This is a genomic window from Microbacterium sp. HA-8, assembly GCF_046111165.1.
In the GTDB taxonomy this organism is placed as follows: domain Bacteria; phylum Actinomycetota; class Actinomycetes; order Actinomycetales; family Microbacteriaceae; genus Microbacterium.
In genome coordinates, this window is record NZ_CP162025.1 from 1,542,626 (window position 1) to 1,600,145 (window position 57,520).

The following is a 57,520-nucleotide window of genomic DNA, read 5'->3' on the forward strand; positions in this document are numbered from 1 at the left end:
GAGTGCGCCGGCAGCAGCGCGCCGCTCTCGAGCGCCTGGCGCAGCTCTTCGGGGCGCTGCGGGTCGAAGCGTCCGGCGAGGTCCTCGAGCGCCTCGGTGTCGACGCGGATGCCGCGCGCGAACTCGGTCACCTGCGAGATGACGTGCAGACGCAGCCACTTGGCGTGGCGGAACAGGCGCGCGTGGGCGAGCTCGCGCACGGCGACGGCGAGTGCGAGCTGGTCTTCGCCGATGTCGAGGTCGCGGCCGAAATCGGCGAAGTTCTGCGGCAGGATCGCGGCTTTGCCCGCGGGCATGACCGGGATGCCGACGTCACCGCCGCTGATCACCTCGGTCGAGAGGCGGCCCACGACCTGGCCGAGCTGGGTGGCGAACAGGGAGCCGCCGACGGTGCGCATCAGCCGGCCCGCGCCCTGCATCATCGCGCGCATCTCTTCGGGCGCCTGCTCCTCGAGCGTGGCGGTCAGGGCGTCGGCGATGCTCTCGGCGACGGGTTCGGCCAGCTCCTGCCAGACCGGAAGGCTCGCCTCGACCCACTGGGCGCGGGTGAGCACACGCGCGCTGTGAGCGAGGTCGGAGATCGTGGTGGCCTCGCCGAGCCAGAGCGTCGCGAGCGCGAGAGCCTCGTCGAGGTCCACGCGCTGGCCGTCGGTGACGCTGAGCGCGCCCGACTCGGCGATCTGCAGCGCCTGCCGCTTGGCGAGATCCCACGAGATGCCGTCACCGCCGCCCGCGAACGCGCCGCGCAGCTGCTGCGAGATCATGGCCAGCATGGAGGGATCGACCGGCATCCCGGTCAGTCGCTCGATCTCGGCGGGGTCTATCCCGCCCTGCCCGCCGAGCATGCGTCGCAGCAGTTCGGAGAGATCGTCTTCGTTGCGGGAGTCATCGGAGTCGTCGCCCAGCACTTCAGCCGCCTTTCAGCGTGGTTCGGGTCGGTGGTTCTACGCTAGTCGCAGCCGGCCGAGCATCTCCTGGACCCGGCCATCCGCCCTTACGCCGTTCGCGAACGGCGCCCCCGGAACCCGCACTCGACACACCCCGGTGCGCGCGCAGAAAGGCACCGCCGTGGCGCTGTTCGACGAATCGCTCGACATCGAGCCCCGCCGACGACCGCCGCTGCGCCGCTCGTCGCGCATCGGATTTGCCGCGCTCGCGGTGGCGCTCGTCATCCTCGCGGCTCTGTCGTTCCTGCCGACGGGGTACGTCATCCAGCAGCCGGGCCCGGTCTACAACACCCTCGGCACGGCCGCGACGGGCGAGGGCGAGGAGGTTCCGCTGATCAGCATCGAGGGCGCCGAGACCTTCGAGACCACGGGGTCGCTCGATCTGACGACGGTCCAGGTGGTCGGAAACCGCGAGCGCACGCCCTCGTGGATCGAGCTCGTCGGCGCGTGGTTCGACTCGTCCCGCGCGGTCGTGCCGATCGCCAGCGTTTTTCCCGCGGGGCAGACCAGCGAGCAGCGCAACGAGGAGAGCGCTCAGATGATGGTCGACTCCCAGCAGGAGGCCACCGCCGCCGCGCTCACCGCCCAGGGGATCGATGTGGGGGCCCGGGTGCGCGTGTTCTCCTTGCCCGAGGACTCGCCGGCCGAGGGCGTGCTCGAGGCCGACGACATCATCGTCGCCGCCGAGGGCGAGCCCGTCGACGACGTCGAGCAGCTGCGCGAGATCGTGCAGCGGGGCGAGGGCGACCCCGTGGCGCTGACCGTCGAGCGCGCGGGGCAGACCGAGCAGGTCGAGATCCTCCCCGAGTTCAGCGAGGATGCCGACGCCTGGCAGGTGGGCGTCTCGATCATCCACGACTACGACTTCCCCGTCGACGTCACCATCCAGCTCGACAACGTCGGAGGGCCCAGCGCCGGGATGATGTTCGCGCTCGGCATCATCGACACGATGACGCCGGGGGAGCTGACCGGCGGGCTCGACATCGCCGGGACGGGCACGATCGACGCCGACGGCGTCGTCGGGCCCATCGGCGGGATCCGGCAGAAGCTGTACGGGGCGCGCGGCGCCGGCGCCGAGTACTTCCTCGCCCCGGAGGCCAACTGCGACGAGGTCCAAGGCCACATCCCCGCGGGGCTCCAGGTGTTCTCGGTGGCGACCCTCGACGATTCCCTCGCCGCGCTCGAGACGCTGCGGGAGGGGGGCGACCTCGACGCGCTCCCCGCCTGCACCACCGGCTGAGGGCATCGGCCACCCTCCCGCCCATGCCCGGCGCGGCATCCGGGGCACTCTCGCGGCGGGCGCTCGGCGAAGGCCCAGATCCGCGCGCCTAGGATGGACGGGTGACCACGACTTCTGCGCCGAAGCCGGCGGCCCCCCGTACCACTCGTCGAGTCGTCGCGATCTCGCTCGCCGTGATCGCCGCGCTGCTCATCGGATTCTTCATCTTCGCGTCGCTGTACGCCGACTTCCGCTGGTATCAGCAGCTCGGCTTCGACAGCGTGCTGCTGACGCAGTGGATCGCGCGTGTCGTGATGTTCCTCGTCGGGTTCTTCGCGATGGCGGTGCCGGTGTGGCTGACCATCCAGCTCGCCTACCGGCTGCGCCCCGTCTACGCACGCCTGAGCAGTCAGCTCGACCGCTACCAGGAGGTCGTCGAGCCGCTGCGCCGGCTCGCGATGTGGGGCATCCCGATCTTCTTCGGATTCTTCGCCGGGTTCACCTCGTCGACCCAGTGGGAGACGGCGTGGCTCTGGGTCAACGGCGTCACGACCGACGTCACCGACCCCCAGTTCGGAATCGACACCGGCTTCTACCTCTTCGCGATGCCGTTCTACAGCGCGACGCTCGGCTTCGTCTCGGCCGTCCTGCTGATCTGCCTGCTCCTGACGGCGGTCGTGTCGTACCTGTACGGATCGGTGCGCGCCGGCCAGCGCGAGGGCGGTCGCTGGGAGCTGCGCATCTCGAAGTCCGCGCGCATCCAGCTCGCGATCATCGCGGGCCTGTACCTCGTCGTGCAGGCGGCGAGCCTCTGGCTCGACCGGTACAAGACCCTCAGTGAGACCGGCGACCTGATCACCGGCCCCGGCTACACCGGCGTCAACGCGATCATCCCCGGTCAGGCGATCCTCGCCGGCATCGCGCTCCTGGTCGCGATCCTCTTCTTCGTCACCGCGATCATCGGCCGGTGGCGCTTCCCCCTCATCGGCACCGCGCTGCTGCTGGTCTCGGCGATCGTCGTCGGAGTCGGCTATCCGTGGATCGTGGACCGTTTCCAGGTCGCGCCCAACCAGTTCACGCTCGAGGAGGAGTTCATCGAGCGCAACCTGGTGGGCACGAAGGAGGCGTACGGCATCGACGGGCTCGAGAAGACCGAGACGACGGCCGCGACCAACGCGGAGTCGGGCGCCCTGCGCGAGGACGCCGCCACGACGGCATCCATCCGCATCATGGACCCCGCCATCATCGGCCCCACCGTCCGGCAGCTCGAGCAGTTCCGTGCGTACTACCAGTTCACCGAGGTGCTCGACGTCGACCGCTACGAGATCAACGGCGAGTCGCAGGACACGGTCGTCTCGGTGCGTGAGCTCGACCTCGACGCCCTGGGCGATGCGGGAACGTGGCAGAACAACACCATCGTCTACACCCACGGCTACGGGCTCGTCGTCGCGGCCGGCAACCAGCGCACCCCCGACGGCAACCCCGTCTTCCTCGAGCGCGGCATCCCCACCACGGGATTCCTCAGCGAGAACCCCGACTTCCAGCCCCGCGTCTACTTCGGCGAGAACTCGCCGCTGTACTCGATCGTCGGCGCACCCGAGGGCTCCACGCCCGTCGAGCTCGACTACCCGCGCGGCGAAGAGGGGGCCAACGAGACCAAGACGACCTTCACGGGCGACGGCGGTCCCGCGATCGGCAACCTCTTCGACAAGCTGATCTACGCGATGAAGTTCCAGTCCACCGACATCCTGCTCTCGGACTTCGTCAACGAGGACTCGCAGATCCTCTACGACCGCGATCCCGCGCTGCGCGTGCAGAAGGCGGCGCCGTACCTCGAGCTCGACGCCGACCCGTATCCGACGGTCGTCGACGGGCGCATCGTGTGGGTCGTCGACGGGTACACGCTGGCCTCCACATACCCCTACTCGCGCACGGTGAGCCTGTCGCAGGCCATCACCGACAGCACCAACCCTTCGCCGCGATTCGCGATCGACGACATCAACTACATCCGCAACTCGGTCAAGGCGACGGTCGACGCGTACGACGGATCGGTCACCCTCTACGCGTGGGATCCCGAGGACCCGGTGCTGCAGGCATGGCAGAACATCTACCCGAACACCGTCGAGCCGATCAGCGAGATGGGTGGTGAGCTGATGAGCCACGTGCGCTACCCGACCGACCTGTTCAAGGTGCAGCGCGCCATGCTCGGGCAGTACCACGTCGATGACGCGCGCTCGTTCTATCAGCGCGACAACGCCTGGTCCACGCCCAACGACCCGCAGGACCCCAACCGCCTGCAGCCGCCCTACTACCTGACGATGCAGATGCCGGGACAGGAGGACCCCACGTTCTCGATGTTCACGACCTTCATCCCGCCGGGCACGGGCACGGCCTCGCGCAACATCCTCACCGGCTACCTCGCGGTCGACTCCGACGCGGGCTCGGTCGCGGGCGACGTCGCCGAGGACTTCGGCAAGCTCCGCATGCTCGAGATCAGCGCCGACACGACGGTGCCCGGTCCCGGCCAGGTGCAGAACACCTTCGACGCCGATCCGGTCATCTCGGGTCAGATCAACCTGCTGCGGCAGGGGCAGTCCGAGGTGCTCAACGGCAACCTCCTGACGCTTCCCGTCGGCGGCGGCTTCCTGTACGTCCAGCCGGTCTTCGTGCAGTCCTCCGGCGGCACCCAGCTGCCCACCCTGCAGAAGGTCCTGGTCGCCTTCGGTGACGACATCGCGTTCGAGGACACCCTCAACGAGGCCCTCGACACGCTGTTCGGTGGCGACTCCGGTGCCGACGCGGGCGATGGAGACGTCGATCCCACGGCCGAGCCGACCCCGGGCGACACGTCCTCGCCCGCTCCCTCGGAGCCCTCGGACGGCTCGGGCGGTGGCGTCAGCATCGAGGTCGACGCGCTCCTCGTCGAGGCCCAGCAGGCGATGCTCGAGCGTGACGCCGCGATGCAGGCCGGCGACTGGGCGGCGTATGGCGAAGCCGATGCGCGTCTGACCTCGGCGATCGAGCGCCTGCTCGCGCTGTCGGAGTAGGCGAGGGCGGGCCGCGGCATCCGGAGCCGATGACGCTCAGTGGGGCAGGAGGAATCCTGCCCCACTGTCGCGCGCCCGGTGGCGTTCTTCAGGCGGTGAGCGCCCACCACCAGATCAGCAGCAGGGTCACGCCGAAGCCCGCGATCTGGTTGAGCCACAGAAACCTGCGCCAGCCGGCGGTGGCGCGATGGGCCTGGGCATCGGGCACGCTCCGATACGGCCACACGGCGACCAGGTAGGGCAGCACGAGCAGTCCCGCGAGCGGGCCGGGCCACGTCGCGCCGAGCGTGGCGACACCCGCGAGCGCGTAACAGAGCAGGGCGAATCGGACGGTCCATGCGGCACCCCGCACGGTCGCGATCGAGGCGATGCCCGCTTCGCGGTCGGCCACGACGTCCTGCACCGCCCCGAAGGCGTGCGACGCGATTCCCCACAGCGCGAACGCCACGATGATCGCGACGAGCGGGAGCGTCCACGTCGCTCCGGCGAGGACCAGGCCGTACACGGCGGGGGAGAAGAAGTGGATGCTGCTGGTCAGCGAATCCGCGAAGGGCCGCTCCTTCAGCCGCAGCGGCGGTGCGGAGTAGAACACGACGAAGAACATGCTGAGGGTCAGCACGAGCCACGACAGCGGATCGCCGACAGCCACGAGGTACACCAGGAAGGGTGCGCAGGACAGCCCCGCCGCCCACAGGGTGACGGGGTGCATGCGCCGATCGAGCACGGCCCCGTGCGCTCCGCCCTTTCGCGGGTTGCGCAGGTCGGATTCGTAGTCGAAGACGTCATTGACCCCGTACATGGCGAGGTTGTAGGGCACGAGGAAGAACAGCAGGCCGATGACCAGCGTCGCGTCGATCTCGCGCGCCGTCAGCAGGTACGCCGCGGCGAAGGGATAGGCCGTGTTGATCCAGCTGACCGGACGCGAGGACACGACGAGCTCGCGGGCGATGGTGCCGGCGGACAGGCGGGCGGAATCGTTCACGGGGTCTCCGGTCGGTGCAGAAGCGTCCAGACGGCGGGCACGAGGAAGGCGGCCGCGACGGGGTAGGCGAAGTCCTCGATCGGCGCGAGGCCCACACGCACCCCGCTGAGGTGTTCGGCGGGGTAGGTGAAGAGCCCGGCGGCGATCATCGCGTTGTCGAACACCGCCGTCAAGGCGACCAGCACCACGGCCGCCAGCGCGGACGCCGACATCCTGCGGGCGAAGTCGGGGCGGCGCGCGGTTGCGAGAGCCGTCACGGCGGCGATCAGCAGGAACGGCAGCACGATCAGGGGATACGTCACGCGTCGCTCCGCGGCGCGCCGGAGGACGCAGGAGGACGACGGGAGCGCCGTGCGAGCCCAAGACCCGCCGCCGCCGTGGTGATGAGGGCCAGGTAGCAGAGGAAGGCGAGGAAGAATACCTCCTCGAGCGGCAGGTGCGGTGCGAGGTCGATGCCGATGTAGAGGGGGGAGTCGCCCTTCACGAACACGCCCGTGCTGATGCCGACCGCGTCCCACGCGAGGAAGAACGCCGTGCCGATGCCCACCGCGGCGAGAGCGCGGGCCCGGGCCCCCGGCATCCACAACACGAGCCGGAAGCGACGGTCGAGCAGGGCGATCCCGGCGGTCGAGAGCAGGATCGCCAGCAGATACAGGCCCGGCACGCTCAGCTCTCCGCGAGCGCCGGCTGCGGCTCGTCGAGCGGACCCGCCGAATCGTCGCCGCGCAGGCGCTTGACGACGAGCTCGGCCGAGATGAGGCACATCGGCAGTCCGATGCCCGGCAGCACGTCGGCGCCCGCGTAGTACAGGCCGTCCACGCGCCGCGAGGCGTTGCGGGGGCGGAAGACCGCGCTCTGGGTCAGGATGTGCGACAGGCCCAGGCTGTTCCCGCGCCAGGTGCCGAGGTCGGCGGCGAAGTCGCCGGGCGAGATGGTGCGGCGCACGACGATGCGCTCGGCGAGGTCGGGGATGCCGCACCACTGCGCGATCTGCGCGATCACGCGGTCGGCTGCCGTCTCGATCGCGGCGTCGCCGTCGCCGTCCACGCCGCCCCGGCCCGGCGTCGGATCGGCGGGCACGGGGACGAGGACGAAGAGGTTCTCGTGACCGTCGGGGGCGACGTCCGGATCGGTCGCGCTCGGGCGGCAGATGTACAGCGAGGCCGGGTCGGGCGTGCGCGGGTGCTCGCCGAAGATCGCGTCGAAGTTGTCGCGCCAGTCCTGCGTGAACAGCAGCGTGTGATGGGCGAGCTGGGGCAGCTCGCCGCGGACGCCGAGCAGCAGCAGCAGCGCGCCGGGACTGGGGGTGCGCTTGGCCCACCACGCCTCGGGATAGGTCTGCAGGTCGGGGGGCAGCAGCGTCGTCTCCGTGCGGTGCAGATCGCCGGCGGCCACCACCGTGTCGGCGGGCACGTCGCGGATCGTGCCCGCGGCATCGCGCACCCGGACGCCGGTCGCGACCGCATCGGCGGTGGTGATGGCGACGACCTCGACGCCCGTCTCGATCGTCACGCCTCGCTCGCGGGCGAGCCGGGCGATCGCCTCGATGATCGTGGTGAATCCGCCCCGCGGATAGGCGACGGCGTCGCCGAGGTCGAGGTGGCTCATCAGGTGGTACAGGCTCGGCACTGCGAAGGGCGAGCCGCCGAGGAAGACCGCGGGGTAGCCGAGCACCTGGCGCAGCCGCGGGTCGGCGAACCGGCTCTCGATGTGCTTGTGAAGCGGGCGCGTGAGCAGCGGCGCGAGGCGCGGCAGGCGGCGCAGCAGCGCGGGATCGCGCAGGCCCCGCGTGCTCGCGTACCCGTCGTAGAGAAAGCGCGTCACGGCGAGGTCGTACGCGTCACGCGCCGAGTCGAGGTAGTCGCGCAGTCGGTCTCCCGCGCCGAGCTCGACGCGCTCGAACAGGGCCGCGGCCTCCTCGACGCCCGAGCGCACCTCGAGCGCCTCGGCATCCCCCTCGGTGAAGACGCGGTAGGCGGGATCGAGGCGCACGAGATCGAGCTCCTGCTCGGCGCTCGTGCCGAGCAGGCGGAAGAAGTGATCGAACACCTCGGGCATGAGATACCAGCTCGGGCCGGTGTCGAAGCGGAAGCCGTCCTGGTCCCACGACCCGGCACGGCCGCCGAGCTGCTCCCGCGCCTCGAACACGGTCACCTCATCGCCCTCGTCGGCCAGCAGCGCGGCCGTGGCGAGTCCTGCGATGCCGCCGCCGATGACGGCGACGCGGCGGGGGGTGGTTCTCATGCGGGGTCCTCCCGGTCGGGGCCGTGCGGGGGTGTCGGCGGGGCCCCCGGTGCGGGGTGCGGATGCTGTCGCGGAGCGCGCGGCGGCATGCCCGCGGCCGCGCGGGCGAACAGCGCCGCCTTGACGGGGTCGGGCACACGCACGCGGCCCGCCTCCGGGTCGGCGACCCGCAGGCGGGCGCTGAGCTCGGCGAACAGGTCGTGCGCGCAGACGACGGCGCGGCGGCTGTCGCGGGGCAGCATCGGCACGACGGCGGCGGCGGCGGCGAGGTCGGCGTCGATGTCATCGAGCACGGCGATACGCCGCGCGGGGCCCTCGTCCAGGCGCAAATAGTCGCGGCCGAGGTCGTGCGTGTCCTGCCCGTGGTCGCGCAGAAAGTTGACGTTCTGGAAGGCGGCACCGAGCCGGCGCGCGCCGGCGACGAGAGCGGTGGGGGCCGGCCCCGGGGCGGCCGATCCGGCGTTGACGAAGGCCTGCAGGCACATCAGGCCGACGACCTCCGCGGAGCCGTACACGTAGGCGACGTGGGAGCGCTCGTCGTGGGCGCTCACCGTGATGTCTGCGCGCATCGACGCGAAGAAGGGGCGCACGAGGTCGTCCCCGATCGCGCACACGCGCGCCGTCCGCGCGAACGCGTGCACGATGAGGTTGGCGCTGAAGCCGGTGCGCATCGCCTCGAGGGTCTGCTCCTCGAGCGCGTCGAGCTCGCGGGACTCCTCGTCGGCGGTGAGCCCGGCATCCCGTGCCGGTCCGTCGACGATCTCGTCGGCGACGCGGACGAGGGCGTAGATCGAGCGCACGTGGGTGCGCACCCGCGGACCGAGCAGACGCGATGCGAAGCCGAACGACGTCGAGTAGTGCCCGATGACCGTGCGCGCGGCATCCTCCGCGGTGCGGTCGTACAGGGCCAGGCCGGTCCGCTCGGCGGACGCGCGTCGTCGGCCGATCACGGGATGCGGGCTTCGACGGCGCGGACGAGGTCCTCCAGCAGCGCGGCGGTGCGATCGGGCACGGCCGCGGTCGTGGCGATGCTGCGAGCATCGGCGAGGGCGTCGGCGACCAGGCGCTCCAGCTCGCCGCGGGCCCCGCTCTCGTCGAGCACCGTCTGGGCGCGCCGCACCGCGATCGGTCCCGTGCGCGCCTCGGTGAGCGCGCGGTGCACCTCGGGCCAGGCGGCGGTGGCCCGGGCGAGGGCGATGAGAGCGGTCTGCTTGGCCTCGCGCAGGTCTGCGCCCGCGGGCTTTCCGGCCTGCTCGTCGGTGCCGAACGCGCCGATCAGATCGTCGACGAGCTGGAAAGCAAGTCCCAGGCGGCTGCCGAACCGGGCGAGGTCCGCCTCGACCGAGGGCTCCGCGCCCGCGAGCACGGCGCCGGCGCGCAGTGGCGCCGCGAAAGAGTATACGGCGGTCTTGTCGTGCGTGACGGCGAGCACGGCGGCGGCCTCGGGAGCCTCGTCGAGCACGGAGTGCGCGATGTCGGCGAGTTCGCCCGCAGCCGAGACGAGCACCGCCTCGTCCAGCAGATCCAGCAGCCGCTCACGGGCCGGTGCGCTCGTGGGCGCGCGGGCGATGAGCCGCTGCGACTCGTGCAGCAGCAGATCGCCGGCGAGGATGCCGGCGGCATCGCCGAGCAGGGCACAGGCCTCGGCATCCGCCCCCATGCCGGCGGCGTATGTCCGGAACTCGCCCGAGACGTTGGGCACACCGCGGCGGACGGTGTCGTGATCGAGGATGTCGTCGTGCATCAGGAACGCCGCGTGCAGCAGTTCGAACGCCGCGGCGACGGGGTACAGCGCGGGCGTGTCGTCGGGGGAGCCGGCGAGGGATTCGAAGGTGGCGACCACGAGCGCGGGCCGGAACCGCTTGCCGCCCGCGGTCGAGCGGCGCATCGCGGTGCCGAGGTCGGCGAACGCTCCGCCGAAGGGCGCCATGCGGCTCTCGATGCGGGCGATCGCCTGATCGATGGCGTCGTCGACGCGCACCCGGTGCGCACCGAGCAGCGATGTGGTGAGGGGGGTCATGACGCGCGACGCTGCGCGTGGTGGGTGGGAATGGCGATCGACGCGGGCTCGGCGGCGCGGAAGAGATCGAGCTGCTGGGCCTGCAGCACGAGCCAGGGGCTGAACGCCCAGGGCGTGGACCGCAGCGATGCGGCGAGGTCGGCGGGGGCGACCCACTCCCACTCGAGCACCTCGCGGGGGTTCGGCGAGAGGTCGTCGGAGGTGCGCGCGACGTAGACCGGGCAGATCTCGTGCTCGACGATGCCCGAGGCATCCGTGGCGCGATAGCGGAAGAGCGGGAGGGCGAGCTCGATGTCGCTCACCGAGATGCCCAGCTCGAAGTCCGCGCGACGGCGCACGGCCTGGAGCAGCGGTTCGGCGGGGCGGGGGTGCCCGCAGAACGAGTTCGTCCACACGCCCGGCCAGGCCTGCTTGTCGAGCGCCCGGCGCGTCACGAGGATGCGCCCCTCGGCATCGAGGACATGGCACGAGAAGGCCAGGTGCAACGCGGTGTCGGTGCCGTGCACGCTGGACTTGGGTGCGGTGCCGATCTCGTTGCCCTCGTCGTCGAGCAGGACCACGTGGTCGGTATCGTGCATGGGGGCTCCGTCCGTATTTCGCTAGTTTGGCTAGCAATTTGGTGTTCCCGATGTTACACATGGGGGGTGGGGGTGTCCATCGAGTGAGAGACGTCGACGATTCGGTCATCGAGGTGCTGCTCGCCGTGCGCTCGCTCGGAGACGCCCTCGACCGCATGCACGGCGCCATGGGTGATGACATGGAGATGAACCTCACCGACCTGCGCGCGCTGCGCATGATGGTAGAGCGCGAGCGCCGGGGGCAGGCGGTGAGCCCGCACGACCTCGCGAGGCACCTGCGCATCTCGACGGCGTCCACCTCGAAGCTCATCGACCGACTCGAGACGGCGGGGCATGTCGAGCGGCGTCCGCACCCGAGTGACCGCCGGGCGCGGGTGCTCGTGCTGACCGAGCACTCCCGGCGCACGTTCTTCGCGCATTTCGGCGAGCACCTCGCGACGATGCGCGCCGTCACGATGCGATACCCGCCCGATCAGCGAGTGGTCATCGGCGCCTTCCTCGATGAGATGGCGAGGGCGCTCGATCCCGTCTGACCGGGTTCGAACGCGTTCCGCAACACGCCGCGCGCCTGTCGAAACTATGTTCGTCGCGGCGTAGGCTCCTCCACAGGTCGGTTCCGACCGCGTCGTCCCCCGTCACGGGTGGCCCTCCGATGGATGTCGGAGGCCCTCCGTAGCGTGGTTCGCACATCGGATCCACCCCCGCCTTGTCGAAGCACCCGGGCCGCCGGCCCGCACGCGCGACAGCCTGCAGGCGAGCGAACCGCGACACAGAAGGAGCACGGCATGCCATCACCCGCCGACCGCGAGAAGGCCCTCGAATCCGCCCTCGCACAGATCGACCGTCAGTTCGGAAAGGGTTCGGTCATGCGGCTGGGCAGCGACGAGCGCGCACCGGTCGAGGTCATCCAGACCGGCTCGATCGCGCTCGACGTCGCCCTCGGCGTGGGCGGTCTCCCGCGCGGGCGCATCATCGAGATCTACGGCCCCGAGTCCTCGGGAAAGACGACGCTCACCCTGCACGCGATCGCCAACGCGCAGCGCGCGGGCGGCATCGCGGCCTTCATCGACGCCGAGCACGCCCTCGACCCCGAGTATGCGATGAAGCTCGGGGTCGACATCGATCAGCTCCTCGTGTCGCAGCCGGACACGGGTGAGCAGGCGCTCGAGATCGCCGACATGCTGATCCGCTCGGGATCGATCGACCTCATCGTCATCGACTCGGTCGCGGCTCTCGTCCCGCGCGCCGAGATCGAGGGTGAGATGGGTGACTCCCACGTGGGTCTGCAGGCGCGCCTGATGTCTCAGGCGCTGCGCAAGCTCACCGGTGGGCTCAACCAGACCGGCACGACGATGATCTTCATCAACCAGCTGCGCGAGAAGATCGGCGTGTTCTTCGGTTCTCCCGAGACCACCGCGGGTGGCAAGGCGCTGAAGTTCTACGCCTCGGTGCGCCTCGACATCCGCCGTATCGAGACGCTGAAGGACGGCTCGGACGCCGTCGGCAACCGCACCCGGGTCAAGGTCGTCAAGAACAAGATGGCACCGCCGTTCAAGCAGGCCGAGTTCGACATCCTGTACGGCACGGGCATCTCGCGCGAGGGCAGCCTGATCGATTTCGGCGTCGAGCACGCCATCGTGAAGAAGTCGGGCGCCTGGTACACGTACGAGGGCGAGCAGCTGGGTCAGGGCAAGGAGAACGCCCGCAACTTCCTGCTCAAGAACGCCGACATCGCGGCCGACATCGAACAGAAGATCAAGCAGAAGCTCGGCATCGGCGTGCCCAAGGCGCTGCCTCAGGTGCCGGCCGACGCGCCCGCCGCCGAGCAGCTGGCCAAGAAGCGCCCGGCCTGATCGTGGCCGTGCGCTTCGTCGACGGGGGCGAGCCCGAACACCTCGCCCCCGTCGTGCCGCTCTTCCCGGGGGTGGCGGTGCCCGCCGTTCCCGAACAGGCGATGGATGCCGCGGCCGCTGACAGCGCCGACCCGCGCTGTCTTCCCTCGGTCGCGACCGCGTCGGGCGAGTCCGTCGGGCTCACCCGCGACGGCGCCGAGGGTGTGCTGCTGAAGAGACTGCGCACGCGGCAGCTGTCGGTCAGGGAGGCGCGCGACATGTTCGCCGAGCGTGAGGTCGACCCCGAGACGGCCGAGGCGATCCTCACCGACTTCGAGGATCGCGGCTACCTCGACGACGCCCGATTGGCGGAGCAGCTCGTGCACGGCGCCCTCACGCGCAAGGCGCAGGGGCGCCGCGCGATCGCACAGTCGCTGTCCACGCGTGGCATCCCGCGTGAAGTGGTCGACGCCGCCCTCGACGAGCTTCCCGACGATGAGGCTGAGCGGGCCCTCGAGTTCGCCCGACAGAAGGCGCGCTCCATGGGCTCACTCGATCGCGACGCCGCGCTCCGCCGACTGCACGGGCAGCTCGCGCGCCGGGGTTTCGGGGGACCCGTCGCGATGGGGGCGGCGCGGCAGGCGCTGGATGAGGCGAGTGCGGGCACCGCGGGCCCCCGGTTCCGCTGAGACCCGCGGGCGCGGCGGCGCTCGTACAATCGAAGGCATCATGTCCTCTCCCTCTTCCGCTCCCACGCTCATCGCGCCCTCACCCGCCGCGCAGACCGACGATGGGCGTGCCCGCACCTATGAGGTGCGTACCTTCGGGTGCCAGATGAACGTGCACGACTCCGAGCGCCTGTCCGGCTCGCTCGAGAGCGCGGGGTACGTGCCCGTCGAGAGCGGCGCCGATGCCGACGTCGTGATCATCAACACGTGCGCGGTGCGCGACAACGCCGCCGGCAAGCTCTACGGCACGCTCGGTCACCTGAAGTCGCGCAAAGACAAGCACGCGGGCATGCAGATCGCCGTCGGCGGATGCCTCGCGCAGATGGACAAGCAGACGGTGCTCGATAGGGCACCGTGGGTAGATGTGGTCTTCGGCACGCACAACATGGGCTCGCTTCCCGGGCTGCTCGAGCGGGCCCGACACAACGGCGAGGCCGAGCTCGAGATCCTCGAGGCCCTCGAGACGTTCCCCTCCACGCTGCCGACCAAGCGCGACGCCGTGCACAGCGGCTGGGTCTCGATCTCGGTCGGCTGCAACAACACCTGCACCTTCTGCATCGTGCCGAGCCTGCGCGGCAAGGAGAAGGACCGTCGCCCCGGCGACATCCTGAGCGAGATCCGTCTGCTTGTCGACGACGGCGCGATCGAGGTGACACTGCTCGGCCAGAACGTCAACTCCTACGGTGTCGAGTTCGGCGACCGGCAGGCGTTCGGCAAACTGCTGCGGGCCGCGGGAGAGATCCGCGGTCTCGAGCGCATCCGATTCACCTCGCCCCACCCCGCCGCCTTCACCGACGACGTCATCGACGCCATGGCCGAGACGCCGGCCGTCATGCCGCAGCTGCACATGCCGCTGCAATCGGGCTCCGACCGCATCCTCAAGACGATGCGCCGTTCGTACCGCAGCGAGCGGTTCCTCGGCATCCTCGATCGCGTGCGTGCCCGCATCCCGCACGCGGCCATCACCACCGACATCATCGTGGGCTTCCCGGGCGAGACCGAAGAGGACTTCGAAGACACGCTGAGGATCGTGGAGCAGGCACGTTTCGCCAGCGCCTTCACCTTCCAGTACTCGATCCGCGAGGGCACACCCGCCGCCACGATGGCGGACCAGGTGCCCAAGGCGGTCGTGCAGCAGCGATACGAGCGCCTCGTCGCGCTACAGGAGCGCATCAGCCTCGAGGAGAACCAGGCGCAGGTCGGTCGCTCGCTCGAGGTTCTCGTATCCAGCGGCGAGGGCAAGAAGGACGCGGAGACGAGGCGTCTCACCGGACGCGCCGAAGACAACCGTCTCGTCCACTTCGAGCTCCCCGAGGGGTCGGAGACGCCGCGGCCCGGCGACATCGTCACGGTCGACGTCACGCGCGCGGCCCCCTTCTTCCTCGTCGCCGACAGCGGCGACGGCGAGGCACTGCGCATCCGGCGCACCCGCGCGGGCGACGCGTGGGACCGAGCACAGGCGGAGACCTGCGCGGTGCCCGCGGCGCCCTCATCGTCCGGTGCCCCGCGTGCCGTGTCGCTCGGACTGCCGTCGATGCCTCCCCGCGCGTGAGCGCTGCGGCGCCTCGTCTGTTCGCCGTCATCGGCGCCACGGGGACAGGCAAGAGCGACCTCTCGCTCGAGCTCGCCGAAGCTCTCGCCGCCCGAGGTGAGGGCGCCGAAATCGTCAACGCCGACGCCATGCAGCTCTACCGCGGCATGGACATCGGCACGGCGAAGCTTTCGGCGCCCGCGCGGCGCGGCATCGCGCACCATCTGCTGGACGTGTTGGATGTCACCGAGGACGCCGCGGTCGCGCGGTACCAGGCCGACGCGCGTGCCGCGATCGCCGACATCCGCGCTCGGGGGTCTCACGCGATCCTCGTGGGAGGGTCCGGGCTCTACGTCTCGAGCGTGCTGTACGAATTCGCCTTCCCGCCGCGCGACGCCGCCGTGCGCGCGGATCTCGAGGCCGAGCTCGACGCGCACGGACCCGGGCCGCTGTTCGCACGACTGCGCACGCTCGACCCCGAGACCGCGAGGCGGATCGACCCCCGCAACGGACGCCGACTCGTGCGGGCGCTCGAGGTGCTCGCACAGGGCAGCGCGACCCACGGCGCGGCCCTGCCGGATCAGCCGCGCAGATGGATGCCGGCGACCGTCATCGGATTGAGCGACGATCGCGCCGCGCTCGTGGAGCGCCTCGACCGGCGCGTCGAGGCGATGTGGGCCGACGGTCTGCCGGGCGAGGTGGAAGCTCTGCGTGCTCGGGGCCTCGAGCGGGGAACCACGGCACGCCGCGCCATCGGCTACGCCCAGGCGCTCGCGCAGGTGGAGGGCCGGCTGAGCGCGGCCGACGCGATCGCCCAGACGCAGGCACTGACCCGCCGATACGCGCGGCGCCAGGTGTCGTGGTTCCGTCGGTACGCCGACGTGCGCTGGTTCGCCGCGGGCGACGTATCGGGCGCGCAGGTGCTCGCGGAGGACTCGATCCGACGGCAGCATCCCGATCCGGTGGGCCCGTAGACTTCTCGGCATGCCCCAGACCATCGCGTTCACCAAGGGCCAGGGCACCGGCAATGACTTCGTCATCGTGGCCGATCCCGACGGCGAGCTCGAGATCACCGCGGCCCAGGTCGCGGCGCTCTGCGACCGCCGATTCGGCATCGGCGGCGACGGCCTGCTGCGCGTGGTGCGATCCGCAGCACTCGGAGACGGGTCCGGTGCCGCGTCCGAGGGCGCCGAGTGGTTCATGGACTACCGCAACGCCGACGGCTCGATCGCCGAGATGTGCGGCAACGGCATCCGGGTGTTCGCCCGGTACCTCGATCACGCGGATCTCGCGGGCGGCTTCGATGAGGGCGTGCGCATCGGCACTCGGGCCGGCGTCAAGACCGTGCGACGCGACGCGTCCGGCTTCGAGGTGGACCTCGGCGCCTTCGACGCGGACGAGGCCGCACCGCTCGTGCGCGCGAGGGGCCTCAGTGTCGCCCGCCCGGGGCTCGGCATCGACGTCGGCAACCCGCACGTGGTCATCGCGCTCTCGAGCGACGACGAGCTCGATGGACTCGACCTCACCTGGCGCCCTGTGCTCGATCCCGAGCCGGCGGCCGGGGCCAACGTCGAGTTCGTCGTGCCCGCCGAACCGCTCGTGCAGGACGGCGTCGGGATGATCCGCATGCGCGTCTTCGAGCGCGGTGTCGGCGAGACGCTCAGCTGCGGAACGGGCGTCGCCGCCGCCGCTCTGGCTGTCCGCCACTGGGCGGGCGCGGGTGCGCCCGACCGCTGGCGTGTCGAGGTGCCCGGCGGAACGCTCGGTGTGCGGGTCGCGCCCGGTCGCGACGGTGCCCACGTGTTCCTCTCCGGTCCTGCCGCGCTGGTGTTCTCCGGCGAGGTCGCCCTGGCCTGATCCCGCGGCTGGCGCGGAGCGCCGGAATCAGGGGACGACGGTGATGGGGGTGGTGGGAGGAGTGCCGTGCCGGCGCACCTTGATCACGCGATACCCACGCCCCGTGGCGGCACGGTGAACGCTGTAGCCGCGGTCGAAGGTGGCTGCCAACCACCGCTGGAGGGAATCGGACCCGAGATTGCGCTGCACGACGAGCCAGGCGTCGCTGCGCTCGTCCAGCCGGGGGATCCACCGCTCGAGCAGCCCGTGCAGTTCGTTCTTGCCCACGCGGATCGGCGGGTTGGAGCGGATCCCGCGGAAAGACAGGCCATCGGGAACATCGTCGGGCGTCACGGCGTTGACGTTCTCGAGCCCCAGCTGCGCGGCATTTCGGCGCACGAGATCGAGGGCTCGCTCATTGACATCGACCGCCCAGACGGTCGCGTGCGGCGATTGGAGGGCCAGGGTGAGAGCGATCGGTCCCCAGCCGCATCCGAGGTCCAGCAACTGACCGCCCGGAGGTGCGGCCGGAGTATTGGCCAGCAGCACCGCCGTGCCGGCATCGAGCCGGTCGGGGCTGAACACACCGCCAGCCGTCGTCACCTCGAGGTCGCGACCGTCGAGGGTCACGCGCACACGGCGCAGATTCTCGGGGCTGGCGGGACTCGATGAGAAATAGTGGTCGCTCGCCATGGGAGCGAGCGTAGCGGAGGACCCGCGGGCCGCGGGAGGCTAGAGTTCTGGAGCACCGCGGGGAAGCGGGCGACGGATGCCGCCACGTGCGCACGACGCCGGGCCGCAGCATCCTGAAGGGAAGACATGACGGACAAGATCCAACCCGTACACGAAGACGACGCCGTCTCGCCGGAGGGCGCCACGGATGACGCGGTCAGCCGCGTGCTCTCCCGCGCGGACGCCCGCTCCGGGGTGCGTGTCTTCGGCGCGGCGCAGGCGCTGCAGGACACCTCGACCGCTCGCGGCGGCGACACGGACGGCGACCAGTGGGATCTCGAGGACCGCCTCGCGCTGCGCAGGGTACCGGGGCTTTCGACCGAGCTCGAGGACGTCACCGAGGTCGAGTATCGCCAGCTTCGGCTGGAGAACGTCGTGCTCGTGGGGGTCTACCCGCAGGGCGAGCAGGAGGATGCCGAGAACTCGCTCCGCGAACTCGCCGCCCTCGCCGAGACGGCGGGCGCCATCGTGCGCGACGCCGTGCTGCAGAGGCGCCCGCATCCGGACCCCGCGACCTACCTCGGGCGGGGCAAGGCCGTGGAGCTGCGCGACCTGGTCGCGGCGGTCGGTGCCGACACCGTGATCGCCGACACCGAGCTCGCCCCCAGCCAGCGGCGCGCGCTCGAGGATGTCGTGAAGGTCAAGGTCATCGATCGCACGACCGTGATCCTCGACATCTTCAGCCAGCACGCCAAGAGCCGTGAGGGCAAGGCGCAGGTCGAACTCGCCCAGCTCGAGTACCTGCTGCCGCGTCTGCGCGGCTGGGGTGACTCGATGAGCCGTCAGGCCGGTGGTCAGGTCGGTGCGGGCGGGGCGGGCATGGGATCGCGAGGTCCTGGTGAGACGAAGATCGAGCTCGACCGGCGCCGCATCCGCACGCGGATGGCCATCCTGCGGCGCCAGATCCGCGATTTCGGCCCTGCCCGCGAGGCCAAGCGCGCCGAGCGCAAGCGCCACACGATCCCCTCCGTCGCGATCGCCGGATACACCAACGCCGGCAAGTCGAGCCTGCTGAATCGGCTCACCAGCGCGGGCGTGCTCGTCGAGAACGCGCTCTTCGCGACTCTCGACGCGACCGTGCGCCGGTCCGAGACGCCCGATGGCCGGGTGTACACGCTGACCGACACCGTCGGGTTCGTGCGCAACCTGCCGCACCAGCTGGTCGAGGCGTTCCGCTCGACCCTCGAGGAGGTCGCGGGCGCCGATGTCGTCGTGCACGTCGTCGACGGTTCGCACCCGGATCCGGCGGGGCAGCTCGCGACGGTGCGCGATGTGATGGCGGATGTCGGGGCACGGGGTTCGCGCGAGATCGTCGTGTTCAACAAGGCCGATCTGCTCGGTGACGACGACCGGCTCCTGCTGCGTGGCCTCGAGCCCGAAGCGCTGTTCGTGTCGTCTCGCACCGGCGAGGGCGTCGGCGAGCTGAGATCGGTCGTCGAGGCGGCGCTGCCGCTGCCGGCGGTCGAGGTGCGCGCTCTCGTGCCGTACGACCGCGGAGACCTCGTCTCGGCGGCGCACGACTCCGGCCTGATCCTGTCGGAGGCGCACGAAGAGGGCGGCACGGCGCTGCACGCGCACGTCTCGGAGCGTCTGGCGGCCGATCTCGCTCCGTTCCTGCGCTGAGCGCGGTCGTCGAGCCCGTCGAAGCGCCGGGTCAGCGCTCGAGCGGAAGCGTCGGAACGCCGGGCGTTTCGAAGTCGAAGACCTGTCCGAGGAAGCTGAGCTCGCTCTCGAGCGCGTGCACGATCGTCGCCGCCTGGCGGAAGCCGTGAGCCTCGTCCGGATATATCACAAGGGCGTGCGGGATGCCGCCGGCGGCCAGCGCATCGCGGAGCGCTTCGGCCTGCGCCGGTGGCACGACGCGGTCTTCCGCGCCCTGTAGCAGGAGGACCGGCGCGCTCAGGCCGTCCATGTGCGACAGCGGCGAGCGCTCGATGTAGATCTGCTCGGCCTCCGGCAGCGGCCCGACGAGGCCGTCCAGGTACCGCGCCTCGAAGTCGTGCGTGTCCGCGGCGAGGGCGCGGAGATCGCCCACGCCGTATCGGCTGATCCCGGCCGCGAACGCGTCGGAACCGGTGAGTGCTGCCAGCACCGTCCACCCGCCTGCCGACCCGCCCTTGATGGCCGTCCGCGCCCGATCGGCGAGGCCGGCGTCGGCCAGTCCCGAGGCCGCGGCCACGACATCCTGCACGTCGACGATGCCCCACTGCCCCTTCAGACGCTCCCGGTAGGCGCGGCCGTACCCGGTGGATCCGCCGTAGTTCACGTCGAGAACGCCGATGCCGCGACTGGTGAGATAGGCGACCGCGGGGCTCACTTCGCCCGCCACATGCGCAGTCGGGCCGCCGTGCACGGTGACGACGTACGGAGCCCGCTCGCCCTCGGGCGCGTGCGTCCCCGGGTTGGTGGGCGGGTAGTCGAACGCATGCACAGGACCGGACGGACCCGTGAAGGTCATCGCGCGGGCCCGCGGGTACCACGCTTCGTCACGCGGGAGTGCGCCCCCGCGGACAGCGCGGGTTGCGCCCGGGTCGTCGACATCCACGAGCCAGAGCCCCATCGGGGCGCTCGCACCCGCGCCCGTCACGAGCGCGCGGGCACCCCGCACGTCGCGTACGAGGATCTGCGCCGAGATCGGCACGTCCAGCACGCGCTCGCCCGTGCCGTCGGCCGCACGGATCGTGAGGGTGTCGCGTCCGTGGGTGCGCACCGCCAGGATGCGCCCGTCCGCGAGGGGGGCGTACCAGCGGGCGCCGAGGTTCCAGAGCGGCCCGCCGGTGTCGGCGTCACCCGAGGTGAGCTGCTGCTCGTCGCCCGGCTCGTCGCCGTCGGCGCGCCGCCGCTCGAGCTGCCAGCGCCCGCTCGCGTCGGAGGCGTAGAGCAGCGCGCCGCCGGACCACTCGGGCTGAAGCGCCGACACGCCGGGCCCACCGGCGATCGTCCTCGGTGCGTGCGTCGTCGTGGCGCCGAGGGGGACGATCTGCAGATCCGTGCGGTCCCACGGCATGTCGGGATGATCCCAGGCGACGTACGCGAGCAGCCGGCCATCCGGGCTCGGCGCGGGCGCCGCGTAGAAGCCGCGTCCGGCGGCGAGCACGTGGATGCCGGAGCCGTCGAGGGCGATGGAGACGATGTCGCGCAGCGGGGCGGCCGCGCCGTCGTCGTGGGTCTCACGCACGGCGAGCAGGCGATCTCCGCTGCAGACGAGATCGCCGAAGCGCGCTCCCGTGTCGGCGGGGGTGAGCGGCTCGGGCTCGGTGCCCGGCGCCATGCGCCAGACGCGCTGGTCGGAATGCTCCACGAACACGAGCGATCCCTCGTCGGTCACCGCCCAGGCGCCGCCCCCGTATTCGTGCACCCGGGAACGCACGCTCCAGGGCGCCGGAAGCAGGACCTCGGGCGCTGTGTCGCCGCCGCCGATGCCCACGCTGAGGATCGCGGTGCGGCCGCGTTCACCGGGCAGCGACTCGCTCCACCAGATGTCCTCGCCCACGAAGCGGGCACCGTCGATGCGCGGTGACGAGGCCGCCACCTCCGCAGCCTCGATCGGCGACGGCCAGGATCCGTAGGGCAGGGTCGGCATGGTCTCAGGCTACGCGGGGAGTGTTCGGCACAGTCGCCGTCGACCGGGACTCAGACAGCTCGAAGGACCGCCACGACTTTGCCGAGCACGGTGGCATGGTCGCCGAGGATCGGCTCGAAGGCGGAGTTGCGCGGCAGGAGCCAGGTGTGGCCGTCGCGGCGGCGGAAGGTCTTGACCGTCGCCTCGCTGTCGAGCATGGCGGCGACGATGTCGCCGTTCTCGGCGGTGCTCTGCGAGCGGATGACGACCCAGTCGCCGTCGCAGATGGCGGCGTCGAGCATGGAGTCACCCGACACCCGCAGCATGAACAGTTCGCCCTTGCCGACAAGCTGCCGAGGGAGCGGGAAGATCTCCTCGACCTGCTGATCGGCCGTGATCGGCACGCCGGCGGCGATCCGCCCCACGAGCGGCACGAGGGCGGCATCGCCCATCGGCGGAGCCGCGTCGGCGGGATTCTCGGCGGCGACGCCGGGCAGGTCGATCAGGACCTCGATGGCACGGGTCTTGCCGGAATCGCGCCGCAGATAGCCGGAGAGTTCGAGCTGGTTGAGCTGGTGGGTGACGCTGGAGAGCGAGCGCAGCCCGACGGCATCGCCGATCTCCCGCATGCTGGGCGGGTATCCGTGCGCCTGGACGGCGCGCTGGATGACCTCGAGGATCGCCATCTGCTTGTCGCTGAGGCTCTTGCGCCGGCGTGTGCGCGGCTTCGCCTCGGGGGCCGGCGCGGCTTCCGCTCCGCCGTCGGTGACCTCGTTCTCGAGTGCCATCGGACTCTCCTCCCGCCGTTGTCGGCTTCGAATGTCGGTGGCCCCTACTGGACTGTGTCCGCGCTCGTCGGAGCCGTTTGCAGGCTATCCGATCCGCGGGAGTCTTCGGCACATTTTTTCGAGCGTGTCGGGTGCATCGCGGTGACGAAGTTCGAAGAACAGCTTGACCTGAGGCGATATCGAAGATAACTTCGGAACGCACGTACGCATCCGGACCTCCCGGCCGAGGTCCGGATGCGGACGTCGGGACGGAGTCTTCGAATCCTCGTCCCCGCGCTCCCGGCACCACACACGGCACACGCCCCAGGAGGACACCATGACCGCCGCAACGATCACGACACCGAACACGCGCCTTCGTCTGACGACACGGGGCCGGCGCGTCCTCGCCGCCGTCGTCGCGATTCCGCTCGCGGCCGTGCTCTCGTTCGGTGTCATCAGCGGCGGCTCCGCTCTCGCCTCACGCGACGCGGGCGCCGAGGAGACGGCCTTCACCGCCGTCACCGTCCTGCCCGGCGATTCTCTCTGGTCGCTCGCTCAGCGCGTGGCACCCGGCGCCGACCCGCGCGACGTCGTCGACGCGATCTCGCGGCTCAACGCGCTCGACACCTCGACCCTGCGCGCTGGCCAGGTGCTCTCCCTCCCCGCGGAGTACGCATCCTGACCCGTCACGTACGCCTCCTGACTCGTCGGGGCGCGGCGGGTGCGCTCTACGATTGATCGGGTGACTGCATCCCTCGATGACCTTCCGCTCCGCGACGACCTGCGCGGGCAGCGGCCCTACGGAGCTCCTCAGGCTGCCGTTCCCATCGCGTTGAACGTCAACGAGAACACGCATCCGGTTCCGCAGGAGGTCGCCGACGACATCCTCGACGGCATCGCTGTCGCCCTGCGCGAGGTGAACCGGTACCCCGACCGCGAGTTCGTGACACTGCGCGAGGCTTTCGCGGACTACCTGGGTCACGGCCTCACCCGTGACCAGATGTGGGCTGCGAACGGCTCGAACGAGGTGCTGCAGCACATCCTGCAGGCTTTCGGAGGTCCGGGCCGCCGCGTGTTCGGCTTCGGCCCGACCTACTCGATGTACCCCTTGCTCACGGCGGGCACGGGCGCCCAGTGGGTCGCCGGGGAGCGCGCGCACGACTTCACGCTCGATCCGCAGGCCGCCGCCGAGCAGGTGGCCGATGCCGATCCCGACGTGGTGCTGCTGTGCTCGCCCAACAATCCGACGGGCACCCCCCTGCCGCTGCCCGTGATCGAGGCCGTCTACGAGGCGGCTCGCGGCGTGGTGGTCGTCGATGAGGCCTACTGGGAGTTCGCCCCGCACGACCAGCGTTCCGCACTGACGCTGCTGCACGACCGGCCGCGGCTCGCCGTGTCGCGCACGATGAGCAAGGCCTTCGCCTTCGCGGGTGCGCGCGTCGGCTATCTCGCCGCGGATCCCGCGTTCGTCGACGCCCTGCGACTCGTGCGTCTGCCCTACCACCTGAGCGCCCTCACGCAGGCGGCGGCGCTCGGTGCGCTGAGACACGCCGACACGATGCTCGGCATGGTCGATGACATCGTCGCGCAGCGCGACCGGATGGGGGCGACCCTCTCGGCGCTGGGCTTCGAGCCCTACGAGTCCTGGACCAACTTCATCCTCTTCGGCGCTGTCGCCGACCCGCACGCCACGTGGCAGGCTCTGTTCGAGCGGGGGGTGCTCATCCGCGACGTCGGCCTGCCCGGCACGCTCCGCGTGACGGCCGGTACCGAGGACGAGACGACCGAGTTCCTCGATCAGCTCGCGTCGCTAGGATCGCAGTCATGAGCGCCCGCACGGCCAGCCGCACCCGTCGCACGAGCGAGTCGACGGTGGAACTCGACCTCGACCTCGACGGCACCGGCGTCAGCCGCATCGACACGACGGTTCCCTTCTTCGACCACCTGCTCACGGCGTTCGCCAAGCATTCGCTGACGGACCTGACGATCCGGGCGTCCGGTGACACCGAGATCGATGTGCACCACACGGTGGAGGACACCGCGATCGTGCTCGGACAGGCGATCCGCGAGGCTCTCGGCGACAAGGCGGGCATCTCCCGATACGGTGACGCCCTGGTCCCGCTCGACGAGGCCCTCGCGCAGGCGGTCGTTGACATCTCGGGCCGTCCGTACCTCGTGCACGCAGGTGAGCCCGCGGGGTACGAGTTCCACCTCATCGGCGGTCACTTCACCGGCTCGCTCGTGCGCCACGTCTTCGAGGCGATCTCCTTCCACGCCGGTCTGACGGTCCACGTCAACCTCCTCGCCGGCCGCGATCCGCACCACATCGCGGAGGCCGAGTTCAAGGCCTTCGCGCGCGCGTTCCGCCAGGCCAAGGCGATCGATCCGCTGGTGCACGGCATCCCGAGCACGAAGGGTGCGCTGTGACGTCCCCCGACATGCCGGGAGACATCGTGCCCGACGGGCCGCGCCCGCTCGTGGCGGTGCTCGACTACGGATCCGGCAACGTGCACTCCGCGGTCAAGGCGCTGCAGTCCGCGGGGGCCGACGCCCGGCTCACCGACGATCGCGCGCTCGTGCTAGAGGCCGATGGGCTCGTCGTGCCGGGTGTGGGCGCGTTCGCGGCCGTCATGGGCGCACTGCGGGCCTCCGGTGGCGACCGGCTGATCGAACGTCGCCTCGCCGGCGGCCGGCCGGTGCTGGGCATCTGCGTGGGCATGCAGGTGCTCTTCGAACACGGCGTCGAGCGCGGCGTCGACACGGAGGGCATGGGGGAGTGGCCCGGCGCCGTGACCGAACTCGACGCACCCGTGCTGCCGCACATGGGGTGGAACACGGTCCGCCCCGACCCCGGTTCGCGCCTGTTCGCCGGCCTCGAAGCGGAGCGGTTCTACTTCGTGCACTCCTACGGCGTGCAGCAGTGGCTCCTCGACGTGCAGCCGCCCTTCCCGAAGCCGCACCTGACATGGACCGACTACGGCGGGCGGTTCCTCGCCGCCGTCGAGAACGGCCCGCTGTCGGCGACCCAGTTCCATCCCGAGAAGTCCGGCGCGGCGGGCATCCGTCTGCTCGCGAATTGGATCGACGGCCTGAGCCTGGCTAGGATCTAGGCTTCGTGCCCACTCGCCCGCAGGGCGGGGTCGGCCCGGCACCCGCCCCGTGCCCATCCGGGGTCATCCGCCACTCGCACGAGGATCCATGAACGATTTCGCCGCAACGCCCCAGCTCGTCCTGCTCCCCGCCGTCGACGTCTCCGCAGGCAAGGCGGTGCGACTGACGCAGGGTGCGGCCGGCACCGAGACCTTCCACGGCGATCCCGTCGATGCGGCGGTCGACTTCGCCCGCCAGGGTGCTCAGTGGATCCATCTCGTCGATCTCGATGCGGCCTTCGGGCGCGGCAACAACGCCGCGGTCCTGCGCAAGGCGATCAAGCAGGTCAAGGGTGTCCAGGTCGAGCTCTCCGGCGGCATCCGTGACGACGCCTCGCTCGAAGCGGCACTCGAGAGCGGCGCCGCGCGCATCAACCTGGGCACGGCGGCGCTCGAGAATCCCGAGTGGGCAGCCGACGTCATCGCCCGCTACGGCGAGGCGATCGCGGTGGGGCTCGACGTGCGCGGCACGACCCTCGCCGCCCGCGGCTGGACCGAGGAGGGCGGCGACCTGTGGACGGTGCTCGAGCGTCTCGAGGCCGCCGGATGCAGCCGCTACGTCGTCACCGACGTGACGAAGGACGGCACCCTGCGCGGACCGAACCTCGATCTCCTGCGCCAGGTCACCTCGCGCACACCCAAGCCCGTCGTGGCCTCCGGCGGTGTGTCGAACCTCGACGACATCGCGGCCCTGCGCGAACTCGTCCCGCTCGGCGTCGAGGGCGCGATCGTCGGCCGCGCGCTCTACGCCGGTGCGTTCACGCTGGCCGAGGCGCTGGATGTCGCGGCCGGCTGACCGCGACGACTGCACGCCCGCCGGCGACTCGGCGGGTGTGCCCTGGCAGGGGCGCGCGTTCCAGCCCAACACCCACGCGGGCGACGACGGAACAGCCCCGTCGGCGTTCCTCGGAGCGATCGCCGCGTTCCGCGCCGGTGAGACCGGGCCCGAGGGCGTCATCGAGGCGCTGCGCGACGAACGACTGCTGATCCCCCTCGTCGCTGAGCGCGGCGACGAGGGCCTCTCGCCCCACGGTCACGTCGTCGACAAGACGCAGGAGCTCTCCATCGTCACGGTGGCAGCCCCCGACGGCCGCACCGTGCTCCCGGCGTTCAGCAGCGTCACGGCGATGACGGCGTGGGACGCCACCGCCCGCCCCATCCCCACACCGGTCCTGCGCGTGGCTCAGGCAGCGGTGAGCGAGGGCACCGACCTGATCGTGGTCGACCCCGGCTCCGAGACCGAGTTCGTCATCCGCCGCCCCGCCGTGTGGGCGCTCGCCCAGGGCGAGGCGTGGATGCCGCCGCACACCTCCGTGCCGGTGCGCACCGCGTTCCTGGAGTCGATCGCCTCCGAGCTGGCCGCCCTCGACGTCGAATTGGCCGCCGGCGATCCCGACGCGCGCATGCGCGGCCCCGAGACGGTCGTGCGGCTGCGGCTCCTGCAGGGCCTCGAGCGCCACGAGCTGGATGCGGTGCTGGGCCGACTCGCCCAGCGCTGGGCGGCGGATGACCGCATCGCCACGCTCGTGGACTCCCTGAGCGTCGTGCTCGTATCAGGATCCGCCCCGCCCGCCTCCTGATCCACGGCGCGCGCGCCTGCCCAGACGCGGCCGCCCCGGAGGGGATCATGACGCACACATTCGATCCTTCGATCGATGCCGACTACGCCGCCGCGCTCGCGACGGCCTCCGATCGTGCCCTCGCCTGGCTGCATGGCCGTGCCGATCACGCGATTCCGGCCCGAGCGACCGTCGCAGAGGTGGCCGCCGCGCTGGGGGGCGATCTGCCGTCGCGGGGTGCCGGTCCGGATGAGGTGGTCCAGATGCTCGCCGACGCGGTGGAGCCGGGGCTCATGGCCTCGCAGTCGCCGCGCTTCTTCGGCTGGGTGATGGGCGGCACGCTGCCGGCGGCCCTCGGGGCCGACTGGCTCGTCTCCGCGTGGGACCAGAACGCCGGGATGCGCGATGTCACGACGGGTGTCGTCGCCGCCGAGGAAGCCGCGGGCCGGTGGATCCTCGATCTGCTCGACCTGCCGTGCGGCAGCGACGTGGGATTCACGACGGGGGCGACCACGGCGAACCTCACGGGTCTGGCCGCAGCGCGGCACCGGGTGCTCGCGGATGCGGGGTGGGATGTCGGAGTCCACGGTCTCACGGGCGCCCCGGTGATCCGCGTCTTCGCCGGGGCGGAGCGGCACGGATCGGTAGATCTGGCGCTGCGCATGCTCGGTCTCGGGCTCCCGATGCCGATCGCCGTCGATGACCAGGGCCGGCTCGAGGCCCGTGCCCTCGAGCGGGCGCTGGGGGAGGGTGCGGGACCGGCGATCGTCGTGCTGCAGGCGGGGAACATCCACTCGGGCGCCTTCGACCCCTTCGACACCGCCGTCCCGATCGCGCGGCGCGCGGGGGCATGGGTGCACGTGGACGGTGCCTTCGGTCTGTGGGCCGCCGCCGGCAGCAGCGTGCGCGCGCTCATGCGCGGCGTGAGAGGTGCGCAGTCCTGGGCCACCGACGCGCACAAGACCCTGAACGTGCCCTACGACTGCGGCATCTCGATCGTCTCCGACACCGTGGCCGTTCGCGCCGCGATGGGCACGCACGCGAGCTATCTGCTGGAGACGGCGTCCGACACCGCCACGGACCCGCACCAGGTGGTGCCGGAGCTCTCCCGGCGCGCGCGTGGCGTTCCCGTGTGGGCGGCGCTGCGCGCGCTCGGTTCGGAGGGAGTGGCAGACCTCGTGGACGGACTCGTCCGCCGGGCGCGCGGCCTCGCCGAGCGCTTGGGCGCTGTGCCGGGGGTGCACGTGGTCAACGACGTCGTCTTCACGCAGGTCTGCATCGCCCTCGATGACGACGCGGGCACGCGGGCGCTCGGGGAGCGACTGCGGTCGGAGGGAGTCGCCTTCGCCTCCTCCTCGGTGTGGCGGGGGCGCGACGTCCTGCGGTTCTCGGTCAGCAACTGGGCCACGGATCGAACGGCCGTGACCGAGACCGTCTCGGCGGTCGCGCGGGCGCTGCCGCCGACGTGACAGTGCGAAGGAGCCGCGCTCGGGCGGCCGGTGATTCACCGCACGATCAGGTGACCGGTCCGGTCCACTTCTCGCCCGGGCCCTTGCCGATCGGGTCGGGGATCGTCGACGCTTCGCGGAAGGCCAGCTGCACCGAACGCAGGCCGTCGCGCAGGGAGCGAGCGTGCATGTCGCTCACGTCGGGAGCCGCCGCGGTGATCAGGCCCGCGAGGGCGTTGATCAGCTTGCGCGCCTCGTCGAGGTCACGCTGGCTCTCGGGGTCATCGGCCAATCCGACCTTGACGGCCGCGGCGCTGAGCAGGTGGACCGCCGTCGTGGTGATGACCTCGACCGCCGCGACATCGGCGATGTCGCGCGTGGCCGACGATGCGGCGCGCTCCTGCTCCTCCCACCGGGCCTGACGTGCGGCGTCGGGGCCTGTCGGGGCCCCGGTCGCGGGGGTGCTGCGGTCATGGTCGCCGGGAATCGTGGTCACGCGTCACTCTCTGCTAAGCTATGGCGGGCTCCGGGGCATTCTGTCCCGGTTCGAAAGAGGATTCGCATCCCACCCGCGTCGGCCGCTCACCAGGCTACCGGGTCCACGTGCTCCGCCGGACCGTCTCGCAAGAGAGGCCCGGTTGCCAGGGCACGAAGCCGGCGGGCTCTGTGATGTACCGCGCGCCGGGTGGAATGCGGCGTCCCCTTTCACCCGGATCCGACCCTCGTATCCGGGTGGCCTCGCCGCTCGGCTCCGCCCTGCGGCTCCCACAGATCACAAGGAGTTCCGCATCAGCGATCCCCGCACCAATGACCGCATCCGCGTCCCCGAGGTCCGACTCGTCGGCCCCGCAGGAGAGCAGATCGGTGTCGTCCGCATCGAGGTTGCGATGCGCCTGGCGCAAGAAGCCGACCTCGACCTGGTCGAGGTGGCTCCGAACTCGAAGCCGCCCGTGGTCAAGATCATGGACTACGGCAAGTTCAAGTACGAAGCAGCGCAGAAGGCCAAGGAAGCACGCCGCAACCAGGCCAACACCATCCTCAAAGAGGTCCGGTTCCGTCTGAAGATCGACGACCACGACTACGAGACCAAGCGCAAGCGAGCCGAGGGCTTCCTCAAGACCGGCGACAAGGTCAAGGCGATGATCCTCTTCCGCGGTCGCGAGCAGTCGCGTCCCGACCAGGGCGTGCGCCTGCTGCGCAAGTTCGCCGAGGACGTCGCCGAGTTCGGCACGGTCGAGTCGAGCCCCACGATCGATGGACGCAACATGGTCATGGTCATCGCCCCGCACAAGAACAAGTCCGAGGTGAAGACCGAGCAGAACGCCAAGCGCGACGCGAGCAAGCAGGCCGCGCGCGAGGCTCGCGGTCCCAAGCCCGAGTCCGAGACGGCCGAATCGGTCGTCGAGTAGGACTCCATACGACTCCCGCCTCAGCGGGTGCACACCCACGACGCCCTTCGGGGCCTCAGCAAAGGAAAACGAGATGCCGAAGCAGAAGACCCACTCGGGTGCCAAGAAGCGCTTCAAGATCACCGGCAGCGGAAAGCTCAAGAAGCAGCAGGCCGGTATGCGCCACAACCTCGAGGGCAAGGCGAGTCGTCGCACGCGTCGCCTGAACCAGGACCAGGTCCTGTCGAAGGCCGACACCAAGGTCGCCAAGAAGCTTCTCGGTCGCTGAGCGCGCCGAATCAGGATAGGAAACAAGACACATGGCTAGAGTCAAGCGGGCAGTCAACGCCCACAAGAAGCGTCGCGTCATCCTCGAGCGCGCCTCCGGTTACCGCGGGCAGCGCTCGCGCCTGTACCGCAAGGCGAAGGAGCAGGTCACCCACTCGCTCGTCTACGCGTACCGCGACCGTCGCAAGCGCAAGGGCGACTTCCGTCGCCTCTGGATCCAGCGCATCAACGCCGCATCGCGTCAGAACGGTCTGACGTACAACCGCTTCATCCAGGGCCTCGGCCTCGCGGGTGTGCAGGTCGACCGTCGCATGCTGGCCGAGCTCGCGGTCAACGAGCCCGCCGTCTTCGCGTCGCTCGTGGCGACGGCCAAGGCCGCGCTGCCCGCCGACACCTCGGCTCCGAAGGCTTCGGCGTAAGCACACGAGCAACATCGTGCAGAAAGACCCCCGTTCTCCGTCCGGAGAACGGGGGTCTTTTCTGCCCCGTGGCCGCCTCGCGGGCCTACCCTTGACGCATGGGATCACTGATCGTGCTGGCCGTGGTGGCGGCCGCGGGCTGGGCCGCGGCCTTCGTCGGTCGTGCGGTGCTTCGCCGCCGTCCGCGCCAGCGCGACGACATGAAGCGCGTCGGTGACGACGCGGCCCTCGACCCGCGGGCGGCCGCGCTTCGCGCACAGGGCAAGGCCGCCTGGATGAGGATGTCGGGGTTCTGACCCGGCGGGCTCCCGATCAGGCGAGCAGCCGGGCCTTCGCCGCGCTGAACTCGTCGTCGGTGAGCACCCCGGCCTCTCTCAGCGCGGCGAGCTTCTGCAGTTCCGCCACGATGTCGACACCGGCGGTGGCGGGGCCTGCGGCGGCGGGTGCGGTGGGAGCCGCAGGGGCGGCCGGGGCGGGCTGCGCCTGAGCGACTGCGCGAGCGGCGGCAGCATCCATCGCCGCCTGCTGCTGGGCGGCCTGGTACTGCTGCTGTTCGTACTGTGCCTGCGCCTTGCGGTCGCGGTTGCCGGCCATCGCGCCGCCGACGGCGTTCGCCGTGCCGGCGACGACCGCGGTTCGTGCGGCCAGTCCGATGAGTCCGGGTCGTCCGGATCGTCGCATGGTGTTCTCCTTCGCTCAGTCGGCGTCGACGTCGTCGTCGGCATCCATGATGGCGTTCACGACGGGCGCGGGTATGCGCTCGGCGCTCAGGACGACGGCTCCCGAGTCGGCGAGCGCGCCCGCGAGCTGCCGGGCGTAGACGAGCTCGAACGCGACGAGCGCGGCCGACGTTCCGGGCTCGAGCAACTCGGCGAGCTCCTCGATGTCCTCGTCGCCGGCGATCCCCGTCTCGGCGAGCTCGATGTCCCCGAACCCGAAGCCGTCATCGTCGTCCTCGATCTCGATGACCTCGACCGATCCGTCCTCCTCCCGCGAGAGGATGACGAGGTCGAGCAGCCGGATCAGTCCCGACCCGACAAGGCTCTGCAGCGCGTCGACGACGCCCGGCTCGGGACGGTCGCCGTCGAAGCCCACCAGGTACAGCTCCACCGGTCCATAACGAAACGACATGACGTGCCTCTCGATCAAGGTTCGGCGGGATCCGCCGAGCGAAGCATAGCGAGCCGCGATGGCCGTGTGGGGTGCGCCGGTCGCACGAGCCCGGTTGCCTAGACTGGGCGTGTGCTGGAGAATCCGCGCTCGCCGCGCGTGCGCGCCGTCGCCAAACTGAGCAAGCGCAGTGCCCGCGACGAGACGGGGCTGTTCCTGCTCGAGGGGCCGCAGGCGGTGCGCGAGGCGCTGACCTGGCGCCCCGAGGCGATCGTCGATCTGTACGCGACGCCGACGGCTCTCGAGAAGCACGGCGACGTGCGCGATCTCGCCGCCGACGCCTCGTGCGCCATCGAGTTCACGACGGAGCCGGTGATCGAGGCCATGGCCGACACCGTGACGCCGCAGGGTGTCGTCGCCGTCGCGCGGCAGTTCCCCGTCTCGGTGCGCGATGTGTTCGCCGCGGGGCCGCGGCTGGTCGCGATCTGCGAGGAGGTGCGTGATCCCGGAAACCTCGGCACGATCATCCGCGCCGCCGACGCGGCGGGCGCCGACGCCGTGGTGCTCACCGGGCGCACGGTCGATCCCTACAACCCCAAGGTCGTGCGGGCCACCACCGGGTCGCTCTTCCATCTGCCGATCGCGCTCGGGGGCGACCTCGACCTGGTGATCTCCCGGGCGCGAGAGAGCGGCCTCCGTGTCGTGGCCGCCGATGTCAAGGGCGCCGATCTGCTCGAGGCGAGAGCGGACGGGATGCTGTCGTCGCCGACCGCGTGGCTGTTCGGCAACGAGGCCCGCGGCCTCACCGACGAGTCCCTCGCCCTCGTGGACGCCTCGCTGCGCCTGCCCATCTACGGGCGCGCGGAGTCGCTGAACCTCGCGACTGCGGCGAGTGTCTGCCTGTACGAGAGCGCATTCGCCCAGCGGTCCGCGGCGAGCTGAGGCAGCATCCGCGCTCCTGTTACGGTCCGGTAAAGGTCGTGTCAACCTACTGACCCTGGACGTGGGCTGTGCATAGTCTGAACGTCATGGTCAGCCAGAGCGATGTGCAGCCGAAGACATCGAACATCTCCGCACGTCGAGGCGAGCCCCTGGTCGTGATTGAGCACGTTGACAAGCACTTCGGTGATCTGCACGTCCTCCGCGACATCAACACGGTCGTCGACCGCGGCGAGGTCGTCGTCGTCATCGGGCCCTCCGGCAGCGGCAAATCGACGCTGTGCCGGGCGATCAACCGGCTCGAGACGATCGACTCCGGCATCATCACGATCGACGGGGCGAAGCTGCCCGAAGAGGGATCGGGCTTGGCCAAGCTGCGCGCGGACGTGGGGATGGTCTTCCAGTCGTTCAACCTCTTCGCGCACAAGACCGTGCTGGAGAACGTCACGCTCGGACCGATCAAGGTGCGCGGGATGAAGAAGAAGGCGGCCGACGAGAAGGCGATGGCCCTCCTGGATCGCGTGGGCGTAGCCAATCAGGCGAAGAAGATGCCCAATCAGCTCTCGGGCGGTCAGCAGCAGCGCGTCGCGATCGCCCGATCGCTCGCGATGGATCCGAAGGTGATTCTCATGGACGAGCCGACGAGCGCGCTCGATCCCGAGATGATCAACGAGGTGCTCGATGTCATGGTCGGCCTCGCGGCCGACGGCATGACGATGATCGTCGTGACGCACGAGATGGGCTTTGCCCGCAAGGCGGCCGACCGGGTGCTGTTCATGGCCGATGGCGCGATCGTCGAGGAGGCCACTCCCGAGCAGTTCTTCACCCACCCCAAGAGCGAGCGCGCGAAGGACTTCCTCTCCAAGATCCTCGATCACTGAGAAGACTTGGCCGCCGCAGCGGCCGGGACCCTACGAGATGGCCGCCACCCCGCGGCCCCCACAGCAAAGGACAGGTAGGACATGAAGCGATCAAGACTCTCCCTGATCGGCCTCGCGGCCGCGGGAGCACTGGTACTGACGGCGTGCGCGGGCGGCGCCGAGACGGGCGGCGAGACCTCGGTCGAGCCCGAAGAGGCGCCCTCGTTCGAGGCCGGCACGACGATGGCCGAGCTCTCCGAGGCCGGCACCATCACCATCGGCACGAAGTTCGACCAGCCGCTGTTCGGTCTGATGGGCCCCTCCGGTGTGCCCGAGGGCTTCGATGTCGAGATCGGCAAGATCATCGCCGCCGAACTCGGCATCGCCGAAGAGGACATCGAGTGGACCGAGACGGTCTCGGCCAACCGCGAGCCCTTCATCGAGAACGGCCAGGTCGACATCGTCATCGCGACATACACGATCAACGACACCCGCAAGGAGGTCGTCTCGTTCGCCGGTCCGTACTACATGGCCGGCCAGTCGATCCTGACCCTCGCCGACAACGAGGACATCGAGAGCGAAGAGGACCTCGTCGGCCAGCCGGTCTGCTCCGTCACGGGCTCGACTCCCGCGGCGAACCTCGAAGAGCTCGGCGCCGAGGTGCTGCTCACCGACACCTACTCGAACTGCCTCGAGCCCCTGCGCAGCGGCGCCGTCGTCGCCGTCTCGACCGACAACGTGATCCTCGCGGGCCTCGCGGCGCAGAACGAGGGCGAGTTCAAGGTCGTCGGCGAGCCCTTCACCGACGAGCCCTACGGCATCGGCCTGGCGCTGGATGACACCGAGTTCCGGATGTGGATCAACGACGTGCTCGAGGCCTCGTACGAGGACGGCCGGTACGAGGACGCGTGGAACGCGACCGCGGGCACCATCCTCCCGTTCGTCGACCCGCCGGCACCCGACCGCTACTGAGTGACCCGGGATGCTTCGGGCCGGCCGTGACGCCGACCCGAGGCATCCCGGTCCCGTGTTTCGAAGGAAGGAGGGGCAGTGGAACAGCTGATCTCGCTCGCCCCCGAGTTCTGGGAGGGCTTCAGGGTCACCCTGCTGCTGCTCGCCGTCTCGGGAGTGCTCGCGCTCGTTCTCGGCACCGTCATCGCGGCGATGCGCATCTCGCCCGTGGCCTCGCTGCGGGTCTTCGCGTCGGTGTGGACCGAGGTGGCGCGCAACACACCGCTGACACTGGTCTTCTTCTTCTTCGCCTTCATCGTCCCGTTCCTCGGGCTTCGTCTTCCCTACGTCGCGCTCGCGATCTTCGCGCTCACCTACTACACCTCGCCCTTCGTGGCCGAGGCCCTGCGCTCGGGCATCAACGGCGTCCCCGTCGGTCAGGCCGAAGCGGCGCGCAGCATCGGGCTCGGCTTCGGACAGAGCGTCTCCCTCGTCGTGCTGCCCCAGGCGTTCCGCATGACCATCCCGCCGCTGATCAACGTCTTCATCGCGCTGACCAAGAACACCTCGGTTGCGGGCGGCTTCTTCGTCGCGGAGCTCTTCGCCTCCACGCGTGAGCTCACCAACGCCAACGGCAACATCGTGATCCCGATCCTGCTCGTCACGGCCGCGCTCTACCTCGTCGTCACCGTTCCGCTCGGCCTGTTCGCCGGCGCCCTCGAACGAAAGCTGGTGGTTCGGCGATGAGCGGCTCGAGCGTCCTCTTCGATGCCCCCGGTCCCCGCGCCCGCCGCATCTCGCTGATCGTCTCGCTGATCGGGCTCGTCCTGATCCTCGGTCTCGTCGCCTGGGTCGTGGTGATCCTCGCGGCGCCCCGGACGTCGGGCGGCATCATCGTGCCCGGCATGTTCTCGCCGACCCGCTGGGACATCTTCACCGACCCGCAGGTGTGGAGCTTCATCGGGCAGGGCGTGCTCGGCACCCTGCGGGCGGCGGCGGTCGCCGCCGTCGGGGCGATCGTGCTCGGCATCGCCCTCTCGCTCATGCGCAGTTCGTCGATCGCGTGGGTGCGTGTGCCCACCGCCGTCTTCATCGAGTTCTTCCGCGGCATGCCCGTGCTGCTGATGATGCTCTTCATCCTGCTCGTCGCATCGACCCAGGCGTTCTGGGCGGTCGTGATCGCCCTCATCCTCTACAACGGCACGCTCATCGGCGAGGCGCTGCGGGCGGGCCTCGCGGCCCTGCCGCGCGGTCAGCGCGAGGCGGCTTTGTCGGTGGGCATGCGCGAATTCCAGTCCAAGATCCTCGTGGAGTTTCCTCAGGCGTTCCGGCAGATGCTGCCGATCATCGTCGCCCAGCTCGTGGTGCTGCTCAAGGACACCTCGCTCGGCTACATCGTCGGCTACAACGAGCTGATCCGCACGACGATGAACAACCTCGCCTCCTTCTACGGCAACCGTTACCTCTTCTCGCTCTTCGTCGTGACGCTGGTGATCTACCTCGCGATCAACCTCTCGCTCTCGTGGTTCGCGCGCTGGCTCTCGCGACGCACGGCGAGCGGCGGCACGCGCGGCAAGAAGGGCAAGGGCGGCGACATCGATCCCGACCAGGCGATCCTCATGGCGCAGGCCTCCGGCATGGCGCGCACGTCCGAACGCACGGGCGGTTCGATCTGACGATTCCGGGAGCGGGGCCCAGTCATCCGCCCCCGGTAGACTCGCCTCTCGTGTCTGACACTCCCGAGATCACGCCCCAGGCGGTTCAGGATGCCGTGGATGCCGCCCTCGCGGCCATCGCGGCAGCCTCCGATACCGCCGAACTCAAGGCCGCACGCGCCGCCCACCAGGGTGAGGCATCCGCGCTCGCCGCGCTGAACGCCCGCATGCGCGACGTGCCCAAGGAGCACAAGGCCGAGTTCGGAAAACTCGTCGGTCAGGCGCGCGGCGCCGTGACCCAGGCGCTCGCCGCCCGCGAGGCAGAGCTCGCCGAGGCCGAGACGGCCGCGCGGCTCGAGGCCGAGCGCATCGACATCACGGCACTGGCCTCGCGCACGCGCGTCGGGGCGCGGCATCCACTCACCCTGCTGCAGGACCAGGTCAGCGACATCTTCGTCGGCATGGGGTGGGAGATCGCCGAGGGCCCGGAACTCGAGCACGAGTGGTTCAACTTCGACGCGCTCAACTTCGACGAGGATCACCCCGCGCGTCAGATGCAGGACACGTTCTTCGTCGACCCCGTCGCGCGCCACCTCGTGATGCGCACGCACACGAGCCCCGTGCAGGTGCGGTCGATGCTCGAGCGCGACCTGCCGATCTATGTGCTGTGCCCCGGCCGCGTGTACCGCACCGACGAGTTCGACGCGACCCACCTGCCGGTGTTCACGCAGTTCGAGGGCCTCGTCATCGACAAGGGCATCACGATGGCGCATCTCAAGGGCACGCTCGATCACGCCGCACGCGTGCTGTTCGGCCCCGAGGCGAAGACGCGCTTCCGCGCCAACTACTTCCCGTTCACCGAGCCCTCGGCCGAGCTCGACCTCTGGCACCCGACGTTCAAGGGCGGCGCGCGCTGGATCGAGTGGGGCGGCTGCGGCATGGTCAACCCCAACGTGCTGCGCGCCGCCGGCATCGACCCCGAGGTGTATTCGGGCTTCGCGTTCGGCATGGGGATCGAGCGCACGCTGATGTTCCGCAGCGACGTGCAGGACATGCGCGACATGGCCGAGGGTGATATCCGCTTCAGCGAGCAGTTCGGGATGGTGGTCTGATGCGCGTTCCGCTGTCGTGGCTGCGTGAGTACGTCGAGGTGCCGGCGGATGCTGCGCCCGAAGACGTGCTGGCCTCTCTCGTCTCCGTCGGGTTCGAGGAGGAGGACGTGCACCGTTTCGACCTCTCGGGACCGATCGTGGTGGGCCGCGTGCTCTCGTTCGTCGAGGAGCCGCAGTCCAACGGCAAGACGATCCGCTGGTGCCAGGTCGACGTCGGCGAGGGTGAGCCCCGCGGGATCGTCTGCGGCGCCGGCAACTTCTTCGAGGGCGACAAGGTCGTGGTGACGCTGCCGGGCTCCGTCTTGCCCGGCCCCTTCCCGATCGCCGCGCGCAAGACCTACGGCCACGTCTCCGACGGCATGATCGCCTCGGCGAAGGAGCTCGGCCTCGGCCAGGAGCACTCCGGCATCCTGCGCCTGAGCGAACTGGGCCTGGACCCCGAGGTCGGCACCGACGCGATCGCCCTGCTCGGCCTCGACGACGTCGCGGTCGAGATCAACGTCACGCCCGACCGCGGTTACGCCCTGTCGATCCGGGGCGTCGCGCGCGAGTATTCGCACGCGACCGGCGCGGCCTTCACCGACCCGGGACTGCGCGACGTCGACGATGCCGGCACGGGCTTCGCCCTCGTGATCGATGATCGCGCCCCGATCCGGGGCCGCGTGGGGGCGACCGAGTTCATCGCGCGCGTCGTGCGCGGGGTGGATGCCGGGGCCCCGACTCCGCCCTGGATGATCGCACGTCTCGCCCTCGCCGGCATCCGCTCGCTCGGCGTGCTGATCGACATCACCAACTACGTCATGCTCGAGCTCGGCAACCCCATCCACGGCTACGACCTCGACAGGCTCTCGGGCGGAATCACGGTACGGCGGGCCGAGCCGGGGGAGAAGCTCGCGACCCTCGATGGCCAGATGCGCACGCTCCACGTCGAGGACCTGCTCATCACGGACGATTCGGGCCCCATCGGCCTCGCCGGTGTGATGGGCGGGGGCACGACCGAGATGGGCGACGCGACGACGAACGTGCTCGTCGAAGCCGCGATCTTCGACACCGTCTCGATCGCGCGCACCGCGCGCCGGCACAAGCTGCCCTCCGAAGCCTCTCGGCGCTTCGAACGCGGCGTCGACCCGCTCGTCGCGGCCGTCGCGGCCCAGCGCGTCGTCGATCTCATGGTGCAGTACGCGGGCGGAACGGCGGACGAGCTCGGCGGCGCACTGCACGGCGAACACGAGAGCGCCGGCGTCGACCTGCCCGCCGGATTCGTGCAGGGGCTCATCGGCGTGGACTACACCGCCGTCGAGGTCGAGGACGCCCTGCGGATGATCGGCTGCGAGGTGCACGAGGGTGCGTCCGGGTGGGCGGTGATCCCGCCGTCATGGCGGCCCGACCTCACCGACAAATGGACGCTCGCCGAGGAGGTCGCCCGCATCAGCGGATACGACCGCATCCCCTCCGTGCTGCCGACGCCGCCCTCGGGTCGCGGGCTGACGCTCGCGCAGCAGGGCCGCCGACGCGTCGCCAACGCGCTCGCCGCGGCGGGTTTCGTGGAGACCCCCTCGTTCCCGTTCACGACCGCGGACGCGAACGATCTGCACGGTTCGGCATCGGGCGAGGGCGTCGCGAGCGTGAAGCTCGCGAACCCGCTCGATGGCCAGGCGCCCTTCCTGCGGCGCTCCCTCGTGCCGGGGCTCCTCGCGACGGCGCACCGCAACCTCTCCCGCGGCCTCACCGACCTCGCGCTGTTCGAGGTCGGATCGGTCTTCGCGCCCGAGCCCGGTGTCGCCTACGGCACCGACAGTGTGCCGCCGCTCGCCGTGCGGCCCGATGCCGCGACCCTCGCCGCGCTCGACGCCTCGATCCCGCCGCAGCCGCGCCTGGTCTCGGTCCTGCTGACCGGAAACGTCGCGCCCAAGCAGCCGGCCCGGGCCGCAGAGCCGGCGGGCCTGTCCGAGGCGCTCGATGCGGTGCGCGTCGTCGCGGCCGCTGCGGGTGTGTCGATCGACGTCGCGCAGGGCCGGCGTGCCGCGCTGCATCCCGGACGCACGGGCGCGCTGTCCGTGTCCGGTGTCGAGGTCGGCTATGTCGGTGAACTGCTGCCGGCCGTGGCTGCAGCATCCGATCTTCCCGGTCGTGTCGTGGTCGCCGAACTCGATCTCGACCTGCTGCTCTCGCTCGCGGGCGAGAAGGTCGTCGCGGCCTCGTTGTCGACCTACCCTGCCGCGACGCAGGACGTCTCGCTCGTCGTCGGGGCCGATGTGCCCGCCGCGGCGGTGCGCGATGCCCTCGCCCAGGGCGCGGGCGAGCTGCTGGAGTCGCTGCGCCTGGTCGACGACTACCGGGGGCAGGGCGTGCCGGAGGGGTCGAAGAGCCTGACGTTCGCGCTGCGCTTCCGCGCGCCCGACCGCACGCTGACGGCCGGCGAGGCCTCGGAGGCGCGCCTGGCGGGAGTCGCCGTCGCGGCCGAGCGCTTCGGCGCGACTCTGCGCGAGTAGGCACTCGCGGCGCCGCCGGCGCCGACCTCGGTCCCCGCCGGTGGCCCGTCGGGTGAAGCAACATTCCGGATCAACGGGCGGAGCGGCGGCCGCCGTCCCCGAAACGACGGACCCGTCCGGGGTTAGGGGCCCAATCTCTCCGGAATGTTGACCGCCTCCCGTCCGCCGCCGCGCCCTGCGCCCGCCGACGCCCGACGCCGCCGCGCCCTGCGCCCGCCGACGCCCGCCGCCGCGCCCTGCGCCCGCCGACGCCCGCCGACGCCCGCGCCCGCCGACGCCCGCCGACGCCCGCGCCCGCGTCCGCTCGCCGACTTCCCCGCGCCCGCGTCCGCCCGCCGACGTCCGCGTCCGCCCGCCGACGTCCGCGTCCGCCCGACGCCGCCGAGCGCCGAGCCTACATTTTTGCAGCGAGCCACCAGACGTCGCGTGGTGGGTCGCTGCAAAAATGTGGGCTCGCGACGCGCGGGCTCCCGCGCGCGCGGATTTGCGGATGCCGGAAGCCGATCGATAGGGTCGGCGCATGCCTTCGGCCACTACCGCCCTCGAGACGCCTTCCGCGCGCCTCACCGGTGCGCGCCGACGTCTGGACGGCCGCCGACTCTAGGCGACCCCGCACTCCTTGCCTCGAAGGCCTGGCAGCGGCGTCGCCGTCGACATCCTTCTCCCGCGCCGTCGCGCGGGAGGTGAGCCCTTCCAGACCATAAGGTTGACACCATGCCCTATCAGGTAGCCGTCTCCGGCGCCTCCGGATACGCCGGCGGGGAACTGCTCCGGCTGCTCGCGTCGCACCCGGATATCGAGATCCGCACCGTCACGGCGCACTCGAACGCCGGTCAGCCGCTCATCCAGCATCAGCCGCACCTGCGCTCCCTCGCGCACCTGACCCTGCAGGACACGACACCCGAGACCCTCGCCGGTCACGACATCGTGTTTCTCGCGCTGCCGCACGGGCAGTCGGGGCAGTACACCGAGGCGCTCGCCGACACCCCGCTCGTGATCGACGCGGGCGCCGACCACCGTCTCGAATCCGCCGATGCGTGGGCGCAGTTCTACGGCGGAGAGTTCCACGAGCCGTGGGCCTATGGCGTGCCCGAGCTGCCGTTCGGGACGGGCACCCAGCGGTCGCGGCTCGTCGGCGCGACCCGTATCGCGGCGCCCGGCTGCAACGCCAGCACCGTCTCCCTCAGCCTCGCCCCCGGCGTCGCGGCGGGGGTGATCGACCCCTCCGACATCGTGGCGGTGCTCGCGGTCGGGCCGAGCGGCGCGGGCAAGAGCCTGAAGACGAACCTCCTCGCGAGCGAGATCCTCGGCACGGCCAACCCATATGCCGTCGGCGGCACGCACCGGCACATCCCCGAGATCCGGCAGGCGCTGGCCGCGGCGGGCAGGGAGGATGCGGGCGTTTCGACTCGCTCCGCTCGCTCGACGACCGGGGCGAGCGAGGGCGCGACCGAGGGCGCGACCGGCGACGCCATCGGCATCTCGTTCACCCCCGTCATTGTGCCGATGGCGCGGGGCATCCTCGCTACGAGCACCGCGCCGATCGCCGCGGGCGCCTCCGACGACGACATCCGCTCGGCATGGCACGACGCCTACTCCGGGGAGACATTCGTGCAGCTGCTGCCCGAGGGTCAGTTCCCCCGCACCGCCGATGTGCTCGGCGCCAACACGGCGCTCATGGGGCTCGCGATCGACCGCGCCGCGAACAGGGTCGTCCTCGTCACCGCCGTCGACAACCTCGTCAAGGGCACCGCGGGAGCGGCGATCCAGTCGATGAACATCGCCCTCGGCCTCCCCGAGGCCACGGGCCTGACCGTGAACGGAGTGGCGCCGTGAGTGTGACCGCACCCCGGGGTTTCGAGGCCGCAGGAGTTGCGGTGGGGCTCAAATCGAGCGGAAAGCCGGATGTCGCGGTCGTCGTCAACCGCGGGCCCCTCAAGGTCGGCGCGGCGGTGTTCACGAGCAACCGCGCCAAGGCCAACCCGATCCTCTGGTCGGAGGTCGCCGCGAAGGACGGTGCCGTCGAGGCGATCGTCCTCAACTCGGGCGGCGCGAACTGCTTCACCGGCAGCTTCGGATTCCAGACGACGCACCAGACCGCCGAGCGTGCGGCCGAACTGCTCGGAGTGAGCTCGGGCGACGTGCTCATCTGCTCGACGGGCCTGATCGGCACGGGCGACGAGGTTTTCCGGGCCAAGGTGCTCGAGGGCACGACCCGGGCGATCGCGTCCCTCCACGCAGACGGCGGCGAGGACGCCTCGCTCGCGATCATGACGACCGACTCCAGGGCCAAGCGCAGCATCCACCACGGCGAGGGCTGGACGATCGGCGGTATGGCGAAGGGGGCCGGGATGCTGGCGCCGGGCCTTGCGACGATGCTCGTCGTGATCACGACCGACGCCGTCCTGACGGCGCCCGAGGCCGACGCGCACCTCCGGGCCGCGACCCGGGTGAGCTTCGACCGGCTCGATTCGGACGGCTGCATGTCGACGAACGACCAGGTCACGCTGATGGTCAGCGGCGCATCGGGGATCACTCCCGACCCCGCCGATTTCGAGGCGGCGCTGCGCGTCGTCTGCACCGACCTCGCGACGCAGCTGCAGGCAGACGCCGAGGGCGCGAGCCACGACATCACGATCGAGGTCATCGGCGCGGCATCCGAGGCGGACGCCGTCGAGGTCGGGCGCTCGGTCGCCCGCAACAACCTCTTCAAGGCGGCGATCTTCGGAAACGACCCCAACTGGGGCCGGGTGCTCGCGGCGATCGGCACGACGGGCGCCGCGTTCGATCCGTACGACGTCGACGTCACCATGAACGGCGTGCGGGTGTGCAGCAAGGGCGGCCCCGACCGTCCGCGCGAGGAGGTCGATCTTGCGCCCCGCGCGACGCACGTCGGGATCGATCTGAAGGCGGGCGATGCGCGCGCGACGATCTGGACCAACGACCTCACCCACGACTACGTCCACGAGAACAGCGCGTACTCCTCATGACCGACATCCAGGACACCAGCCCGGAGGAGGCGGCCGAGAAGGCCGCCGTGCTCATCGAGTCGCTGCCGTGGCTCAAGCGCTTCCGCGATCAGATCATCGTCATCAAGTACGGCGGCAACGCGATGGTCTCCGATGAGCTGCAGCAGAGCTTCGCCGAAGACATCGCCTACCTGCGCTTCGTCGGGGTGAAGCCCGTCGTCGTGCACGGCGGCGGTCCGCAGATCTCGTCGATGCTCGAGCGGCTGTCGATCCCGAGCGAGTTCAAGGGCGGCTATCGCGTCACCTCGACCGAGGCGATCGGCGTCGTCCGGATGGTGCTGACGGGCCAGATCAATCCGCAGCTGGTGGGCCGCATCAACACGCACGGACCGCTCGCGAGCGGAGTCAGCGGCGAGGACGCGGGCCTGTTCGGTGGGCGCCGGCGCGGCGTCATCATCGACGGCGAGGAGCACGATCTCGGCAACGTCGGCGACGTCGTCCGGGTCGACCCGACGACGGTGCACGATCACCTCGACGCGGGCCGCATCCCCGTGGTGTCCTCCATCGCCCCCGACCTCGACCGGCCGGGGCAGAGCCTCAACGTCAACGCCGATGCGGCGGCATCCGCCCTCGCGGTGGCGCTGAACGCCGCCAAGCTCATCGTGCTGACCGACGTGCCGGGCCTGTATGCGGATTGGCCGAACCGGGACTCGCTCGTGTCGCACCTGACCTCGACCGAGCTGCGGGGGATGCTGCCGAGCCTCGAATCGGGGATGATCCCCAAGATGCAGGCCTGTCTCGACGCGGTCGACGGCGGCGTCGACACCGCGGCGATCATCGATGGGCGGGTGCCGCACTCGGTGCTCGTCGAAGTCTTCACGAACAAGGGAATCGGCACGGAGGTGGTCGCGGGATGAGCTGGCAGGACGACGCGGGACGGGATCTGGTGCGCAGCTTCGGCGAGCGCATGGCGATGTTCGTGCGCGGCGAGGGCGCGTACCTCTGGGACGACGCCGGCCGCCGCTACCTGGATTTTCTCGGCGGCATCGCCGTCAATTCCCTCGGTCACGCGCACCCGGTGTTCGTGAGCGCGATCGCGGCGCAGGCGGCGACGCTCGCGCACGTGTCGAACTACTTCGCCACGCCCCCGCAGCTGCAGCTCGCGGCGACCCTCAAACGCCTCGCGGGCACGGGGGAGCGGGGCCGGGTGTACTTCGGCAATTCGGGAGCCGAGGCGAACGAGGCCGCCTTCAAGCTCGCGCGGCTGCACGGCCGCGAGAGCGGTCGACCCCGCATCCTCACACTCGAGAACGCGTTCCACGGCCGCACGATGGGCACCCTCGCGCTCACGGGCAAGCCGGCGATGCAGGAGCCGTTCACGCCGATGGTCCCGGGGGTCGAGCACATCCCCGCCACGATCGAGGCGCTCCAGGCGCTCGATGACACCGTCGCGGCGCTCGTGGTCGAGCCCATCCAGGGGGAGGCAGGGGTCGTCGAACTGCCCGAGGGGTACCTCGCGGCCGCGCGGGCCCTCACGCGCGAGCACGGGGTGCTGCTCATCGTGGACGAGATCCAGACGGGTGCCGGTCGCACGGGCGAATGGTTCGGATTCCAGCACGCCGGCATCACGCCCGACGCGATCACGGTGGCCAAGGGCATCGGCGGCGGGTTCCCGATCGGCGCTCTCATCACGTTCGGCGAGGCGAGCGAGCTGTTCTTCCCCGGGTCGCACGGCTCGACGTTCGGCGGCAACGCGCTCGGCACCGCGGTCGCCGGCGCCGTGCTCGGCGAGATCGAACGAGCCGGGCTGGTCGAGAACGCCGCCGCGCGCGGCGCGCAGATCCGCGACGCGATCGCGGGTCTCGACTCGCCGCTGGTGACGGGATGCCGGGGGCAGGGCCTGCTCATCGGCATCGCTCTCGCGCGGCCCGTCGCCGGCGCGGTCGTCGCCGCGGCGCAGGCGCACGGACTCATCGTCAACGCGGCGAACCCCTCGACGGTGCGCATCGCGCCGCCGCTGACGATCGGCGACGACGAGATCGCCGAGTTCGCGCACCTCTTCCAGGCCGCTCTGGCCACAGCATCCGAAGCCCTGCTTCTCGACGACGCGGCAGACGCCGCCCCCGCAAAGGTGAACGCATGACCCGCCACTTCCTCAGAGACGACGACATCAGCCCCGCCGAGCAGGCGCAGATCATCGATCTGGCCCTCGAGCTGAAGAAGGACCGCTGGGCGCAGAAGCCGCTCGCCGGCCCGCAGACCGTGGCGGTGATCTTCGACAAGTCCTCGACCCGTACGCGCGTGTCGTTCGCCGTCGGAATCGCAGACCTCGGCGGTTCGCCGCTGATCATCTCGACCGCCAACAGTCAGCTGGGCGGTAAGGAGACCCCCGCCGACACCGCCCGCGTGCTCGAGCGGCAGGTCGCCGCGATCGTGTGGCGCACGTACGCGCAGGCGGGGCTCGAGCAGATGGCGGAGGGCACGAGGGTGCCGGTCGTCAACGCGCTCTCGGACGACTTCCACCCCTGTCAGCTGCTCGCCGATCTGCTCACGATCCGCGAGCACAAGGGCGAGCTGAAGGGACTCACGCTGACGTTCTTCGGCGATGGCAAGAGCAACATGGGCCACTCCTACGTGCTCGCCTGCGCGACTGCCGGCATGCACGTGCGGGTGGCCTCGCCCGAGGACTACGCGCCCCGCGACGAGATCGTCGCCGACGCCGACCGCATCGCCGCCGAGACCGGGGGGTCGGTCGCGCTCTACACCGATCCTCTCGAGGCGGCCGCCGGCGCCGACATCATCGTGACCGACACGTGGGTGTCGATGGGCAAGGAGGAGGAGAAGATCGCGCGCCTGCGCGACCTCGGCGCCTACAAGGTCACGAACGAGACGATGGCGCTCGCAAAGGATGATGCGATCTTCATCCACTGCCTGCCGGCCGATCGCGGCTACGAGGTGGATGCCGAGGTCATCGACGGCCCGCAGTCGGTCGTGTGGGACGAGGCCGAGAACCGGCTGCACGCGCAGAAGGCCCTGCTGGTGTGGCTGCTGGCGCAGAGCTGAAGGCCCGGGGCGGCGGTCCGGCGGCGAACTGGCGTCGCCTGAACGGACCTGCTCGCCTCGCCGGCATCGACCTCGCGCGCGGCCTCGCCGTGGTGGGGATGCTGGCGGCCCATCTGCTTGTCACCGACGACCTCGTCTGGTCCGATCCCGCGACATGGACGGGAATCGTGGACGGACGCTCCTCGATCCTGTTCGCGACCCTCGCCGGTGTGTCGATCGGGCTCGTCACCGGCGGGCGCACGCCGGTGCGAGGGCACGCGCTCGGGCAGGCGGCCCTGCGCATCGCGGTGCGGGCGCTCGCGATCTGGCTGCTCGGGGTGCTGCTGATCGCGACGGGAGTGCCGGTGTATGTGATCCTGCCCGCGTACGCGATCCTCTTCCTGCTCGTGCTGCCGCTGCTCACCCTGCGCCCGGCGGTCCTGTTCGCGGTCGCCGGCGGCATCGCGCTGATCATGCCGTGGGTGTACGCCGCCCTCATGCAGGCGCCGCTGTGGGCGGTTCCCGGCGTCGAAGAGGTGAGCCTGCTGGTGGGGTGGCAGTACCCGTTCCCCGTGTGGGCGGCGTTCGTCGTCGCCGGGCTCGGCATCGGTCGGCTGGATCTGCGCGCGCTCGGCACGCAGGCAGGGCTGTTGCTCTTCGGCGCCGGTTTCGCCGCGGTGGGCTACGGCCTGGCGGCGGGCACGGCGACGGGCGGCGGCGCGGCGGTGCAGGCTCCGGCATCCGGCTCGCTCATCGAGGTGGTGTGGACGGCCGAACCGCACTCGAGCGGAGTGCTCGAGGTGTTCGGATCGGGCGGATTCGCGATCGCCGTGCTCGGTGCGTGCCTGCTGCTGTGTCGTCCCTGGTGGCCGGGCGCGACGATCGGCCCCATCGGGTGGGTCGTGCTGCCGCTGCGGGCGACCGGCGCCATGCCGCTCACGGCCTATACGGCGCAGATCGTGGTGTGGGCGATCGTGGCCGCCGTCGTGCTCGGCGACCCGAGCGATCTGGTCGGCTTCCGCGCTCTCGAGCCGTTCGTGCCGTTCGCGCTGTGGACGATCGCCGCGTGCACCGCGTGGGCGCTGCTGATCGGCCGCGGCCCGCTCGAGGGTTTCATCGACCGGCTGTCGCGCCGTGTCGGCGCACGCGCGACGCGCGGGGCCGACCCCTCAGCCGCCGCGCGGATAGGGTGAACGGGTGATGAGCGAGAAGTCGGACGGTACGAACGAGGGCGCGCTGTGGGGCGCACGATTCGCGGGCGGTCCCTCGCCCGAGCTCGCTCTGCTGAGCCGTTCGACCCACTTCGACTGGGTGCTCGCTCCCTACGACATCGCGGGTTCCCGTGCCCACGCCGAGGCGCTCGCGGCGGCGGGTTACCTCACGGCCGACGAGCTCGTCGCGATGCACGGCGCTCTCGACGCGCTCGCCGCGGATGTGGCCGACGGGTCCTTCGCCGCGGCAGCCTCGGACGAGGATGTGCACGGCGCACTGGAGCGCGGACTGATCGAGCGCGCAGGTGCCGAGCTCGGCGGGCGCCTTCGCGCGGGCCGCAGCCGCAACGACCAGATCGCCACCCTCGTACGGCTCTATCTGCTCGATCACTCCGCGGTGATCGCCCGCGACATCCTGCGGATCATCGACGCGCTGGTGGCTCAGGCCGAGGCGGCGGGCGAGGCGATCATGCCGGGGCGCACGCACCTGCAGCACGCGCAGCCCATCCTGCTGGCGCATCATCTGCAGGCGCACGCCTGGCCGCTCGTGCGCGATCTCGAGCGGCTGCGCGATTGGCGTGCCCGCGCGGCCGTCTCGCCCTACGGCGGGGGAGCGCTCGCCGGGTCCAGTCTCGGTCTCGACCCCGCGCTCGTCGCCGAGCGTCTGGGCCTTGCCCGGCCCGCGGAGAACTCGCTCGATGGCACGGCCGCACGCGACGTCGTCGCCGAGTTCGCGTTCATCACGGCGATGATCGGCATAGACCTCTCGCGTCTGGCCGAGGAGATCATCGTGTGGAACACGCGGGAGTTCGGATTCGTCACCCTCGATGACGCGTACTCGACCGGGTCGAGCATCATGCCGCAGAAGAAGAACCCCGACATCGCGGAGCTCGCGCGCGGCAAGTCCGGACGCCTCATCGGCAACCTGACCGGCCTGCTCGCCACGCTCAAAGCTCTTCCTCTGGCCTACAACCGCGATCTGCAGGAGGACAAGGAGCCCGTCTTCGACTCCGTCGCAACCCTCGAGGTGCTGCTTCCGGCCTTCGCCGGCATGATCGCGACGCTGCGCTTCGACACCGCGCGGATGGCCGAGCTCGCCCCGCAGGGCTTCTCTCTGGCGACGGATGTGGCCGATTGGCTCGTGCGACGGCGTGTGCCGTTCCGTGACGCGCACGAGATCTCGGGCGCGCTCGTGCGGGTGTGCGAGCAGAACGGCATCGAGCTGCACGAGGCCACGGACGCCATGCTGGCCTCGGTGTCATCCGAGCTCACGCCCGAGGTGCGGGCCGTGCTCAGCATCGAGGGCTCGGTGGGCAGCCGCGACGGCGCCGGTGGCACCGCTCCCGTCCGTGTCGCCGAGCAGCGCGCCGAGCTCATCGCCCGAGCACAGGCTGCCGGTCACGCCCTGGGAATGTGATCAGCCAAAGCCTTATCTTTTGAAGAGATAAGCGTTACGCTTATCAGATGATCGCCGTGATCGCCGACATCGTCGGCTCCCGCAAGCTGGCAGACCGCGAAGGGGCGCAGCGCGAGATCGAGAACGCGATCGCGCGCGCCCAGCGGACGCTCCCGGTGGCGGACCGGATGCTGGCGGCCACCGTCGGCGATGAGCTCCAGGGGGTCTACCTCGCCCTCGGCGACGCGCTGGCGTCGCTGCTGCTCGTCCAGCTGGAGCTTCCCGATCCGATCTCGTGCCGCTTCGGAATCGGGATCGGTGCGGTGCGCACGGTGCCCTCGGGCGAGGGAGAGATCCCGGAGGGGCCGGGGTGGTGGGCAGCCCGGGAGGCGATCGACCTCGTGCACAGCAAGCAGCAGCGCACCGCGCCGACCGCGCGCACCTGGATTGTCGCCGCCCCGGAGGAGGATGGCCACATGCACGACGCCGTCCGCCTCGCCAACGCCTACCTGCTCGCTCGCGACCAGCTCGTCGGCACGATGAGCGAGCGCACACGCCGGCTCGTCGCCGGTCGCTGCGCACGGCTCACCCAGCGTGAGCTCGCCGAGCGCGAGGGCATCACCCAATCGGCCGTCTCGCAGGCGCTCACCACCGCGGGCGCCGCGGCCGTCGTCGAGGGATTCCACGCACTCGGCGCCGGAGTGCCCCGATGATCTTCGCGGGCCTTCTGCTGCTCGCGATCGGCGCGGCAGACCTCACCCGGCGGGCCCCAGTGCCGCTGGCGCGCCGGGTCGGGCTGGCGGCGCTGGCCGTGGCGATCCTCGTCCTTGGGGCGCTCACCAACGCGCCCCTGCCCGCGTTGGTCGCCGTGGCGCTGGCCGCGGAGTGGGTGTGGCTCATGCCCGCGGGCCGCGCGGCGAAAGCCGGGGTGTGGCCCGCGATCGCGGTGCTGGCCGCCTGCGCGATCGGGGTCGCCAGCATCCCCCCGCGGGCCGACCCGGGCGTCATCCGCGACGTGTGGCTGCTGCCGTCGCCCGCCGGCGAAGTGTCGTTCGACCTCGTGGTGCTCGTGGCGGGTGCCCTGGTGTTTTTCGCCGAATCGGCCAACATCGTCGTGCGCGCGGCGCTGCGCGGCGAGTTCGCGCTGCCGCCGGTGCCGTCCGCGCGCGCCGAGCGCGGCGTCGGGGTCACCGCCGATGCCGGCGCAGCCTCGGCTGCCGACCCGGTGCCGCTCACCGCCCAGCCCTCCCTCAAAGGCGGCCGCCTCATCGGACCGCTCGAGCGTGTCATCGTCTTCTCGCTCACACTCGCCGGGGCCTACACCCTCCTGGCGGCGGTGCTGGCGGCCAAGGGCATCGTCCGCTTTCCCGAGATCTCGCGCGATGACAACGGCGACCGTGCCGAGTACTTCCTCGTCGGCAGTCTCGTCAGCTGGGCGCTCGCTCTCGCCCTCGCGGTGCTGGTCTGGTGGGGCGGGGCGTCCCCGCACCTCGGGTGAGAGCGCCCCGATCAGGATGCCCGCCGCGGCGCTGGTAGCCTCGAAGGCGTGTCATCCGCCCCCGTCGACGCCGAGCTGCGCGCGCTCAGCCCCGCCAACGACCCCGCGTTCGACAACGTCTGGGACGAACTGGTCTGGCGTGGGCTGGTGCACGTGTCGACGGACGAAGACGCTCTGCGCACGCTGCTCGGTGGCCCGCCCATCGTGTACTACTGCGGTTTCGACCCGACCGCTCCGAGCCTTCACCTGGGCAACCTCGTGCAGCTGCTCACGATGCGCCGCCTGCAGCTGGCGGGTCATCGGCCGCTCGGACTCGTCGGGGGATCGACGGGCCTCATCGGCGACCCGCGTCCGTCGGCCGAACGCACGCTGAACACGCGCGAGACGGTCGAGGAGTGGGTGGGGCGCCTGCGCACGCAGGTCGAGACGTACCTCAGCTTCGACGGCGACAACGCCGCCCGAATCGTCAACAACCTCGACTGGACGGCACCCCTGTCGGCGATCGATTTCCTGCGCGACATCGGCAAGCACTACCGCGTGGGCACGATGCTCAAGAAAGACGCCGTGGCGGCCCGGCTGAACTCCGATGCGGGCATCAGCTACACGGAGTTCAGCTACCAGATCCTGCAGGGCATGGACTACCTCGAGCTGTACCGCGCGCACGGCTGCGTGCTGCAGACGGGGGGCAGCGATCAGTGGGGAAACCTCACCAGCGGCACCGACCTCATCCACCGCGTCGAGGGCGTGTCGGTGCACGCGATCGGCACGCCGCTGATCACCAACAGCGACGGCACGAAGTTCGGCAAGAGCGAGGGCAACGCGATCTGGCTCGACGCCGAGATGTGCAGCCCGTACCGGATGTACCAGTTCTGGCTGAACACCGACGACGCCGATGTGATCGAGCGGCTCAAGGTGTTCACCTTCCTCGGGCGCGCCGAGATCGAGCGGTACGAGCACCTCGTGCAGGACGAGCCGTTCCGCCGCGCGGCGCAGAAGCGTCTGGCACACGAAGTCACGGCGCTCGTCCACGGGCCGGGAGCAGCATCCGCGGTGATCGCCGCCTCCGAAGCACTGTTCGGGCGCGGAGATCTCGGGTCGATCGATCCCGAAACCCTCGCGAGTGCGCTGCACGAGCTGCCGCATGCGCGCCTCGCCCGGGGAACGACCGTCGTGCATGCCCTCGTCGAGACCGGGCTCGTCCAGAGCCTGTCCGATGCCCGGCGGGCGATCGCCCAGGGCGGCGTGACGCTCGACGGCCATCGGGTGGAAGGCGATGACGCCGCGGTGACGGGCGCGTTGCCCGGAGGTGTGTCCGTGCTGCGACGGGGCAAGAAGACGCTCGCCGGGATCTTCGTCGAGGACTGAGCCAGCGGTGCCGTTCACCCCCAGCCACGCGGTCGTCGCGCTGCCCTTCGTGCGCACGCCCTTGGTGCCCGCGGCCATCGCGGTGGGGGCGATGACACCGGATCTTGCGCTCTTCACGCGCGGCATCCCGTTGCGCTACTCCGCGACGCACGACCTGCGCTGGTTGCCGGTGACGGTTCTGCTGGCGCTCGGTCTGCTCGTGCTGTGGCGCACGGTCCTGCGCCCCGCGTGCCGCGAGCTCTCCCCGCGCTGGCTGGCCGCACGGCTTCCCGGGCGGTGGGATGCCGGGGCGAGAGAGTCCCTGCGGGAGACCTTCGCCGGGGGAGCGGTGGCCCTCGGCCTGCTCGCCCTCTCGCTCGCTCTGGGTGTGCTCAGCCACATCGCCTGGGATCTGTTCACGCACGAGGGTCGGCTCGGTGTCGAAATGTTTCCCGTGCTGGCCGATGAGGTCATCGGCCAGCCGATGTACGGCTGGCTGCAGGACCTCTCCTCGGCTGCCGGTCTACTCGTGCTCGCGGCGTTCGCCCTCTCCTGGCTCCGGCGCCGAATGCCGGTGGCGATCGAGCGGCAGGTGCCCGGCCTCGTACGGGTGACGTGGTGGGTGTCGCTGCCGGCGATCCTGATCGCGGCGTGGATCTTCGGCCTCGCGCTCTTCGGGCCGCTGCGCCCCGGCTTCGGGATCGCGCATCTCGCCTACCTGGTCCTCCCGCCGGCCTGTGCGCTCTGGGCGGTCTTCACCGTGTTCCTGGCTCTGGTCGTCTCGGCCGCCCGCCGTCGAGGCCTCTCCGGCCCGCGGAGCGCCGACCGGTGAAAACCGCGGAAAGACGCGGCGACACGCCCGGGATGCAACCAGGATTTGCCCGAACCGAAACCCCCGCGTAACTTATTACTTGTTCGCCCCACAGGGAAGCGGAGAGGCCGAGAGCTTCACCCCCCTCAAGCGGAGAACCACCCCCTTCTGAACAAGCCCTCATCTTGAGGGTCATGACCCTTGGGTCTAGGATGGGGTCCTGCTCCTCGAGCACAGTCACTTCAGGCTGCGCGGATCGAATCCGCCAAAAACGCCGATTTGACAAGCCGAGCGAGACGGATAAGATAGAGAAGTTGCCCTGCGGGACTGGCTGAGAGGCCAAGACGCAGGAGCATCCGATCCTTGAGAACTCAACAGCGTGCACTTGTCATAATGCCAAAAAACCTCGCGGCCAGCCTAGCTGGTCGATGAGATTCTTTTGAGATTAAACGGATATGTCAGTAATGACATCCGATCGTCAGATCAAGCTCGCAGAGATGCAGCCCATTCCGGCTCATCGAAGCAAAAATTCTTTACGGAGAGTTTGATCCTGGCTCAGGATGAACGCTGGCGGCGTGCTTAACACATGCAAGTCGAACGGTGAAAGAGAGCTTGCTCTCTGGATCAGTGGCGAACGGGTGAGTAACACGTGAGCAATCTGCCCCTGACTCTGGGATAACAGTTGGAAACAGCTGCTAATACCGGATACGAGCTGCGAAGGCATCTTCAGCAGCTGGAAAGAACTTCGGTCAGGGATGAGCTCGCGGCCTATCAGCTTGTTGGTGAGGTAATGGCTCACCAAGGCGTCGACGGGTAGCCGGCCTGAGAGGGTGACCGGCCACACTGGGACTGAGACACGGCCCAGACTCCTACGGGAGGCAGCAGTGGGGAATATTGCACAATGGGCGAAAGCCTGATGCAGCAACGCCGCGTGAGGGACGACGGCCTTCGGGTTGTAAACCTCTTTTAGCAAGGAAGAAGCGAAAGTGACGGTACTTGCAGAAAAAGCGCCGGCTAACTACGTGCCAGCAGCCGCGGTAATACGTAGGGCGCAAGCGTTATCCGGAATTATTGGGCGTAAAGAGCTCGTAGGCGGTTTGTCGCGTCTGCTGTGAAAACTGGAGGCTCAACCTCCAGCCTGCAGTGGGTACGGGCAGACTAGAGTGCGGTAGGGGAGATTGGAATTCCTGGTGTAGCGGTGGAATGCGCAGATATCAGGAGGAACACCGATGGCGAAGGCAGATCTCTGGGCCGTAACTGACGCTGAGGAGCGAAAGGGTGGGGAGCAAACAGGCTTAGATACCCTGGTAGTCCACCCCGTAAACGTTGGGAACTAGTTGTGGGGGCCATTCCACGGTCTCCGTGACGCAGCTAACGCATTAAGTTCCCCGCCTGGGGAGTACGGCCGCAAGGCTAAAACTCAAAGGAATTGACGGGGACCCGCACAAGCGGCGGAGCATGCGGATTAATTCGATGCAACGCGAAGAACCTTACCAAGGCTTGACATATACGAGAACGCTGCAGAAATGTAGAACTCTTTGGACACTCGTAAACAGGTGGTGCATGGTTGTCGTCAGCTCGTGTCGTGAGATGTTGGGTTAAGTCCCGCAACGAGCGCAACCCTCGTTCTATGTTGCCAGCACGTAATGGTGGGAACTCATGGGATACTGCCGGGGTCAACTCGGAGGAAGGTGGGGATGACGTCAAATCATCATGCCCCTTATGTCTTGGGCTTCACGCATGCTACAATGGCCGGTACAAAGGGCTGCAATACCGCAAGGTGGAGCGAATCCCAAAAAGCCGGTCCCAGTTCGGATTGAGGTCTGCAACTCGACCTCATGAAGTCGGAGTCGCTAGTAATCGCAGATCAGCAACGCTGCGGTGAATACGTTCCCGGGTCTTGTACACACCGCCCGTCAAGTCATGAAAGTCGGTAACACCTGAAGCCGGTGGCCCAACCCTTGTGGAGGGAGCCGTCGAAGGTGGGATCGGTAATTAGGACTAAGTCGTAACAAGGTAGCCGTACCGGAAGGTGCGGCTGGATCACCTCCTTTCTAAGGAGCATTTGGAGTCCTCCGGGACTTCCAGAGCCCGCTCGAGACGCATGTTCTCGAGGGGTCAGCTCATGGGTGGAACATTTGACAAGGTGCCGGAGAGATCTTCCCGAATTCAGTACGCTGCTTGCAGCTGGAAAGGTTCAGGTCGAGAAGGCCGGCACATGCACGCTGTTGGGTCCTGAGGGACCGGATACGGGCGTCGAAAGACGCTGCGACCGAACCTCAGGGCCTTTTCTGGCTGCCGCAAGGCAAGCGGGGAGGGTACCGCCCGTACTTTGAGAACTACACAGTGGACGCGAGCATCTTTGAGATGATCCTTCGGGATCATTTCACATAGATGATCTATATAGATCATTAGTCAATTTCAAACCGGATTTCGATCCGGGCCGAAGAGACGAACTCATGTGATTTTCAAGTCTTTAAGAGCAAACGGTGGATGCCTTGGCATCTGGAGCCGAAGAAGGACGTAGCAATCTGCGATAAGCCTCGGGGAGTGGATAAGCACACTTTGATCCGAGGATCTCCGAATGGGGAAACCCCGCTGGGCAGCGTGCTGACCCAGTGACTCCCGCCTGAATATATAGGGCGGGTAGAGGGAACGTGGGGAAGTGAAACATCTCAGTACCCACAGGAAGAGAAAGCAACCGCGATTCCGTTAGTAGTGGCGAGCGAAACCGGAACAGGCTAAACCGAGTACGTGTGATATCCGGCAGGAGTTGCGTATTCGGGGTTGTGGGACTTTTCATGTTGTTCTGCCGAGCAGCGAGCGTGATTGAGACGATATAGACGAACGGCATTGAAAGGCCGGTCATAGAGGGTGCCAACCCCGTAGTCGAAATGTTTGTCTCACCGCGAAGAGTATCCCAAGTAGCACGGGGCCCGAGAAATCCCGTGTGAATCTGTCAGGACCACCTGATAAGCCTAAATACTCCCAGATGACCGATAGCGGACAAGTACCGTGAGGGAAAGGTGAAAAGTACCCCGGGAGGGGAGTGAAATAGTACCTGAAACCGTTTGCTTACAAACCGTTGGAGCAGCCCTGGTAGCTGTGACAGCGTGCCTTTTGAAGAATGAGCCTGCGAGTTAGCGATATGTGGCGAGGTTAACCCGAGTGGGGTAGCCGTAGCGAAAGCGAGTCTGAATAGGGCGATTCAGTCGCATGTCCTAGACCCGAAGCGAAGTGATCTATCCATGGCCAGGCTGAAGCGACGGTAAGACGTCGTGGAGGGCCGAACCCACTTAGGTTGAAAACTGAGGGGATGAGCTGTGGATAGGGGTGAAAGGCCAATCAAACTTCGTGATAGCTGGTTCTCTCCGAAATGCATTTAGGTGCAGCGTTGCGTGTTTCTTGCCGGAGGTAGAGCTACTGGATGGCCGATGGGCCCCAAAAGGTTACTGACGTCAGCCAAACTCCGAATGCCGGTAAGTGAGAGCGCAGCAGTGAGACTGTGGGGGATAAGCTTCATAGTCGAGAGGGAAACAACCCAGACCACCAACTAAGGTCCCTAAGCGCGTGCTAAGTGGGAAAGGATGTGGAGTTGCTTTGACAACCAGGAGGTTGGCTTAGAAGCAGCCACCCTTGAAAGAGTGCGTAATAGCTCACTGGTCAAGTGATTCCGCGCCGACAATGTAACGGGGCTCAAGCACGCCACCGAAGTTGTGGCATTGACATTATTGGTAGGCCTTCGTGGTCCAGCCGTGTTGATGGGTAGGAGAGCGTCGTGTGGCCAGCGAAGCGGCGGTGTGAACCAGCCGTGGAGGCTACACGAGTGAGAATGCAGGCATGAGTAGCGAAAGACGTGTGAGAAACACGTCCTCCGAAAGACCAAGGGTTCCAGGGTCAAGCTAATCTTCCCTGGGTAAGTCGGGACCTAAGGCGAGGCCGACAGGCGTAGTCGATGGACAACGGGTTGATATTCCCGTACCCGCGAAGAACCGCCCAAATCAATCCAGTGGTGCTAAGTGCCCGAATTCCTTCGTACGATCCCTTCGGGGTGAGGCGTTGGAGCTAGCGCACGACCCCATGCTGGTGCGGTTAGCGTATTAACAGGTGTGACGCAGGAAGGTAGCCGGTCCCGGGCGATGGTAGTCCCGGGCCAAGTGTGTAGGCCGAGAGATAGGCAAATCCGTCTCTCATGGAGGCTGAGACACGAAGGGGAGCTGTAACAGGCAAGATCCGGTAATCCTATGCTGCCAAGAAAAGCATCGACGCGAGGTTCTAGTGGCCCGTACCCCAAACCGACTCAGGTGGTCAGGTAGAGAATACCAAGGAGATCGAGAGAATCGTGGTTAAGGAACTCGGCAAAATGCCCCCGTAACTTCGGGAGAAGGGGGGCCCTCGGCGTATATGGACTTGCTCCAAAAAGCGTTTGAGGGCCGCAGAGACTAGTGGGTAGCGACTGTTTACTAAAAACACAGGTCCGTGCCAAGTCGCAAGACGATGTATACGGACTGACGCCTGCCCGGTGCTGGAAGGTTAAGAGGACCGGTTAGCCGCAAGGCGAAGCTGAGAATTTAAGCCCCAGTAAACGGCGGTGGTAACTATAACCATCCTAAGGTAGCGAAATTCCTTGTCGGGTAAGTTCCGACCTGCACGAATGGCGTAACGACTTCCCAACTGTCTCAACCGCGAACTCGGCGAAATTGCATTACGAGTAAAGATGCTCGTTACGCGCAGCAGGACGGAAAGACCCCGTGACCTTTACTACAGCTTGGTATTGGTGTTCGGTGTGGCTTGTGTAGGATAGGTGGGAGACTTTGAAGCATGGACGCTAGTTCATGTGGAGTCATTGTTGAAATACCACTCTGGTCACTCTGGATATCTAACTTAGAACCGTAATCCGGTTCAGGGACAGTGCCTGGTGGGTAGTTTAACTGGGGCGGTTGCCTCCCAAAAAGTAACGGAGGCGCCCAAAGGTTCCCTCAACCTGGTTGGCAATCAGGTGGCGAGTGTAAGTGCACAAGGGAGCTTGACTGTGAGACTGACAGGTCGAGCAGGGACGAAAGTCGGGACTAGTGATCCGGCAGTGGCTTGTGGAAGCGCTGTCGCTCAACGGATAAAAGGTACCTCGGGGATAACAGGCTGATCTTGCCCAAGAGTCCATATCGACGGCATGGTTTGGCACCTCGATGTCGGCTCGTCGCATCCTGGGGCTGGAGTAGGTCCCAAGGGTTGGGCTGTTCGCCCATTAAAGCGGTACGCGAGCTGGGTTTAGAACGTCGTGAGACAGTTCGGTCCCTATCCGCTGCGCGCGTAGGAAATTTGAGAAGATCTGACCCTAGTACGAGAGGACCGGGTTGGACGAACCTCTGGTGTGTCAGTTGTTCTGCCAAGAGCACCGCTGATTAGCTACGTTCGGGATGGATAACCGCTGAAAGCATCTAAGCGGGAAGCCGGCTTCAAGATGAGATTTCCATGCCTTCGGGCGAGAGGCTCCCAGCCAGACTACTGGGTTGATAGGCCGGGTGTGTAAGCGTGGCAACACGTGTAGCTGACCGGTACTAATAAGCCGATGACTTGATAACATCACCTTCCTAGGTGCTTGCGTCCACTGAGTGGTTCTCGATGTACGGTCGAGAACCGCATGAGCTGCATTCGCAGCAGCTGCTTCGTGCAGCGACTCATGCTTTGAACGATGAAACATCAATAGTGTTTCGGCGGCCATAGCGAGAGGGAAACGCCCGGTCACATTCCGAACCCGGAAGCTAAGCCTCTCAGCGCCGATGGTACTGCAGGGGGGACCCTGTGGGAGAGTAGGACACCGCCGGACTTCTTTCGAGAAATGGCCACCCAACGC

At 69.2% G+C, this 57,520-nt stretch carries 52 protein-coding genes and 3 rRNA genes (1 of these 55 only partly in view); 41 read left to right on the forward strand and 14 right to left on the reverse strand.

Translation table 11 applies throughout. From position 1 onward, the window contains the following. Window positions 1–905, reverse strand: the 5' portion of a protein-coding gene (locus AB2L57_RS07335) for a zinc-dependent metalloprotease (RefSeq protein WP_409048601.1). 505 nt of this gene lie to the left of the window's left edge; the window shows 905 of its 1,410 coding nt (coding positions 1–905); the start codon lies at window positions 903–905; its stop codon lies beyond the left edge, outside the window. 163 nt (window positions 906–1,068) lie between these two features. On the opposite strand from AB2L57_RS07335, the gene AB2L57_RS07340 reads away from it, so the two are divergent. Both AB2L57_RS07340 and AB2L57_RS07345 read left to right on the forward strand, forming a co-directional pair. Then, on the forward strand, window positions 1,069–2,187 hold the full coding sequence (locus AB2L57_RS07340) for a PDZ domain-containing protein (RefSeq protein ID WP_292809875.1): 1,119 nt from the start codon (window positions 1,069–1,071) through the stop codon (window positions 2,185–2,187). 101 nt (window positions 2,188–2,288) lie between these two features. Further along, the gene (locus AB2L57_RS07345; RefSeq protein ID WP_292809846.1) at window positions 2,289–5,213 is read left to right on the forward strand and encodes a UPF0182 family protein; all 2,925 of its coding nucleotides are present in this window, start codon (window positions 2,289–2,291) and stop codon (window positions 5,211–5,213) included. 88 nt (window positions 5,214–5,301) lie between these two features. On the opposite strand, the gene AB2L57_RS07350 is transcribed toward AB2L57_RS07345, so the two are convergent. From AB2L57_RS07350 to idi, 7 genes are read right to left on the reverse strand one after another with little or no spacing between them, the layout of a single operon-like run. Continuing rightward, window positions 5,302–6,195 carry a prenyltransferase gene (locus AB2L57_RS07350; RefSeq protein ID WP_409048424.1) on the reverse strand — a complete coding sequence of 298 codons (894 nt, stop codon included), beginning with the start codon at window positions 6,193–6,195 and terminating at the stop codon, window positions 5,302–5,304. After that, a complete protein-coding gene (locus AB2L57_RS07355; protein WP_292809842.1) occupies window positions 6,192–6,497 on the reverse strand; it encodes a lycopene cyclase domain-containing protein in 306 nt (101 codons plus the stop codon). Before AB2L57_RS07355 ends, AB2L57_RS07350 begins: the two co-directional genes overlap by 4 nt. Continuing rightward, window positions 6,494–6,859, reverse strand: coding sequence for a lycopene cyclase domain-containing protein (locus AB2L57_RS07360; protein ID WP_292809840.1), 366 nt, complete (start codon window positions 6,857–6,859; stop codon window positions 6,494–6,496). The genes AB2L57_RS07355 and AB2L57_RS07360 overlap by 4 nt, the downstream gene beginning before the upstream one ends. 2 nt (window positions 6,860–6,861) lie before the next feature. Continuing rightward, window positions 6,862–8,439: a phytoene desaturase family protein gene (gene crtI / locus AB2L57_RS07365; protein ID WP_409048425.1), complete on the reverse strand. Its 1,578-nt coding sequence runs from the start codon at window positions 8,437–8,439 to the stop codon at window positions 6,862–6,864. Beyond that, window positions 8,436–9,386, reverse strand: a complete 951-nt coding sequence (locus AB2L57_RS07370) for a phytoene/squalene synthase family protein (protein ID WP_409048602.1) — start codon at window positions 9,384–9,386, stop codon at window positions 8,436–8,438. The genes crtI and AB2L57_RS07370 overlap by 4 nt, the downstream gene beginning before the upstream one ends. Further along, window positions 9,386–10,459, reverse strand: coding sequence for a polyprenyl synthetase family protein (locus AB2L57_RS07375; protein WP_292809834.1), 1,074 nt, complete (start codon window positions 10,457–10,459; stop codon window positions 9,386–9,388). Before AB2L57_RS07375 ends, AB2L57_RS07370 begins: the two co-directional genes overlap by 1 nt. Continuing rightward, entirely contained in the window at window positions 10,456–11,037 is a 582-nt protein-coding gene (idi, locus tag AB2L57_RS07380) for an isopentenyl-diphosphate Delta-isomerase (protein ID WP_292809832.1), read from the reverse strand. Before idi ends, AB2L57_RS07375 begins: the two co-directional genes overlap by 4 nt. An 83-nt stretch (window positions 11,038–11,120) precedes the next feature. Between idi and AB2L57_RS07385 the strand changes: the two genes are divergently transcribed. The 6 genes from AB2L57_RS07385 to dapF all read left to right on the forward strand — a co-directional run bounded on the left by AB2L57_RS07385 (window position 11,121) and on the right by dapF (window position 16,985). After that, a complete protein-coding gene (locus AB2L57_RS07385) occupies window positions 11,121–11,570 on the forward strand; it encodes a MarR family winged helix-turn-helix transcriptional regulator (protein WP_292809830.1) in 450 nt (149 codons plus the stop codon). 252 nt (window positions 11,571–11,822) lie between these two features. After that, entirely contained in the window at window positions 11,823–12,890 is a 1,068-nt protein-coding gene (recA, locus tag AB2L57_RS07390) for a recombinase RecA (RefSeq protein ID WP_292809828.1), read from the forward strand. 2 nt (window positions 12,891–12,892) lie between these two features. Further along, entirely contained in the window at window positions 12,893–13,558 is a 666-nt protein-coding gene (locus tag AB2L57_RS07395; protein ID WP_292809826.1) for a regulatory protein RecX, read from the forward strand. Between the two features lie 40 nt (window positions 13,559–13,598). Next, entirely contained in the window at window positions 13,599–15,149 is a 1,551-nt protein-coding gene (gene miaB, locus AB2L57_RS07400; RefSeq protein WP_292809824.1) for a tRNA (N6-isopentenyl adenosine(37)-C2)-methylthiotransferase MiaB, read from the forward strand. Continuing rightward, window positions 15,146–16,102, forward strand: coding sequence for a tRNA (adenosine(37)-N6)-dimethylallyltransferase MiaA (miaA, locus tag AB2L57_RS07405; protein WP_292809822.1), 957 nt, complete (start codon window positions 15,146–15,148; stop codon window positions 16,100–16,102). Before miaB ends, miaA begins: the two co-directional genes overlap by 4 nt. 10 nt (window positions 16,103–16,112) lie before the next feature. Then, window positions 16,113–16,985 (forward strand): diaminopimelate epimerase, encoded by an 873-nt coding sequence (gene dapF / locus AB2L57_RS07410; RefSeq protein WP_292809820.1) that lies wholly within the window; start codon window positions 16,113–16,115, stop codon window positions 16,983–16,985. A 27-nt stretch (window positions 16,986–17,012) separates the two neighbouring features. On the opposite strand, the gene AB2L57_RS07415 is transcribed toward dapF, so the two are convergent. Further along, window positions 17,013–17,657 carry a class I SAM-dependent methyltransferase gene (locus AB2L57_RS07415; protein ID WP_292809818.1) on the reverse strand — a complete coding sequence of 215 codons (645 nt, stop codon included), beginning with the start codon at window positions 17,655–17,657 and terminating at the stop codon, window positions 17,013–17,015. A 126-nt stretch (window positions 17,658–17,783) separates the two neighbouring features. On the opposite strand from AB2L57_RS07415, the gene hflX reads away from it, so the two are divergent. Continuing rightward, the gene (gene hflX / locus AB2L57_RS07420) at window positions 17,784–19,319 is read left to right on the forward strand and encodes a GTPase HflX (protein WP_292809816.1); all 1,536 of its coding nucleotides are present in this window, start codon (window positions 17,784–17,786) and stop codon (window positions 19,317–19,319) included. 31 nt (window positions 19,320–19,350) lie between these two features. Here the strand turns inward: hflX and AB2L57_RS07425 are convergent, their stop codons facing one another. Together AB2L57_RS07425 and lexA are read right to left on the reverse strand one after the other, a co-directional pair. Continuing rightward, entirely contained in the window at window positions 19,351–21,279 is a 1,929-nt protein-coding gene (locus tag AB2L57_RS07425) for a prolyl oligopeptidase family serine peptidase (protein WP_409048426.1), read from the reverse strand. 50 nt (window positions 21,280–21,329) lie between these two features. Next, a complete protein-coding gene (gene lexA / locus AB2L57_RS07430) occupies window positions 21,330–22,046 on the reverse strand; it encodes a transcriptional repressor LexA (RefSeq protein WP_409048427.1) in 717 nt (238 codons plus the stop codon). Between the two features lie 316 nt (window positions 22,047–22,362). Between lexA and AB2L57_RS07435 the strand changes: the two genes are divergently transcribed. The 7 genes from AB2L57_RS07435 to AB2L57_RS07465 all read left to right on the forward strand — a co-directional run bounded on the left by AB2L57_RS07435 (window position 22,363) and on the right by AB2L57_RS07465 (window position 28,202). Beyond that, a complete protein-coding gene (locus tag AB2L57_RS07435) occupies window positions 22,363–22,707 on the forward strand; it encodes a LysM peptidoglycan-binding domain-containing protein (RefSeq protein WP_292809810.1) in 345 nt (114 codons plus the stop codon). A gap of 60 nt (window positions 22,708–22,767) precedes the next feature. Further along, window positions 22,768–23,853, forward strand: coding sequence for a histidinol-phosphate transaminase (locus tag AB2L57_RS07440; protein ID WP_292809808.1), 1,086 nt, complete (start codon window positions 22,768–22,770; stop codon window positions 23,851–23,853). Next, window positions 23,850–24,452 (forward strand): imidazoleglycerol-phosphate dehydratase HisB, encoded by a 603-nt coding sequence (hisB, locus tag AB2L57_RS07445; RefSeq protein ID WP_292809806.1) that lies wholly within the window; start codon window positions 23,850–23,852, stop codon window positions 24,450–24,452. The genes AB2L57_RS07440 and hisB overlap by 4 nt, the downstream gene beginning before the upstream one ends. 11 nt (window positions 24,453–24,463) lie before the next feature. After that, complete coding sequence (gene hisH / locus AB2L57_RS07450) at window positions 24,464–25,135, forward strand: imidazole glycerol phosphate synthase subunit HisH (protein ID WP_292809873.1); 672 nt, start codon at window positions 24,464–24,466, stop codon at window positions 25,133–25,135. 88 nt (window positions 25,136–25,223) lie between these two features. Beyond that, entirely contained in the window at window positions 25,224–25,970 is a 747-nt protein-coding gene (gene priA / locus AB2L57_RS07455) for a bifunctional 1-(5-phosphoribosyl)-5-((5-phosphoribosylamino)methylideneamino)imidazole-4-carboxamide isomerase/phosphoribosylanthranilate isomerase PriA (RefSeq protein WP_292809804.1), read from the forward strand. Further along, window positions 25,954–26,754 (forward strand): SseB family protein, encoded by an 801-nt coding sequence (locus AB2L57_RS07460; RefSeq protein ID WP_292809802.1) that lies wholly within the window; start codon window positions 25,954–25,956, stop codon window positions 26,752–26,754. Before priA ends, AB2L57_RS07460 begins: the two co-directional genes overlap by 17 nt. 47 nt (window positions 26,755–26,801) lie before the next feature. Further along, a complete protein-coding gene (locus tag AB2L57_RS07465; protein WP_409048428.1) occupies window positions 26,802–28,202 on the forward strand; it encodes a pyridoxal phosphate-dependent decarboxylase family protein in 1,401 nt (466 codons plus the stop codon). A 46-nt stretch (window positions 28,203–28,248) separates the two neighbouring features. On the opposite strand, the gene AB2L57_RS07470 is transcribed toward AB2L57_RS07465, so the two are convergent. Further along, window positions 28,249–28,677 carry a DUF1844 domain-containing protein gene (locus tag AB2L57_RS07470; protein WP_409048429.1) on the reverse strand — a complete coding sequence of 143 codons (429 nt, stop codon included), beginning with the start codon at window positions 28,675–28,677 and terminating at the stop codon, window positions 28,249–28,251. A gap of 292 nt (window positions 28,678–28,969) precedes the next feature. Between AB2L57_RS07470 and infC the strand changes: the two genes are divergently transcribed. The 4 genes from infC to AB2L57_RS07490 all read left to right on the forward strand — a co-directional run bounded on the left by infC (window position 28,970) and on the right by AB2L57_RS07490 (window position 30,572). After that, window positions 28,970–29,590 (forward strand): translation initiation factor IF-3, encoded by a 621-nt coding sequence (gene infC / locus AB2L57_RS07475; protein ID WP_292809869.1) that lies wholly within the window; start codon window positions 28,970–28,972, stop codon window positions 29,588–29,590. A 73-nt stretch (window positions 29,591–29,663) separates the two neighbouring features. Further along, entirely contained in the window at window positions 29,664–29,858 is a 195-nt protein-coding gene (gene rpmI, locus AB2L57_RS07480) for a 50S ribosomal protein L35 (RefSeq protein ID WP_292809798.1), read from the forward strand. A 31-nt stretch (window positions 29,859–29,889) separates the two neighbouring features. Next, window positions 29,890–30,276 (forward strand): 50S ribosomal protein L20, encoded by a 387-nt coding sequence (rplT, locus tag AB2L57_RS07485; protein WP_292809796.1) that lies wholly within the window; start codon window positions 29,890–29,892, stop codon window positions 30,274–30,276. 98 nt (window positions 30,277–30,374) lie between these two features. After that, a complete protein-coding gene (locus tag AB2L57_RS07490) occupies window positions 30,375–30,572 on the forward strand; it encodes a hypothetical protein (RefSeq protein WP_292809794.1) in 198 nt (65 codons plus the stop codon). A gap of 16 nt (window positions 30,573–30,588) precedes the next feature. Here AB2L57_RS07490 and AB2L57_RS07495 read toward each other — a convergent pair whose 3' ends face one another. Together AB2L57_RS07495 and AB2L57_RS07500 are read right to left on the reverse strand one after the other, a co-directional pair. Further along, entirely contained in the window at window positions 30,589–30,957 is a 369-nt protein-coding gene (locus tag AB2L57_RS07495; protein WP_292809792.1) for an SHOCT domain-containing protein, read from the reverse strand. Window positions 30,958–30,972: 15 nt separating this feature from the next. Next, window positions 30,973–31,407, reverse strand: a complete 435-nt coding sequence (locus AB2L57_RS07500) for a DUF6325 family protein (RefSeq protein WP_292809790.1) — start codon at window positions 31,405–31,407, stop codon at window positions 30,973–30,975. Between the two features lie 111 nt (window positions 31,408–31,518). Between AB2L57_RS07500 and AB2L57_RS07505 the strand changes: the two genes are divergently transcribed. The 21 genes from AB2L57_RS07505 to rrf all read left to right on the forward strand — a co-directional run bounded on the left by AB2L57_RS07505 (window position 31,519) and on the right by rrf (window position 57,493). Further along, a complete protein-coding gene (locus AB2L57_RS07505) occupies window positions 31,519–32,328 on the forward strand; it encodes an RNA methyltransferase (protein WP_292809788.1) in 810 nt (269 codons plus the stop codon). Between the two features lie 86 nt (window positions 32,329–32,414). After that, the gene (locus tag AB2L57_RS07510; protein ID WP_409048430.1) at window positions 32,415–33,206 is read left to right on the forward strand and encodes an amino acid ABC transporter ATP-binding protein; all 792 of its coding nucleotides are present in this window, start codon (window positions 32,415–32,417) and stop codon (window positions 33,204–33,206) included. Between the two features lie 81 nt (window positions 33,207–33,287). Beyond that, complete coding sequence (locus tag AB2L57_RS07515; RefSeq protein WP_292812892.1) at window positions 33,288–34,157, forward strand: glutamate ABC transporter substrate-binding protein; 870 nt, start codon at window positions 33,288–33,290, stop codon at window positions 34,155–34,157. A 78-nt stretch (window positions 34,158–34,235) separates the two neighbouring features. Next, a complete protein-coding gene (locus tag AB2L57_RS07520; protein WP_292812894.1) occupies window positions 34,236–34,883 on the forward strand; it encodes an amino acid ABC transporter permease in 648 nt (215 codons plus the stop codon). Continuing rightward, window positions 34,880–35,812 (forward strand): amino acid ABC transporter permease, encoded by a 933-nt coding sequence (locus tag AB2L57_RS07525; protein ID WP_409048431.1) that lies wholly within the window; start codon window positions 34,880–34,882, stop codon window positions 35,810–35,812. The genes AB2L57_RS07520 and AB2L57_RS07525 overlap by 4 nt, the downstream gene beginning before the upstream one ends. A 50-nt stretch (window positions 35,813–35,862) precedes the next feature. Beyond that, window positions 35,863–36,903 (forward strand): phenylalanine--tRNA ligase subunit alpha, encoded by a 1,041-nt coding sequence (pheS, locus tag AB2L57_RS07530; protein WP_292812898.1) that lies wholly within the window; start codon window positions 35,863–35,865, stop codon window positions 36,901–36,903. Continuing rightward, window positions 36,903–39,395, forward strand: a complete 2,493-nt coding sequence (pheT, locus tag AB2L57_RS07535) for a phenylalanine--tRNA ligase subunit beta (RefSeq protein ID WP_292812900.1) — start codon at window positions 36,903–36,905, stop codon at window positions 39,393–39,395. Before pheS ends, pheT begins: the two co-directional genes overlap by 1 nt. 714 nt (window positions 39,396–40,109) lie before the next feature. Further along, on the forward strand, window positions 40,110–41,231 hold the full coding sequence (locus AB2L57_RS07540; RefSeq protein ID WP_292812902.1) for an N-acetyl-gamma-glutamyl-phosphate reductase: 1,122 nt from the start codon (window positions 40,110–40,112) through the stop codon (window positions 41,229–41,231). Beyond that, window positions 41,228–42,385, forward strand: a complete 1,158-nt coding sequence (argJ, locus tag AB2L57_RS07545; RefSeq protein WP_292812904.1) for a bifunctional glutamate N-acetyltransferase/amino-acid acetyltransferase ArgJ — start codon at window positions 41,228–41,230, stop codon at window positions 42,383–42,385. Before AB2L57_RS07540 ends, argJ begins: the two co-directional genes overlap by 4 nt. Further along, on the forward strand, window positions 42,382–43,281 hold the full coding sequence (gene argB / locus AB2L57_RS07550; protein WP_292812906.1) for an acetylglutamate kinase: 900 nt from the start codon (window positions 42,382–42,384) through the stop codon (window positions 43,279–43,281). The genes argJ and argB overlap by 4 nt, the downstream gene beginning before the upstream one ends. Next, a complete protein-coding gene (locus AB2L57_RS07555) occupies window positions 43,278–44,507 on the forward strand; it encodes an acetylornithine transaminase (protein ID WP_409048432.1) in 1,230 nt (409 codons plus the stop codon). The genes argB and AB2L57_RS07555 overlap by 4 nt, the downstream gene beginning before the upstream one ends. Continuing rightward, complete coding sequence (gene argF / locus AB2L57_RS07560; RefSeq protein ID WP_409048433.1) at window positions 44,504–45,427, forward strand: ornithine carbamoyltransferase; 924 nt, start codon at window positions 44,504–44,506, stop codon at window positions 45,425–45,427. The genes AB2L57_RS07555 and argF overlap by 4 nt, the downstream gene beginning before the upstream one ends. Beyond that, window positions 45,406–46,599, forward strand: a complete 1,194-nt coding sequence (locus tag AB2L57_RS07565) for a heparan-alpha-glucosaminide N-acetyltransferase domain-containing protein (protein ID WP_409048434.1) — start codon at window positions 45,406–45,408, stop codon at window positions 46,597–46,599. Before argF ends, AB2L57_RS07565 begins: the two co-directional genes overlap by 22 nt. A gap of 7 nt (window positions 46,600–46,606) precedes the next feature. Then, on the forward strand, window positions 46,607–48,034 hold the full coding sequence (gene argH / locus AB2L57_RS07570) for an argininosuccinate lyase (protein WP_409048435.1): 1,428 nt from the start codon (window positions 46,607–46,609) through the stop codon (window positions 48,032–48,034). Window positions 48,035–48,081: 47 nt separating this feature from the next. Continuing rightward, window positions 48,082–48,726: a SatD family protein gene (locus AB2L57_RS07575; RefSeq protein WP_409048436.1), complete on the forward strand. Its 645-nt coding sequence runs from the start codon at window positions 48,082–48,084 to the stop codon at window positions 48,724–48,726. Next, entirely contained in the window at window positions 48,723–49,511 is a 789-nt protein-coding gene (locus AB2L57_RS07580; protein ID WP_409048437.1) for a hypothetical protein, read from the forward strand. Before AB2L57_RS07575 ends, AB2L57_RS07580 begins: the two co-directional genes overlap by 4 nt. A gap of 48 nt (window positions 49,512–49,559) precedes the next feature. Beyond that, complete coding sequence (gene tyrS / locus AB2L57_RS07585; protein WP_409048438.1) at window positions 49,560–50,876, forward strand: tyrosine--tRNA ligase; 1,317 nt, start codon at window positions 49,560–49,562, stop codon at window positions 50,874–50,876. A 7-nt stretch (window positions 50,877–50,883) separates the two neighbouring features. Continuing rightward, a complete protein-coding gene (locus tag AB2L57_RS07590) occupies window positions 50,884–51,687 on the forward strand; it encodes a DUF4184 family protein (RefSeq protein WP_409048439.1) in 804 nt (267 codons plus the stop codon). 511 nt (window positions 51,688–52,198) lie between these two features. Next, window positions 52,199–53,720: ribosomal RNA gene (locus AB2L57_RS07595) — 16S ribosomal RNA — on the forward strand. A 412-nt stretch (window positions 53,721–54,132) separates the two neighbouring features. After that, window positions 54,133–57,248 (forward strand): 23S ribosomal RNA (locus tag AB2L57_RS07600). A 128-nt stretch (window positions 57,249–57,376) separates the two neighbouring features. After that, window positions 57,377–57,493 (forward strand): 5S ribosomal RNA (gene rrf, locus AB2L57_RS07605). The 16S, 23S and 5S rRNA genes sit together here, the layout of an rRNA operon. Window positions 57,494–57,520: the final 27 nt, after the last annotated feature.

Coding starts and splice junctions, on each gene's coding strand:
- crtI (WP_409048425.1), bottom strand. CDS start 8,439: ATGAGAACCACCCCCCGCCGCGTCGCCGTCATCGGCGGCGGCATCGCA.
- AB2L57_RS07375 (WP_292809834.1), bottom strand. CDS start 10,459: ATGACCCCCCTCACCACATCGCTGCTCGGTGCGCACCGGGTGCGCGTC.
- idi (WP_292809832.1), bottom strand. CDS start 11,037: ATGCACGATACCGACCACGTGGTCCTGCTCGACGACGAGGGCAACGAG.
- recA (WP_292809828.1), top strand. CDS start 11,823: ATGCCATCACCCGCCGACCGCGAGAAGGCCCTCGAATCCGCCCTCGCA.
- miaB (WP_292809824.1), top strand. CDS start 13,599: ATGTCCTCTCCCTCTTCCGCTCCCACGCTCATCGCGCCCTCACCCGCC.
- dapF (WP_292809820.1), top strand. CDS start 16,113: ATGCCCCAGACCATCGCGTTCACCAAGGGCCAGGGCACCGGCAATGAC.
- AB2L57_RS07415 (WP_292809818.1), bottom strand. CDS start 17,657: ATGGCGAGCGACCACTATTTCTCATCGAGTCCCGCCAGCCCCGAGAAT.
- hflX (WP_292809816.1), top strand. CDS start 17,784: ATGACGGACAAGATCCAACCCGTACACGAAGACGACGCCGTCTCGCCG.
- AB2L57_RS07425 (WP_409048426.1), bottom strand. CDS start 21,279: ATGCCGACCCTGCCCTACGGATCCTGGCCGTCGCCGATCGAGGCTGCG.
- lexA (WP_409048427.1), bottom strand. CDS start 22,046: ATGGCACTCGAGAACGAGGTCACCGACGGCGGAGCGGAAGCCGCGCCG.
- AB2L57_RS07435 (WP_292809810.1), top strand. CDS start 22,363: ATGACCGCCGCAACGATCACGACACCGAACACGCGCCTTCGTCTGACG.
- hisB (WP_292809806.1), top strand. CDS start 23,850: ATGAGCGCCCGCACGGCCAGCCGCACCCGTCGCACGAGCGAGTCGACG.
- hisH (WP_292809873.1), top strand. CDS start 24,464: ATGCCGGGAGACATCGTGCCCGACGGGCCGCGCCCGCTCGTGGCGGTG.
- priA (WP_292809804.1), top strand. CDS start 25,224: ATGAACGATTTCGCCGCAACGCCCCAGCTCGTCCTGCTCCCCGCCGTC.
- AB2L57_RS07460 (WP_292809802.1), top strand. CDS start 25,954: ATGTCGCGGCCGGCTGACCGCGACGACTGCACGCCCGCCGGCGACTCG.
- AB2L57_RS07465 (WP_409048428.1), top strand. CDS start 26,802: ATGACGCACACATTCGATCCTTCGATCGATGCCGACTACGCCGCCGCG.
- rpmI (WP_292809798.1), top strand. CDS start 29,664: ATGCCGAAGCAGAAGACCCACTCGGGTGCCAAGAAGCGCTTCAAGATC.
- rplT (WP_292809796.1), top strand. CDS start 29,890: ATGGCTAGAGTCAAGCGGGCAGTCAACGCCCACAAGAAGCGTCGCGTC.
- AB2L57_RS07490 (WP_292809794.1), top strand. CDS start 30,375: ATGGGATCACTGATCGTGCTGGCCGTGGTGGCGGCCGCGGGCTGGGCC.
- AB2L57_RS07495 (WP_292809792.1), bottom strand. CDS start 30,957: ATGCGACGATCCGGACGACCCGGACTCATCGGACTGGCCGCACGAACC.
- AB2L57_RS07500 (WP_292809790.1), bottom strand. CDS start 31,407: ATGTCGTTTCGTTATGGACCGGTGGAGCTGTACCTGGTGGGCTTCGAC.
- AB2L57_RS07510 (WP_409048430.1), top strand. CDS start 32,415: ATGGTCAGCCAGAGCGATGTGCAGCCGAAGACATCGAACATCTCCGCA.
- AB2L57_RS07515 (WP_292812892.1), top strand. CDS start 33,288: ATGAAGCGATCAAGACTCTCCCTGATCGGCCTCGCGGCCGCGGGAGCA.
- AB2L57_RS07525 (WP_409048431.1), top strand. CDS start 34,880: ATGAGCGGCTCGAGCGTCCTCTTCGATGCCCCCGGTCCCCGCGCCCGC.
- pheT (WP_292812900.1), top strand. CDS start 36,903: ATGCGCGTTCCGCTGTCGTGGCTGCGTGAGTACGTCGAGGTGCCGGCG.
- AB2L57_RS07540 (WP_292812902.1), top strand. CDS start 40,110: ATGCCCTATCAGGTAGCCGTCTCCGGCGCCTCCGGATACGCCGGCGGG.
- argB (WP_292812906.1), top strand. CDS start 42,382: ATGACCGACATCCAGGACACCAGCCCGGAGGAGGCGGCCGAGAAGGCC.
- AB2L57_RS07555 (WP_409048432.1), top strand. CDS start 43,278: ATGAGCTGGCAGGACGACGCGGGACGGGATCTGGTGCGCAGCTTCGGC.
- argF (WP_409048433.1), top strand. CDS start 44,504: ATGACCCGCCACTTCCTCAGAGACGACGACATCAGCCCCGCCGAGCAG.
- argH (WP_409048435.1), top strand. CDS start 46,607: ATGAGCGAGAAGTCGGACGGTACGAACGAGGGCGCGCTGTGGGGCGCA.
- AB2L57_RS07575 (WP_409048436.1), top strand. CDS start 48,082: ATGATCGCCGTGATCGCCGACATCGTCGGCTCCCGCAAGCTGGCAGAC.
- AB2L57_RS07580 (WP_409048437.1), top strand. CDS start 48,723: ATGATCTTCGCGGGCCTTCTGCTGCTCGCGATCGGCGCGGCAGACCTC.